The organism is Streptomyces sp. CA-294286 (genome assembly GCF_050947155.1).
Taxonomy (GTDB): Bacteria; Actinomycetota; Actinomycetes; order Streptomycetales; family Streptomycetaceae; genus Streptomyces.
In genome coordinates, this window is record NZ_CP192005.1 from 1147672 (window position 1) to 1205182 (window position 57511).

The following is a 57511-nucleotide window of genomic DNA, read 5'->3' on the forward strand; positions in this document are numbered from 1 at the left end:
CGGACCGAAGCCGAGGTAGCCGGCCTCGACGTACTCGTCCTTCACCGGGTCGCCGTTGGCGTCCTTCTTGAGCACCTTGTTGGTGGTCAGGGTGGCGTTCAGGACCTTCTGCTCGCCGTCGCGCTCGACGGTGAGGGTGGCCGCGCCCTTGGTGGCGCGGATCCGGTCGGAGAGGGTGGCCCAGTCGGCGATCGGCTGTCCGTCGAAGGCGACGATCCGGTCGCCCTGCTGGAGCCCGGCGGCCTTGGCGGGGGACGGCTTGTCCGCAGCCGTGCAGTCGCGGTTGTCGCTCTGCGAGACCACGCAGGGGACGACGGACTCGACGGTGGTCGTCGACTTGTTGATGCCGACGAACATGAACACGCTGAGGAACAGGGCGACGGCGAGGATCAGGTTCATGAACGGGCCGGCGAACATCACGATGACGCGCTTCCACGGCTTGCGCGTGTAGAAGAGCCGGGTCTCGTCGCCGGGCTGCAGTTCCTCGTACGCGGCCGAACGGGCGTCCTCGATCATGCCGCGCCACGGCGAGGTGGAGCGGGCCTCGATGCGGCCGTCCTTGCCGGGCGGGAACATGCCGATCATGCGGATGTAGCCGCCGAGCGGGATGGCCTTGACGCCGTACTCGGTGTCGCCCTTCTTCTTCGACCAGAGGGTGGGGCCGAAGCCGACCATGTACTGCGGCACCCGTACGCCGAAGAGCTTGGCGGTGGAGAGGTGGCCGAGTTCGTGCCAGGCGATCGAGACGAGCAGCCCGACGAAGAAGATGACTATCCCGAGGACCGTCAACAGGATGGACGTCATGCGCGGGCCTCCGCTGTTGCCTTCGTTGCCTTGCCGGCTGCCAGTTCGCGGGCGCGGGTGCGCGCCCAGGTCTCTGCTTCCAGGACGTCCGCGACCGTGAGGGAAGTTCCCGGAGCGGGTGTGCCGTGTTCGGCGACCACGTCAGCGACCGTATCCACGATTCCCGTGAAGGGCAGCCGTCCTGCGAGGAACGCGTCGACGCATTCCTCGTTCGCGGCATTGAACACCGCCGGGGCCGTGCCCGCGAGTTCTCCGACGTGGCGGGCGAGTCCCACGGAGGGGAAGGCCTCGGTGTCCAGCGGGAAGAACTCCCAGGTGGAGGCTTTGGACCAGTCGAAGGCGGGGGCCGCGTCGGGTACCCGTTCGGGCCATCCGATGCCGAGCGCGATGGGGCCGCGCATGTCCGGCGGGGTGGCCTGGGCCAGGGTGGAGCCGTCGATGAACTCCACCATGGAGTGGACGTAGGACTGGGGGTGGACGACGACCTCGATGCGGTCGAAGGGGATGTCGTAGAGGAGGTGCGCCTCGATGACCTCCAGGCCCTTGTTGACGAGGGTCGCGGAGTTGACCGTGATGACGGGGCCCATCGCCCAGGTGGGGTGGGCGAGCGCGTCCTCACGGGTGACGCCCGCCAGCTCCGCCCGGGTACGGCCGCGGAACGGGCCGCCGGAGGCGGTGACGACGAGCTTGCGCACGTCGCTGCGCTTGCCGCCGGCCAGCGCCTGGAAGAGGGCGGCGTGTTCGGAGTCGACGGGGATGATCTGGCCCGGCTTCGCGAGGGCCTTCACCAGGGGGCCGCCGACGATCAGCGACTCCTTGTTGGCGAGGGCGAGGGTGCGGCCCGCTTCGAGGGCGGCGAGCGTGGGGGCGAGACCGATGGAGCCCGTGATGCCGTTGAGGACGGTGTGGCAGTCGGACGCGGCGAGGTGGCTGGCGGCGTCCGGGCCGGCCAGGATCTCGGGAAGCGGGTCGCTGCCGTACCGCTCCTCCAGTGCCTCGCGCAGCGCGGGCACGGCCTCCTCGCGGGCGACCGCGACCGCGCGTACCCGAAGCTGCCGCGCCTGGTCGGCGAGCAGGCCGACCTGGGAGCCGGCCGCCGAGAGGGCGGTGATCCGGAAGCGGTCGGGATGGCGCAGGACCAGGTCGATGGCCTGGGTGCCGATGGAGCCGGTGGAGCCGAGGACGACGACGTCGCGCGGCCCTTCGGTCACGGCTCCGTAGCGGAGGTGCGGGTCGGCGAGGGGGGCTGGACTGTCGGTCATCCCCCCATTGTGTCCCGCGCGCGGGGGCCGGTGGACAGGGATCCCCCGCACGGGTCGCTTCCCGGCCGTCGCCCGCCGCGGCCGATGGCCGGTTCTCGTCGTGCGCGGTGGCGCGAGCGGCCCGGCCCGGCGCTCAGCTCTGCGCGTCCAGTGCCGCCAGCCCCTCTTCCCAGCGGGCCCGGCGCTCGGCTTCGCTCTGCTCCCACCAGGGGGTGCCGCGCTCACCGAGGGCGACCTTCGCGGTCTGTACGCGGGCCCGTGCGGCGCGTTCGGCCTCGGGGTCCTCGGCCCGGTGGGCGGCGGCGACGGCACGGCGGGCGGCCATGAGGTGCGAGCGCAGCCGGGCGCCGGCCTCTTCCGGAACGCGGGGGTCGGTCGCCCGCCAGCGTCTGCCGTTCACCACGATGTACCGGCCGTCGGGTGTGCGCGGGGGTTGCCGGGCGTCGCCTGTCACCGGCGTGAGTCTGCCACCCGGCCCCGTCGGCCCCGTGCCTATTCGCTCGTCGTGGACCACTTTTCCCACTGGGCGTCCACGACGTCCTTCGGCACCCCGCCGGGGTCGGCCGCCGCCAGCGCCTCGGCCCGGAAGGACAGGAGGCTCGCGCCGTCCCGCAGGACGGTCAGGTACTCGTACGTGGTGCGCCCGGCGTCCCGTACGTCGCGCAGGCTCAGCCGGTACGCCTGTGCCTCGTCGCCGAACCCGGCCGGGGCGGGCAGCTTCTGCACGGCCGTGTACCTCGCCGTGACCGCGTCCCCGGCAGTGCTGCCCCGCCTCTCGGCGAAGCCGCCCCGGCACTCGGCGCCGGCCGTGCGCAGCTCCCGCATCACCTCGGCCGCGCGTCCGGCCTCGTACGCGCGCAGTTGCACGGCGACGGCCACGCCCTGCGGTTTCGCGGGGTCGCCGAGCCGGCGGTGCACCTGGGCGACCGGGCCGCCCCGGACGGAGGTGAGGCCGACGAGGGGCTGACAGGCGGACGGAGTGGCCGAGTAGCCGTCGCTCAACGGGCCGCCGGACACGGTGAACTCGCCGGTGCGGTACGGGCCGACGGCCTCCCCCGGGCTCAGTGCGCGGACGTTGAGCGCGCTCTGGGTGAGGGGCCGCGGGCCGGATGCGGGCCTGCCGTCGGCGGGGCCGGAAAGATCGGCGGAACCGGCGCAGGCCGTCAGGGCCGCCGCGCAGCAGAGCGCCCCGGCCATCGTCCGTACCACCGCGTGCTTCCCGTACCCCTTGTTCATGTGCACATCGTGGGGCACGGGAAGGTGCGGTGTCACCCGCTCCGAACCCTCACCCGCCCCGGGAGGCGGGCGCTCAGCGGACGGGGCGGTGGACGTTGTCGTTCTTCGCCGGGCCGGGGGTGGCGTCGGCGATCCAGGGGCCGTCGCCGCTCGGGTCGACGATGCCGCGCTCCAGCCAGGTGTAGGTACCGGACAGGACGCCCTTGACGACCTTGTGGTCGAGGTCGTCGGTGTTGGTCCACAGCCGGTCCAGGAGTTCCTCGGTGCGGATGCGGGACTGCCGGCAGAAGGCGTCGGCGAGCTGGTACGCCTCGCGGCCGTACTCCTCGGTGGTGCGCAGGAGTTCGGCGCGCACGCAGGCCGCGCTCATCGCGAAGAGTTCGGCGCCGATGTCGACGATCCGGCCCAGGAAGCCCTGTTTGGTCTCCATCCGGCCCTGCCAGCGCGACATCGCGTAGAAGGTGGAGCGGGCCAGTTTGCGGGAGGTGCGTTCGACGTAGCGCAGGTGGCCGGACAGGTCGGTGTGCCCCTCGGGGTGGAACTCACTGTAGGTGCGCGGGAGTTGACCCGGGCCGGTGACCAGTTTGGGCAGCCAGCGGGCGTAGAAGCCGGTCGCCTGCACGCCCGCCCTCGCCTTGTCGGAGAGGGACTTGTCGGGGTCGATGATGTCGCCGGCCACCTTCAGGTGCGCGTCGACGGCCTCCCGGGCGATGAGCAGGTGCATGATCTCCGTCGACCCCTCGAAGATCCGGTTGATCCGCAGGTCGCGGAGGATCTGCTCGGCGGGTACGGCGCGTTCGCCGCGCGCGGCGAGGGAGTCGGCGGTCTCGAAGCCGCGCCCGCCGCGGATCTGGACCAGTTCGTCGGCCATCAGCCAGGCCATCTCGGAGCCGTACAGCTTGGCGAGCGCCGCTTCGATGCGGATGTCGTTGCGGTCCTCGTCGGCCATCTGCGAGGACAGGTCGAGGACGGCTTCCAGGGCGAAGGTGGTGGCGGCGATGAAGGAGATCTTCGAGCCGACGGCCTCGTGGTGGGCGACCGGTTTGCCCCACTGCTCGCGGACCGCGGACCACTCGCGGGCGATCTTCAGGCACCACTTGCCCGCGCCGACGCACATGGCGGGCAGCGAGAGGCGGCCGGTGTTCAGCGTCGTCAGCGCGATCCTGAGCCCCGCCCCCTCGGGTCCGATGCGGTTGGCGGCGGGGACGCGGACCTGGTGGAAGCGGGTGACGCCGTTCTCCAGGCCGCGCAGGCCCATGAAGGCGTTGCGGTGCTCGACGGTGATGCCCGGGGAGTCGGCCTCGACGACGAACGCGGTGATGCCGCCCTTGTTCCCGTCGGTTTTCGGTACCCGGGCCATCACGACGAGGAGGTCGGCGACGACGCCGTTGGTGGTCCACAGCTTCACGCCGTCGAGGACGTACGCGTCGTCGCCGTCCGGTACGGCGGAGGTGGCGAGCCGTGCCGGGTCGGAGCCGACGTCCGGCTCGGTGAGCAGGAACGCGGAGATGTCGGTGCGGGCCAGCCGGGGCAGGAACGCGTCCTTCTGTTCCTGGGTGCCGAACAGTTTCAGCGGCTGCGGCACGCCGATGGACTGGTGTGCGGAGAGCAGCGCGCCGATGGCGGGGCTGGCGGAGCCCACCAGGGCGAGCGCCTTGTTGTAGTACACCTGGGTGAGGCCCAGTCCTCCGTACTTCCGGTCGATCTTCATGCCGAGCGCGCCGAGCTCCTTGAGCCCGTTGACCGTCTCGTCGGGGATGCGGTCCTCGCGCTCGATGCGGGCGCCGTCGATCTCGTTCTCGCAGAAGACGCGGAGCTTCGCGAGGAAGGCCTCGCCGCGCTCGGCGTCCTCGGACGGCGGCATCGGATGCGGGTGGATGAGGTCGAGGCGGAAGCGCCCGAGGAAGAGTTCCTTGGCGAAGCTCGGTTTGCGCCAGTCCTGCTCGCGGGCGTCCTCCGCGACCCGGCGGGCTTCGCGTTCGGTGACTTTGGGCTGACCTTGGGGCTCGTGGTGCGCGTGTGGTGCGGACATGAGGCTCACCTCGCCGCGAGTCGGGATCAAGGGCCCGGACGACTGCGTACCGCAGCGATCTGCCGGTACGGCTACCGACCGGTGCTACCCGATCGTATGTACCCCATCGCGCCCGTCGCCACCAGTCCTCGCACAGCCCTCGCCCCGCGCGCTCGCCCTACGGCCGGTCGGCCGCGGGGGGCGCGGTCCAGCTCCGCGCGGCCTGCCGGAGCACGCCGTCGATGCGGTCCCAGGCTGCCGAGTCCCTGGTGAGCGGGGGGAGTTCGGTGCCCTTGTCGGCTCCCCAGCCGACGGCGACGGCGACCGGGTCCGCGCCGGTGGCCGCTCCGGCGGCGAGGGCGGCGGCGCCCAGGGCGACCAGTTCGGTGGCGGCGGGCAGGACCACGGGGCGGCCGGAGAGGCGGCGGACGGTGTTCACCCAGGTCCGGCCCTGCGCTCCGCCGCCGATGAGGCGCAGGGGGCGGGAGGCGACGTCCGGGGCGTGCGGGTCGGCGCCGCAGGCGGCGAGGAGTTCGTCGAGGGCGCGCAGGACGGTGAAGGCGGCGCCCTCGTAGGCCGCGCCGAGGATCTGCTGGGGGGTGGTGGCGTGGCGCAGGCCGGTGAGCAGGCCGCTGGCGTGCGGCAGGTCGGGGGTGCGTTCGCCGTCGAGGTACGGCAGGAGGACGGCCCCTTCGCCGGGGGCGGCGTCCTCGCGGTCCAGGCGCAGCAGGTCGGCGACCCTGTCGACGGCGAGGGTGCAGTTGAGGGTGCAGCCGAGGGGGAGATGGGTGCCGTCGGCGGCGGCGAAGCCGTTGATGCCGGGGCTCATGGGGCGGGCGCGGGTGGCGGCGAAGACGGTGCCGGAGGTGCCGAGGGAGACGACGGGGTGGTCGAGGAGTCCTTCGCCGCCGAGGCCCAGTCCCACGGCGGCGGCCATGTTGTCGCCGGTCCCGGCGGCGACGGGGAGCCCTGCGGGCAGGCCCAGGGCCGCGGCGGCCTGCGGGGTGAGGGTGCCGACGCGGGTGGCGCCGGTGGGGGCGACCTCGGGCAGCAGCTTCCCGTCGAGGCCGAGGAGCTGGAGGATCTCCGGGTCGTACGCGCCGTCGGCGGTGGAGTACCAGCCGGTGCCGGAGGCGTCGCCGGGGTCGGTGGCGGCGACGCCCGTGAGGCGTTCGGTGAGGTAGTCGTGCGGGAGGCGCACCGCGGCGGTGGCGGCGGCGAGGTGCGGCTCGTTCTCGCGCAGCCACTGCCAGGTGGTGGCGGTGATCGAGGCGACGGGGACGGAGCCGGTGCGGGCCAGCCACCAGTCCGGGCCGCGGGCGTCGGCGAGGTGGGCGGCCTGGGGGGCGGAACGGGTGTCGTTCCACAGGACCGCGGGGCGCAGCGGGCGGCCGTGGGCGTCCAGGGCGACGAGGCCGTGCTGCTGACCGGCCACCGCGAGGGCGCTGATCCGGTCCTGCCGTACGCCCGCTGCCCGGAGCGCGGCGGCGACGGCGTCGCCGAGCGCCCGCCACCACTGCTCGGGGTCGCTCTCGCGGGCTCCGTCGGTGCCGGTGACGGTGTGCGGGGCGCGGCCGAGCCCCAGGATGCGGCCGCTCCCCGCGTCGACGACGGCGGCCTTGGTGGACTGGGTGGAGCTGTCCACGCCGATGACGACGGGGGCGTGCGGGGCGGTTGCCATCGGGGGGAACTCCTCGGGTGCGGTGGGGGGTGCGGGCGGAAGGAGCGCGGTGCCGGGCGGGTAGGGCGGCTTGGATCGTACACAGAACAAATGCGTGCGCCCAGGAGCGGAACGCACCGGCCCTGGTCTTCCACCGCCCACTCGTGCAGTATTCGTCATGTCAACAAACAAATTGGTGAGCATCACCCCGAGGACAAAGGTGTCGGCATGACGGAGCGCTACTCCCCCACCCCCGGCGACAGGTTCACCTTCGGTCTGTGGACCGTCGGCTGGCAGGGGCGCGATCCCTTCGGCGATGCGACCCGGCCCGCGCTCGACCCGGTCGAGTCGGTGCGCAGGCTCGCGGACCTCGGGGCGTACGGGGTGACCTTCCACGACGACGACCTGATCCCGTTCGGGGCGGGCGACGGCGAGCGCGAGGCCCTCGTCAAGCGGTTCCGGCAGGCGCTGGACGCGACCGGCATGAAGGTGCCGATGGCGACCACGAACCTCTTCACGCACCCCGTGTTCAAGGACGGCGGCTTCACCGCCAACGACCGCGACGTGCGGCGCTTCGCACTGCGCAAGACGCTGCGCAACATCGACCTGGCCGTGGAGCTCGGCGCCACCACGTACGTGGCGTGGGGCGGCCGGGAGGGCGCCGAGTCCGGCGGGGCCAAGGACGTGCGCGTCGCCCTGGACCGGATGAAGGAGGCCTTCGACCTGCTGGGCGACTACGTCACGGAGCAGGGCTACGACCTGCGCTTCGCCATCGAGCCCAAGCCCAACGAGCCGCGCGGCGACATCCTCCTGCCGACGATCGGTCACGCCCTGGCGTTCATCGAGCGCCTGGAGCGGCCGGAGCTGGTGGGTGTCAACCCCGAGACCGGGCACGAGCAGATGGCGGGCCTCAACTTCCCGCACGGCATCGCGCAGGCGCTGTGGGCCGGGAAGCTGTTCCACATCGACCTCAACGGCCAGAGCGGGATCAAGTACGACCAGGACCTCCGCTTCGGCGCGGGCGATCTGCGCCAGGCGTTCTGGCTGGTGGACCTGCTGGAGACGGCCGGGTACGAGGGGCCGCGCCACTTCGACTTCAAGCCGGTCCGCACGGACGGCTTCGACGGCGTGTGGGAGTCGGCGGCCGGCTGCATGCGCAACTACCTGATCCTCAGGGAGCGGGCGGCGGCCTTCCGTGCCGACCCGGCGGTGCGGCAGGCGCTGCGGGACTCGCGGCTGCACGAGCTGGCGCAGCCGACGGCGGAGGACGGCCTTTCCGGGCTGCTCGCGGACCGCGGCGCCTACGAGGACTTCGACGTGACCGCGGCGGCCGAGCGGTCGATGGCCTTCGAGCGTCTCGACCAGTTGGCGATGGAGCACCTGCTCGCGGTGCGGTGACGCCGGGGCCGCCCGCGATCCCGACACCCTCCGGAAAACGCTGCCGCCCGCCCGGCCGGGACGCAGCGGCTCGTTCCGGGCGAGGCCGCCGTGGTGGCGTGCGTGGACGCCGCCCGGTCGGCGAGTCGGCGCCTGCGTACGCCGACCGCCCGCTAGGCGTACGCCAGCGGGTCGTTCAGTACCGCCTGGACGGCCTGGGCGGCGGCGCCCCGGGCCGCGTCCGTGCACAGGGAGGCGGCGCGCACCCGGCCGGAGCCGACGCGCCACAGGCCGGACACCACCCGCTCGGCGAGCACCGCCTCCGCCGCGGGGACGAGCCACTCCGCGAGCCCCCGGTAGGCGCCGCCCAGCACCACCGCCTCCGGGTCGATCAGGTTCACCGCCCCGGACAGGACCAGGCCCAGCTTCTCGCCCGCCGTGTACAGGGCGGTGAGGGCGGGGCCGTCCTCGTCCAGCGCCCGGCGTTCGAGTTCTTCGACGCCGGGGACGCCCGCGTCCTCGTCGAGGCCGGCGTTGCGCAGCAGGGCGCGCTGGCCCGCGTACTGTTCGAGGCAGCCGCGCGCTCCGCAGCGGCACGGCGGGCCGTCGGCCTGTGCCACGACGTGCCCGATCTCCCCGGCGAACCCGTGTGCCCCGCGCAGGAGTCCGCCGCCGAGGACGAGTGCGCCGCCCACCCCGACCTCGCCGCTGAGGTAGAGGAAGGAACGGGGGGTCTCCTGCGGGTCCCCGAACCACAGTTCGGCGAGTGCCGCGAGGTTGGCCTCGTTGTCCGCGCTGACCGGCAGGGGCGGGAGGGGGCGGCGCTCCACGGCGAGGATCCGGTGGAAGCGGCTGACGACGGTGATGTCGTTCCACCCCAGGTTGGGGGCGTGCCGGACGGTGCCCTCGGAGATCAGACCGGGGAGCGCCAACTGCACGCCGACCGGGCGCAGTTCCTGCGCAGCCGCGGAGTCGATGGCACGCAGGGCGAGCTCCGCCACCCGGCACAGGACGTCGGAGGGCCGCCTCGTGCGGTTGTCGAGGTGCTCGGTGAGCCGGACCCGGTCGGTGCCCGCGAGGTCGACGACGCACACGGCGAGGTAGTCGACGTTGATCTCGACACCGATCCCGGCGACCCCGGTGCGGGCCACCTTCAGCACCGTGCCGGGACGACCCGCCTGCCCGCTGAACGTCTTGCCGTACTCGGCGAGGAACCCGCCCTCCAGCAGTTGCTCGACGAGCGAGGACACGGCCGCCCTGGTCAGCCCCACCCGGGCCGCGACCTGGGCGCGGGTGCTCTCCCCCGTGTCGTGCACGGCACGCAGCACGAGGCTGAGGTTGCTGCGCCGCACGGTGTCCTTGTCGGCCTTGGCGCCGAGGGAGCGCGGCGCGGGCGGCTTCCCGGAGTGCGCGGCGGAACCAGAAGGGGAGGCCGGTGGGCTGATCGTCATGGTGCTGACGAGCCTACTGGCCTCCCCGGGCGGGTTCACCCGCTGTGGAATTTTCCGCGGGCGGTCCCGGTACGGTCCCCGGGCTGCTTCCCGCGGGACGTTCCCGCCGCGCCGCCTACAGGTCGATGCCCGTGAGGACCATGACGCGCTCGTACGTGTAGTCGTCCATCGCGTAGCGGACGCCCTCGCGGCCGACGCCGGACTGCTTGACGCCGCCGTACGGCATCTGGTCGGCCCGGTAGGACGGAACGTCGCCGACGATCACGCCGCCGACCTCCAGGGCGCGGTGCCCGCGGAAGGCCGCCTGGATGTCGTGGGTGAACAAGCCCGCCTGGAGTCCGTACTTCGAGGAGTTGACGGCCTCGAATGCCTCCTTCTCTCCGTCGACCTTCTGCACGGACAGGACCGGGCCGAAGACCTCCTCGCAGGAGAGGGTGACGTCGGCGGGCAGGTCCGCGAGGACGGTGGGGGCGTAGGACGCGCCGTCGCGCTTGCCGCCGGTGAGGAGCCGGGCGCCGGCCTCCACGGCCTCGTCCACCCAGGACTCGACGCGCTTGGCGGCGTTCTCGTCGACCAGCGGGCCCACCTCGGTGGCGGCGTCCGAGGGGTCGCCGGTGACCTGGGCCTCGACGGCCGCGACGATCTTCGGGACCAGGCGGTCGTAGACCGAGGCGTCCGCGATCACGCGCTGCACGGAGATGCAGGACTGGCCGCCCTGGTAGTTGGAGAAGGTCGCGATACGGGTCGCGGCCCACTCCAGGTCCTCCTCCGAGGAGAAGTCGTCGAGGACGACGGCCGCGCCGTTGCCGCCGAGCTCCAGGGTGCAGTGCTTGCGCGGGACGGAGTCCATGATCGCGTAGCCGACCTTGTCGGAGCCCGTGAAGGAGATGACCGGCAGACGCTCGTCCTGGACCAGGGCGGGCATCTTGTCGTTCGCGACCGTCAGCACCGACCAGGAACCGGCCGGAAGGTCGGTCTCGGCGAGCAGCTCGCCCAGGATCAGACCGGACAGCGGCGTCGCAGGGGCGGGCTTCAGGATGATCGGCGCACCGACGGCGAGCGCGGGGGCCACCTTGTGGGCGCACAGGTTGAGCGGGAAGTTGAACGGCGCGATGCCGAGGACGACGCCGCGGCTGAAGCGGCGGGTCAGCGCGAGCCGGCCGACGCCGCCCGCGTCCGTGTCGAGGCGCTGGGCCTCGCCGCCGTTGAAGCGGCGGGCCTCCTCGGCGGCGAACCGGAAGACCGACACCGCGCGGCCGACCTCGCCGCGGGCCCACTTGATCGGCTTGCCGTTCTCGGCGGAGATCAGCTGGGCGATCTCCTCGGTGCGCTCGCCGAGCCGGTCGGCGACGTGGTGGAGGGCGGCGGCGCGCACGTGCGCGGGGGTCGCGGCGAACTCGTCCTTGACGGCGTACGCGGCGGCCACGGCCTCCTCGACCTGCGCGTCGGTCGGCACGGCCACCGTGCCGACGGTCCGGCCGTCCCACGGGGACGTGACGTCGAAGGTCTCGTCGCCGGTGGCCTGGCGGCCGGCGAGCCAGAAGGCGTGGGTGGAAGTGGAAGTCATAGGGGGTTCCGGCCCTTCCGAGAGGTGGGGGGACTGAGGGTTTACGGGTCCCACCGTAGGACGGGGGCGGAGCGCCGTCGCTTGTCCGGCGTGGAGTGTTGCCCCGTACCGAGGCTCCGTATTGGCACCCCGTGAGCTCCCTCGGGCAGCGGGGCCGCCCGACGTGCAGCCCGCTCGGGGTGCGGGGCCGCCCCCCACGTCAGCCCCCGGAGGCGCGGGGGCAGCTCGCTGCACGAGCGAAGCCGAGTGTCGGTGGAGGGCGGGCAAGGGGGCGGCTCTCCCCCGGAGGTGCACCCCCACACCCCACGCACCGCCGCCCCGACGTACGCCCACGCCCCCGCACGTCCACGCCCCGCACACCACGGCGCCCTACTGCCCCCCTGTCGCCTTCAGCGCCAGCCACAGCTCCATCCGCACGTCCGGATCGTCCAAGGAGCGCCCGAGGATCTCCTCGACCCTGCGCATCCGGTACCGCAGCGTGTGCCGGTGCACCCCCAGCTGGGCCGCTGCCGCATCCCACTGGCCGTGCCTCGACAGCCACGCCCGCAGCGAGGCGACGAGGTCGCCGCGCCCGGTCGCGTCGTGCTCGTGCAACGCCCGCAGCATTCCGTCCGCGAAGGCGCGGACCGCGTCGTCCGCCAGGAGGGGCAGCACCGAGCCGGTCGCCAGCTCTTCGTGCTCGACGAGCGCGCGTCCTCGCCGCCGCGCCACCGACAGCGCCTGTTCCGCCTGCTTGAAGGCGGTCGCGGCGGCGATCGGCCCGGCGGGGGCGGACAGTCCGACGACGAGGTCGTCCGCCTCGGCCGGTTCCAGGGGCCGGGCCGCGTCCCCGCGCCGTACCGCCGTGTGCAGGGTGCACGCGGCGACCGCCTCGCCGCCGTCGGCCGCGAGGATCACCACCCGGGTCCCGTCCGGCACGACGAGGACGGCCTCGCCCGCCCGCGCCGCCGCCGATTCGAGGGCGTCGACGAGGGCCTGGAGGGGCTCCGCGCCGTCCGTGCCCTCACCGGCCGCTTCGGCGATGAGGATGCGGAAGGGGGCGTCCAGCAGGCTGCCGTAGAGGTCGCCCGCCACCGCGCGGGCGTGGTCGGGTTCCCCGGCGAGCAGCATGCGCAGGACGGCTGCGCCCAGCCGCGCCTCGGCCGCCTGGAGGGCCCGGGTCCGCTCGGTGGTCAGGGTGAGGAGGGCGATCGCGGAGTGCACCGCGTACCGCTCCGCCGTCCCCAGCGGGGCCGCCGTGCCGACGGCGAGGGCGCCGCGCGCCCGCCGGCCCGCCCCCAGCGACTGGAGCTCGACCCGGTCGTCCGCGCCGTCGTCGTCGCCACTGGCCCCGCCGACCACCGCGCTGGCCGGTGCGGGCCGTTCCCGGAGCCGTTCGACGTCGGCGGTGAGGCGGGCGGCGCGGCGGCCCGCCCAGTCGGGGGCCGCCGCGACGACCGCGCCGGACGCGTCGTAGACGGCCGCCCAGCCGTCGACGTGCGCGGCCAGTCTGGCGACGAGGTCGGCGGGGCCCGCCAGGGCCGCCCTGGTCAGTTCGCGCTGGGCCTCGAAGCCGGCCGTGACGGCGCGGTACTGGTCGGCCGCGATGGCGGCCGAGACCGCCTTGGAGATGGCCAGGAAGGGGGTGCGGCGCGGTACCTCCAGGAGGGGGAAGTCCTCGGCCTCGGCCGCGGCGAGCAGGGCCTGCGGGATCTCGTCGTAGCTGACTCCCACCGCGAAGCCCAGGCCGACGACTCCGGCGCCGGCCAGCCTGCGCACGTACCGGCGCATCGCCTCCGGGTCCTCGGCGTCGAGCTTCATGGCGGTGATCAGGAGGAGTTCGCCGCCCTCCATGTAGGGGACGGGGTCGGCCAGCTCGCTGACGTGCGCCCAGCGCACCGGGGTCTCCAGCCGGTCCTCCCCGGCGCGCACGACGAGCTTGAGCGCGGTGTGGTGGACGAGGGAGGCAAGGGTGGGCGGCATCAGTGCGGGGGACCTTCTCCGGGAGGGAAGTGTGCCGTCCCGTACGAACGGCTCCTCCGATTCTGCCAGGACGTACGTAAGGCGCGCGTCTCCGCGAGGTTGCTCAGTCGCGCAGGTCCACCAGCAGCGGCGGCGCGTGCTCGCCCCGTACCGTCGTCAGCGACAGCACCGCGTGTCCGGCGGGCACCCCGCGCGCGAGTTCCGAGGCCGACCAGCGTTCCCGTTCCACCTTCTTGATGGTGACCGCGTTGGTGACGACCGCCTTGCCGGTGACGAGTTTGCGCAGGGCGTGCAGGGCCCGGGTCAGCGGCTGGTGGGCGAAGACGGTGTGCTGCGCGACCTCCTTGGTCTCCACCCACTCGGTCCCCCACGCCTCGGTGAAGCGCCGCCCGTCCCAGGTGCTGACTCCGGCGAACGCCATGTGGCAGCCGACCGCGCCGAGCAGCGGGATGTGCAGCGGCTCGGGTACGTCGTCGACGGTACGGAGGTTCAGCACGACGCCCGCGTGGGCGGAGCGCAGACGGCTCACTCCGCGTACGGTCTCGGCGGTCAGCGTGGCCGTCGCGTCGTCCAGGACCAGGCAGCTGAACAGCGAGCGGTCGGCGCGGGTGGTGACGGACAGCAGGAACTGGGCCAGCAGCAGCCGGGCGAGCAGCCGGGACGCCTCCGCGTGGCCGGGCTCGGGCAGTTCGACGCGGACCCGCATCGGGTGGTGCTGGAGCGCGCGCAGGGAGAACGGGCGGGCCGCTTCGGACGTGTCGAAGAAGTCGGCGAAGGCGGGCCGGTCCAGGAGGGCGAGCCGGTCGGCGAGGGCGGGGCAGGGGTCGGCGGCGGTACCCATCTGGCGGACCCGGGAGGACAGGTCCCGCAGCATCGCCGAAGCTCCCGCCGCGTCCAGCTCGGCGGCCAGGCGCTGGAGAGCGGCCGGGTCGCCGCGCAGGAGTTCGTACAGCTCGGGCACGCCCGGAAAGCGGCCGTGCACCTCCCGGTAGGGGCCGATGAGCTGGGCGAGGGCGGTCGCGGCCCGCCCGGTGTCGGCGGCGTCGAGGTCGCCGACCAGGCCCTCGGCCAGGACGGTGGAGGCGGCTTCGGCGTCGGTGGTGCCGCCGTACAGGTCGAGGTCGTGGACCGAGCGCGGGTCGCCGACCTTGACCACGACGTCGTAGGTCCCGTCGCCGAGGGGGTCGGCCCCGGCGGCGCACACGACGATCACGCTGCACTTCCCGGCGAGCGCCTGGAGGGCGAGGGACTCGACGACGGGGACGGTCAGCCGGTCGGTCTTGCCCGCGCCCGGCGGCCCGACGGCGAGCAGCGAGGTGCCGAGGACGGCGGGTTCGAGGGCGGTGCCCGCGCCGCCGCGCCGGTAGGGGTTGGGGTCGCCGTCGACGTAGTGGCCGACGCGGACCTGGCCGGTGAGCAGGTCGTGGCGGGCGGTGCGGTGCGGCAGGTCGCGGGCGCCCGAGGGGTGGGTGAAGGCGGCGGCGCCGTCGCGCCGGACGGTGGCGGCGAAGAGGGCGCGGCGCTCGGGGTCGTCGCCGACGGCCGCCCAGGCCCGCTTGATCCGTACGAGGTCGACGTCGTTCATCCGCCCTCCGCGCACCTCGGCGGTGAGCAGGTCGGCGGCCTCCCGTTCACCGGCCGCGCGCAGCTCGGGCCAGCGGGCGGGGTCGGCGGCGGGGTGCGCGGGCAGCGGGGGCGGCTGCGCGGCGGCGGTACGGCGCAGCGCGCCCGCCCAGCCGCCCATCCTGGCGAAGGGCCAGAGCAGGGCGACGGTGATCCCCGCGTAGACGGCGTAGTTGACGAGGGTGGCCACGAGCCGGTTGCCGCCGCCGCCGAGCCAGGCGTCGGGCAGCAGGATGAGCACCGGGTCGAGCACCGGGAGGTTCCGCGTCCACACCAGCACCTGCACCAGGAAGGCGAGCGAGGCGGCGGTCAGCGCCCGGAAGGGCTGCTCGCGGCTTCGGACGAAGCGCCGGAAGACCTCCGTCCAGTTGCCGAGACGGCCGAACCAGTAGATGAGGAGCGCCCCGAAGATCCCCGTGTAGACGACGACGCCGTCCGAGGCCTCCGGGGTCCTGGGGCCGCCGTACATCCCCGCGTTCCACCAGTCGCTGGGGGTGACGAGCTTCATCGGGACGAGCCAGTACGGGATGTAGTTGTTCCACCACAGCGACCAGATCAGCAGCCCGGACAGGAGCGAGATGACCGCGCCGACCATCAGGGAGCGGTCACTGGCCCCGTCCTGTGCGGGCTGCTCGGGGCGCGGCCGGTGGCCGAGCCTCCAGTAGCCGGGCTCCGCGTCCGGGCGGGGCGTGGTCAGCCAGTCCTCGACCGGGGACAGCGGCGGGGCGGCCTGCGGCACGGGCGGCAGGTCCGGCGGCGGTGGCCCGGCCGGGCGCGGCACCGGGCCCGCGGCCCGGGTGGTGTGCGCTCCGTCGTGCCTGTCACCGGTGTTCATGTGTGCCCCTCGTCCCCACGAACCAGCTGTACGTCCTGCCCACAGGCGGCCAATCTAGTGGCCGGACCCGCCGTCGCGCCGTTCCCGCACGCCGTGGGCCCGCTATGTCCGTACCGGACAAGGCGGCGCCCGTACTTCTCCGAGACGGAACATGCCCGCATCCCTGGCCCACCCCTAGCCTGCGAAGTAGCCCGAGCGCCGGATGCGTCCCCGTCGGATCGCCGCAGGCGGTTTCACCCCGTCGGACCCACCTCCGCCGGATTCACCCCACACCCCTTTCTCCGAGGAGCCCCTCATGAGCGCAGTCCCGCAGGAGCGCCGCGTCGTCACCGCCATCCCCGGCCCGAAGTCGCAGGAGCTTCAGGCCCGCCGCACGGCCACGGTCGCCGGTGGGGTGGGTTCCGTGCTTCCCGTGTTCACGGCCCGCGCGGGCGGCGGCGTCATCGAGGACGTCGACGGCAACCGACTGATCGACTTCGGTTCGGGCATCGCCGTGACCTCGGTCGGCGCATCCGCCGAGGCCGTCGTGCGCCGCGCTTCCGCGCAGCTCCAGGACTTCACGCACACCTGTTTCATGGTGACGCCGTACGAGGGTTACGTCGAGGTCTGCGAGCAGCTCGCCGAGCTGACCCCGGGCGACCACGCCAAGAAATCGGCGCTGTTCAACTCGGGTGCCGAGGCCGTCGAGAACGCGGTGAAGATCGCCCGCGCGTACACCAGGCGCCAGGCCGTCGTCGTCTTCGACCACGGCTACCACGGCCGGACCAACCTGACGATGGCGCTGACCGCCAAGAACATGCCGTACAAGCACGGCTTCGGTCCGTTCGCCCCGGAGGTCTACCGCGTCCCGGTCGCCTACGGCTACCGCTGGCCGACCGGTGCGGAGAACGCCGGTGCCGAGGCATCCGCCCAGGCCATCGACATGATCAACAAGCAGGTCGGCGCGGAGAACGTCGCCGCGATCATCATCGAGCCGGTGCTCGGCGAGGGCGGCTTCATCGAGCCCGCGAAGGGCTTCCTGCCCGCGATCTCGAAGTTCGCCACCGACAACGGCATCGTCTTCGTCGCCGACGAGATCCAGTCCGGCTTCTGCCGCACCGGCCAGTGGTTCGCGTGCGAGGACGAGGGCGTCGTCCCCGACCTGATCACCACCGCCAAGGGCATCGCGGGCGGTCTGCCGCTCGCCGCGGTGACCGGCCGCGCCGAGATCATGGACGCCCCGCACGCGGGCGGCCTCGGCGGCACGTACGGCGGCAACCCGGTGGCCTGCGCCGGCGCGCTCGGGGCGATCGAGACGATGAAGGAGCTGGACCTCAACGGGAAGGCGAAGCGCATCGAGGAGGTCATGAAGGGCCGCCTCGCCGCGATGGCCGAGAAGTTCGACGTCATCGGCGACATCCGGGGCCGCGGCGCGATGATCGCCATCGAGCTGGTCGAGTCCGGCACGAAGGACGGCGCGAAGACCCCGAACGCGGCTGCCGCCGGCGCGCTCGCCAAGGCCTGCCACCAGGAGGGCCTGCTGGTCCTGACCTGTGGCACCTACGGCAACGTGCTGCGCTTCCTGCCGCCGCTGGTCATCGGCGAGGACCTGCTCAACGAGGGCCTGGACATCCTGGAAGGCGCGTTCGCCGCGATCTGATCCGCCTCCGGGGGACACTGTCCCTGTGAAGAAGCTGTGGGAAGCCGATGGCGGGATCGCAGTCCCGTTGTCGGCCCGCTCCCTCCTGTCGTACGGTTCCTGGCAGATGAGAGGAACACCCCGCTCGCAGGGGACTGCGAACGGATCCGGGGCGGCGCTTCCCCAGCACTTCCCTGGCCGTGCCTTCGCGCACACCCCCGGAGCCTCGGGCTCCGGATCTCCTCGATCGGACGACGGCCCGCCCCACACCCCCCGGGGCGGCCGGTCCTCCGGTCCGACCGATCGCCCCGGAGCCACCCCCCCTGCTCCGGGGCGATCGGCATTCCCGTGGACGCTGCTGTCGGCCGTGCTGCTGTGCGCGCTGTGCACCTGGCAGGTCCTCGTACGAGGCCCCCTGGTCGACGCCGACATCCGTCTGGACCGCCTGCTGGTCGGCCGCGGGCCCCGCATCCTCACCGAGTTCTGTGCCGACCTGGGCAACGTGCAGGTCGCGCTCCCGGCCCTGGCCGTCGCCCTCGGGTACGCGCTGTGGCGCGGCGTGCGGCTGCCCGCGCTCGCCGTCGCGCTGGCAACGGCGGCGGTGCCCGCCGTCGTCGTCCCGCTGAAGGCGCTGACCGACCGGCCGTCGCCGCTGGACCCGGCCGCCACCGGCTACTTCCCGTCCGGGCACGGCGCGACGGCGGCCGTCGCGTACGGCGGGGCCGCGCTGCTGCTGGCCCACGCACACGGCGGGCGTCCGCGGTGGCCGCTGCCCGTCGCGCTCGTGCTCGCCCTGGCGACCGGCGCCGGCCTCGTCCTGCGCGGGTACCACTGGCCGCTGGACGTGCTGGCCGCCGGCTGCCTGGGGGTGATCCTGCTCGCCCCGGCGCGGTGGCTCAGTCGTCCCGGGGCCGTCGGCTCGCCGCCTCGTGCATCGCGAGCTCCAGCAGCGCCGGATCGGTGAGCGTGCCCCGGCCGTCCGGGGCGACCACCCAGCGGACGCCGCCGGTGGTCCTGCCCGGGTAGGGCACCACGATCCAGGTGCCGCGGCCCGCGCCCCGCACCCCCGTGCCGAGCCAGCGGGCGGCCGTGCCCGCGGGGACGAAGAAGCCCATCCGCGCGTCGCCGAAGTCGGCGAGGACCGGGCCGGGCCGCTCGACCAGCCGGGTCAGCACGTCGAGGGTGGGGCAGCCCAGTCCGCCGGGCAGGATCAGCACGTCCCAACGGCGGCCGGCGGGCAGCAGGGCGACACCCAGCGGGTTGCGTTCCCACTCCCAGCGGCAGGCCCCGGGGTCCGGGGCGGCCGAGGCCAGCCACTCCACCGCGGTCTTCGCTTCCGAGCCAACCATCGCTCTCGGCCTCCTTCTCGTTTCCCCGTGCACTGTCGGACGGTGCGTACACAGGGAGAGAGGGCGGCCGGACGCCGTCATGACGCGGGTTGCGCTCACCCGTAGGGGTGAATCCGACGTCGGCGCACGCGCGGTGGTGCGCCCCCGGAGCGGCCGGGGGCGCACAGCGCGGGCGCCGGGGTCCGGCCGGGGGCTCAGCTGTCGAAGCCGAGGCCCGCCTTGTCCATGGCCTTGAGCCAGAGATTGCGCCTGCCGCCGTTGTCGTCCGCGCGGGCCATCGAGCGCTTGGTGATCTCGATGCCCGCCCAGGCGACCGGCTCCGGCGGGAACGGCAGCGGCTTGCTGCGCACCATCTCCAGCTCGGTGCGCTCCGTCTTCTTCCCGTCGAGGAGGTCGAGCATCACCTCGGCGCCGAAGCGGGTCGCGCCCACGCCCAGGCCGGTGTAGCCGGCCGCGTACGCGACCTTGCCCGCGTGCGCGGTGCCGAAGAAGGCGGAGAAGCGGGTGCAGGTGTCGATGGCGCCGCCCCACGCGTGCGTGAAGCGCAGGCCCGCCAGCTGCGGGAAGCACGTGAAGAAGTGCTCGGCCAGCTTGAGGTAGGTCTCCGGGCGGTGGTCCAGCTCGGCGCTCAGCCTGCCGCCGAAGTGGTAGACCGCGTCGTAGCCGCCCCACAGGATCCGGTTGTCCTCGGAGATCCGGAAGTAGTGGAACTGGTTGGCGCTGTCCCCGAGCCCCGCCCGGTTGCGCCAGCCGACGGCGGCCAGCTGCTCGTCCGTCAACGGCTCGCTCATCAGGGCGTAGTCGTAGACCGGCACCGTGTAGTGCCGCAGCCGCTTCACCAGCGACGGGAAGACGTTGGTGCCGAGCGCCACGCGCCGGGCGAAGACCCGCCCGTACGAGGTACGGACGGCCGTCCCGTCGGCGTCCGAGGCGAGCTGGGTGGCCTTGGTGTTCTCGTAGACGCGCACCCCGAGTTCCAGGCACGCCCGCTTGAGTCCCCAGGCCAGCCGGGCCGGGTTGAGCATGGCCACGCCGCGCTTGTCCCACAGGCCGCCCAGGAACGTCGGCGAGTCGACCTCGGCGCGCACGGCGTCCGCGTCGAGGAGTTCCCTGTGCGCGGCGAGACCGAGTCCTTCGGCCTCCTCGTACATCTCGCGCAGTTCGTCGAGCTGGTGCGGCTCGGTGGCCACGTCGATCTCGCCCGTACGCTCGAAGGCACAGTCGATCCCGTACCTGGCGACGGCCTCCTCGATGGCGTCGAGGTTGCGCGCCCCCAGCTCTTCGAGCTTGCCGATCTCCTCGGGCCAGCGGGCGATGCCGTTGCCCAGGCCGTGGGTGAGGGAGGCGGCGCAGAAACCGCCGTTGCGCCCGGAGGCGGCCCAGCCCACCTCGTGCGCCTCGATGAGGACGACGTCGCGTTGCGGGTCGCGCTCCTTGGCGATCAGCGCGGTCCACAGTCCGCTGTAGCCGCCGCCGACGACCAGCAGGTCGCAGCGTTCGTCCCCGGTGAGGGACTTCTCGGGGGCAGGGCGTGCGGGGTCGTCGAGCCAGAACGACAGCGGCTTCGCGCCGGAAAGGGATTGTGCGGCACTACGCATGGCTACCGGGGCCATGGTTTCCAACTCCTTCGGGGAACTGCTCGGGCGGTGCGGCGGCCCTACTTGGGCGCCGCACTGTTCTTGCGGCGGCTCGCGAGGAGCTGACCGCCGAGGACCACCAGCACAGCGATGACGAACATGGCTGTACCGATGACGTTGATCTGTACGGGTGTGCCGCGCTGGGCGGAGCCCCAGACGAACATGGGGAAGGTGACCGTCGAGCCCGCGTTGAAGTTCGTGATGATGAAGTCGTCGAACGACAGCGAGAACGCGAGCAGCGCACCGGCCGCGATGCCGGGGGCGGCGATCGGCAGGGTCACCCGCAGGAAGGTCTGGAGGGGCCCGGCGTACAGGTCGCGGGCCGCTTCCTCCAGCCGGGGGTCCATGGACATCACGCGCGCCTTGACCGCCGTCACCACGAAGCTGAGGCAGAACATGATGTGTGCGATGAGCACGGTCCAGAAGCCGAGCGGGGCGCCCATGTTGAGGAAGAGCGTCAGCAGCGAGGCCGCCATGACGACCTCGGGCATCGCCATCGGCAGGAAGATCAGGGAGTTGATCGCGCCGCGTGCCCGGAAGCGGTAGCGGACCAGCGCGAAGGCGACCATCGTGCCGAGCACGGTCGCGCCGAGCATCGCCCAGAAGCCGAGCTGGAGGGAGAGGGCGAGCGAGCCGCACAGGTCGGCGACGCCGCACGGGTCCTTCCAGGCGTCCAGCGAGAACTGCTGCCAGGCGTAGTTGAAGCGCCCGTTGGGCTTGTTGAACGAGAACACCATCACGACGACGTTCGGCAGAATCATGTAGGCGAGCGTCAGCAGTCCCGCGATCACGACGAGATTGCGCCGGAGCCATGTGACGGGTCGTTTCGAGAGCTGCGTCATCAGACGAGTTCCTCCGTCCCGGACTTGCGCATGTAGACGGTGACCATGACCAGCACGATCGCCATGAGGATGAAGGACAGCGCGGCGGCCGTCGGATAGTCGAGCACCCGCAGGAACTGCGACTGGATGACCGAGCCGACCATCTTGGTGTCGGTGGAGCCCAGCAGTTCGGCGTTGACGTAGTCGCCGGCCGCCGGGATGAAGGTGAGCAGCGTGCCGGAGACGACACCCGGCATGGACAGCGGGAAGGTCACCTTCCGGAACGTCGTCGCGGGGCTCGCGTACAGGTCCCCGGCAGCTTCGTGGAGCTTGCCGTCGATGCGTTCCAGCGAGGTGTAGAGCGGCAGGATCATGAACGGCAGGAAGTTGTACGTCAGACCGCAGACCACCGCGAGCGGTGTGGCGAGCAGCCGGCTCCCCTCGGTCCAGCCGAGGAAGTCGGTGAGGTCCAGGATGTGCAGGGTGTTGAGGACGTCGACCACCGGTCCGCCGTCGGCCAGGATCGTCTTCCAGGCCAGCGTGCGGATCAGGAAGCTGGTGAAGAACGGCGCGATGACCAGCACCAGGACGAGGTTGCGCCAGCGGCCCGCCTTGAACGCGATGAGGTACGCGAGCGGGTAGCCGAGCAGCAGGCACAGGAACGTGGCGGTGCCCGCGTACAGCAGCGAGCGGACGAACTGCGGCCAGTACTCGCCGAACGCGTCCAGGTACGTCCGGAAGTGCCAGGTGACCTTGAAGCCCGCCTCCAGGGAGCCGGTCTGGAGGGAGGTCGACGCCTGGTAGACGAGCGGCAGCGCGAAGAAGACCAGCAGCCACAGGATGCCGGGCACCAGCAGCCAGTACGGCACCAGGCGCTTGCGCGTCGACGGCTTGTGCACGGGGGGATCCGTCTCGACGGGCCGTGCCGGGGTGAGTGTCACGAGGCGTCCTCCACCGACTGCACGCCCGCGTCGATGGCCTGGTCGGCGTCGAGGCCGAAGCAGTGCTCCGGGTTCCAGTGCAGGACGACCTCGGTGCCGGGGGTCAGCCGGGCGTCCCGCTCGACGTTCTGCACGTACACCTCGAAGTCCGCGCAGGAGGGGCTGTCGACGATGAACTGGGTGGAGACGCCGATGAAGCTGGAGGCCACGATGCGCCCGGTGAGGCGGTTGCGGCCGTCGGGAATCGTGGCGGCGGCGTCGGCGTGCGCGATTGACACCTTCTCCGGGCGTACCCCGATGAGGATGCGGTCGCCGGTGGAGGTCCGCGCCCGACATCGGTCGGCGGGAAGCTTCAGCTTGACGTCGCCGCAGGTCACGGTGGTGACGTCGGCGGTGGATGCGGCGATCTCGGCCTGGATGAGGTTCGAGGTGCCCAGGAAGTTCGCGACGAAGGTCGTCCTCGGGTTCTCGTACAGGTCGGCGGGGGCGCCGAGCTGCTCGACCCGGCCCCCGTTCATCACCGCGACCTGGTCGGCCATCGTCATGGCCTCCTCCTGGTCGTGGGTGACGTGCACGAAGGTGATGCCGACCTCGGTCTGGATGCGCTTGAGCTCCAGCTGCATCTGGCGGCGCAGCTTGAGGTCCAGGGCACCCAGCGGCTCGTCCAGGAGAAGCACCTGCGGGTGGTTGATGAGCGCGCGGGCGACGGCGACCCGCTGCTGCTGGCCACCGGAGAGCTGGTGCGGCTTGCGGTGCGCGAACTGGCCGAGCTGGACCAGCTCCAGCATCTCGTCGACCTGCTTCTTCACGGACTTGATGCCGCGTCGGCGCAGCCCGAAGGCGACGTTCTCGCTGATGTCCAGGTGCGGGAAGAGGGCGTAGCTCTGGAAGACGGTGTTCACCGGGCGCTTGTACGGCGGCAGGTGCGTGACGTCGGTGCCGCCGAGCGAGACGGTGCCGGTGGAGGGGTCCTCCAGGCCGGCGATCATGCGCAGCGTGGTCGTCTTGCCGCAGCCGGATGCGCCGAGCAGGGCGAAGAAGGAGCCCTGCGGGACGGTCAGGTCGAGCGGGTGCACGGCCGTGAAGGAGCCGTAGGTCTTGCTGATCCCGGCGAGGCGGACGTCGCCGCCTTCGGTCTGCTGAGTCATGGGTTGCGGTCCCAGGGGAGTCGGGGTGCGTCGGGGAGTGCGGGGGCGGAGCCTCTGTGCGGGGGTGCGGGGGTGCGGGGGTGCGGGGGTGCGGGGGTGCGGGGTGCGGGGATGCGGGATGCGGGATGCGGGGGTGCGGAGATGCGGGGATGCGTGCGGGGAGGGAGGCGCCTCTGTGCGTACGCGGCGGGGCGCAGCCGAAGCGTCGTGCGGCGGGGCCGGCGTTTCCTGTACGCGCGCGGGGGGGCGGTGCGACGGGCGGCTACGCGCCGATGAGCTTGGCGAACTTCTCCTCGTACGACTTCTCCTCGGCCTCGCTGAGCGGCCGGAAGGAGTGCGACAGCGCGGCCATCGCCCTGTCGGGGAGGATCAGCGGCGACTTCGCCAGCTCCTCGTCGATCTTGGCGAGTTCCTCGCGGACGCCGTCGACGGGGCAGACGTAGTTGATGTACGCGGCGAGCTGCGCGGCGGGGCCGGGCTCGTAGTAGTAGTCGATCAGCTTCTCGGCGTTGGCCTTGTGCCGGGCCCTCGCGGGGACCAGCAGGTTGTCCGAGGAGGAGAGGTAGCCGGCCTTGGGGACGGCGAACTTGACCGCCGGGTTGTCCGCGGCGAGCTGTACGACGTCACCGGCCCATGCGACGCACGCCGCCAGGTTCCCGCTCTCCAGGTCGGCGGTGTAGTCGTTGCCGGTGAAGCGGCGGATCTGCTGGCGGTCGACGGCCTTCTGGAGCCGGGCGATCGCCGCGTCGTAGTCGTCGTCGGTGAACTTCGCGGGGTCCTTGCCGAGGTCCAGGAGCGTCATGCCGACGCTGTCGCGCATCTCGGAGAGGAAGCCGACCTTCCCCTTGAGGGCCGGGTCGTCGAGCAGCTGCGTCACGGAGTCGACCGTGCGGCCGCCGGTGGCCTTCTCGTTGTACGCGATGACCGTGGCGATACCGGTCCAGGGGTACGAGTGGGCCCGGCCCGGGTCCCAGACGGGGTCGCGGAACTGGGCGCTGAGGTTCGCGAACGCGTGCGGCAGGTGTGCGGGGTCCAGCTTCTGCACCCAGCCGAGCCTGATCAGCCGGGCGGCCAGCCAGTCGGTGACGCAGATCAGGTCGCGGCCGATGTCCTGGCCGTTGTGCAACTGCTGCTGGATCTTGCCGAAGAACTCGTTGTTGTCGTTGATGTCCGCGGTGTATTTGACGGACACCCCGGTGCGCCGGGTGAAGGCGTCCAGGGACGGATACCTCTTGGTCTTCTCGTCGACGTCCATGTACTCGGTCCAGTTGGAGAAGACGACCTGCTTCTCCCTGGCCGAGAAGTCGTCCGCGACCGCCGCTTCCCGGTCCTTGCTGCCCGCGGCCGGAATGCCGCAGGCGCTCAGCGCGCCGACGCCGCCGACGGCGAGGGCGCCACCGCCGGCGGCGCGCAGCAGCGAACGGCGGGTGAGAGCACCCCGGCCGCTGGTGATGCTGCGCCGCACGGCATTCGCCACGGGGTCGCCGGGGCCCGGTACGGAGAATCTCCCGTGCTGGAACTGCTCCATGCGCAATCGCCCTTCCGGGTGGGTCGCCGCTGGTCAGGCGGACTCTTTATCGGTCCCCGAAAATCGTGCGGTGCCAGTCCTTGCGGGCCACCGCGGTGTTGTCGAACATGACGTGCTTCACCTGGGTGTACTCCTCGAACGAGTACGCCGACATGTCCTTGCCGAAGCCGCTGGCCTTGTACCCGCCGTGCGGCATCTCGCTGAGGATCGGAATGTGGTCGTTGACCCAGACGCAGCCCGCCTTGATCTCGCGGGTGGCGCGGTGGGCGCGGAACACGTCGCGGGTCCAGGCCGAGGAGGCCAGACCGTACGGGGTGTCGTTGGCGAGAGCGATGCCCTCGTCGTCGCTGTCGAAGGGCAGCACGACGAGCACCGGGCCGAAGATCTCGTCCTGGACGACCTCGCTGTCCTGGGCGGCGTCGGCGATCAGGGTCGGGCGGTAGTAGGCGCCGTCCTTGAGGGCGCCCTGCGGGGCCTCGCCGCCGGTCACGATGCGGGCGTAGGCACGTGCCCGGTCGACCACGGCGGCGACGCGGTCGCGCTGGGCGAAGCTGATGAGCGGGCCGAGGTCGGTCGACTCGTCGAACGGGTCGCCCAGCCGGACGGACTCCATCAGCTCCGCGACCCCGCTGACGAAGGCGTCGTACAGCGGACGCTGCACGTACGCGCGCGTGGCGGCGGTGCAGTCCTGGCCGGTGTTGATGAGCGCGCCCGCGACCGCGCCGTGGATCGCGGCTTCGAGGTCCGCGTCGTCGAAGACCAGGAACGGAGCCTTGCCGCCCAGCTCCAGGTGCAGCCGCTTGACGCTCGCCGTGGCGATCTCTGCCACCCTCTTGCCGACCGGGGTGGAGCCGGTGAACGAGGTCATGGCGACGTCGGGGTGGCCGACGAGGTGCTCGCCGGCCTCCTTGCCCGCGCCCGTGACGACGTTGACGACGCCGTCCGGCAGCCCTGCCTCCGTGGCGGCCCGGGCGAACATGAGCGAGGTGAACGGGGTCAGCTCGGCGGGCTTGAGCACGATGGTGTTGCCCGCCGCGATGGCCGGCAGCACCTTCCAGGCGGCCATCTGGAGCGGATAGTTCCAGGGAGCGATGGAACCCACGACACCGATCGCCTCGCGGCGGACGTACGAGGTGTGGTCACCGTCGTACTCGCCGGCCGACTTGCCCTCCAGGTGCCGGGCCGCACCGGCGAAGAAGGCCGCGTTGTCGATCGTGCCGGGGACGTCGAACTCCCGGGACAGCTTGATCGGCTTGCCGCACTGCAACGACTCCGCGTACGCGAAGTCCTCGGCCTGCTCGGCGAGGACGGCCGCGAACCTGTGCAGCGCGTCGGAACGCTCGGCGGGGGTCGCGCCGGACCACCCGGGGAAAGCCGCCTTGGCGGCTGCCACGGCCGCGTCGACGTCCTCGGTTCCGGCCAGCTCGTAGGTGTGGATCCCCTCGCCGGTGGCGGGGTTCACGACCGTGTGAGTACGACCCGAGGTACCGGGACGCAACTGCCCGCCGATGTACTGTGCGCCGTCTGCGAAACGGTCCTGCACCTGGAAGCGGTTGCCCATGCGCTCTCCTCCGCCGTTCACCCCGTCATACGGGGGTCGGCGTAGCTCCAGCTTGATTTGATTGCCGATCCTGACAGAGCCGGACGCCGCCAACAAGTGATTCCGTTGTTGCCTTTTGGTTACGCGACGGATTCGGTCGACCGTGTGTCGAGTCGGCGCGGAAATACCGTACGGAGTGTCAGTGGCGGATGCCAGACTCGCATGCATGGGACGGATCGAAGAGCTGACGGCGCAGGTCAACAGGGGCGAGAGGGTGAAGTTCCTCTACTTCTGGGGTCACCGTCCGCAACCGGACGGCTCGCTCGGGCCGAGCGTTTTCAGCCAGTGGTGGCAGTCCCCGTTCACCGTGGACGGCGTGCGGTACGCGACCGCCGAGCACTGGATGATGGCCCGCAAGGCGGAGCTCTTCGGCGACGAGGAGGCGCGGCGGGCGGCGCTGGAGGCCACCTCGCCCGCCGCCGCGAAGAAGGCCGGCCGCCTCGTCCGCGGCTTCGAGGACGCCCGCTGGCAGGACCGCCGGTTCGACATCGTCGTCGAGGGAAACGTCCACAAGTTCGCCCGGCATCCGGACCTGGGTGCGTACCTGCTGGGCACGGGCGGCCGCGTGCTGGTCGAGGCGAGCCCGATGGACCGGGTCTGGGGCATCGGCCTGACGGCGGACGACCCGCGGGCCGCGGACCCCGCGCAGTGGCAGGGTCAGAATCTCCTGGGCTTCGCACTCATGGAGGTCAGGGACCTGCTGGCGGCCCAGGGGTCGCCGGCCCCCTGACGCCCCGACCGACAGGGGGCGAGGTCTCGGACGGACAGCGGGCCGGAGCCGGGCCGGAGCGGGCTCCGGCGTCGGCCGGTCTAGCGGGCGGCTGCCGCCACCACACCGGCGGAAGCGCGCTGCGAGTCCGCGTCCCACGGGTCGGCGCTCGCCCGCGATTCGCTCTGCACGATCGCCCAGATCATGAAGGCGAGGAACACGGCCCCGATCAGGATGCCGACCGATCCGGTGATGATCCCGGCCAGCGCCATGCCGCCGTTCGTCGCTTCCCCCTGTGCGGCCCGCTTGCGCCCGAGGACCCCGAAGACCACGGCCATGATGCCGAGGACCATGCTCACGATGCCCCACATGCAGAACAGGGGGATCGACACGATCCCGAGCACCATCGCCGTGATGCCGAAGCCGTTCCGCGGCTGCCCCGTCCAGCCACCCGGTGTGGCGTAGCCCGGGTACCCCGGGTACGCGCCGCCGGTGGGGTAGGGCGAGGCGGGCGGGTAGCCGTAGGCCCCGGGCGTGCCGCCGGGCACGCTCTGGCCCGCGGGGTATCCGTAGGCCGCGGTGGGGCCCGGCGTGCCGGGCGCCGTGGGCACGCCCGGCACCGCGTCCGAGGGGGCGGCCGGCATCGACGTCACCGTCGGCTGGTCGTGCACCGGGTTCGGCGGCGGCCCGCCCGGCGCGGACGCGCCCGGCTTGTCCAGCGGCACCCGGTGCCCGGAGTTCTCCGGCGGCGCCCAGGGATCCGGTGCCTCCGGATACTGCGGCGTGTTGTCTGACATGGGCCCTCCCGATCGCGGTTCCCCCGTCATGCTACGGCGTACCCCACATGGCCCAGTGTCCCGCCTACGATGATCCCCAGCCACTCCGTGGCCCGCTCTCCGGCCGACCGCCCCGCACCCCGTGCGTACCGTCGCCGGCGGCCGGCACCGCGTCCCACGGGCGTCACCGCACCCCCGTACCGCCCCGCTGCTCCAGGAGGATCCGATGTCAGACCTGCGCCCCTTCATCGCGGGCCTGCCCAAGGCCGAACTGCACGTGCACCACGTCGGGTCCGCCTCCCCGCGCATCGTCGCCGAACTGGCCGCCCGGCACCCCGACTCCAAGGTGCCCAGCGACGAGGCCGCGCTCGCCGAGTTCTTCACGTTCACCGACTTCGCGCACTTCATCGACGTGTACCTGTCGGTCGTGGACGTGATCCGCACCCCCGAGGACGTACGGCTGCTCACCTTCGAGGTGGCCCGCGACATGGCCCGGCAGAACATCCGGTACGCCGAGCTGACCGTCACCCCGTACAGCTCCACCCGCCGGGGCATCGACGCGCAGGCGTTCATGGACGCCATCGAGGACGCCCGCAAGGCCGCCGAGTCCGAACTCGGCGTCGTCCTGCGCTGGTGCTTCGACATCCCGGGCGAGGCGGGCCTGGAGTCGGCGGAGGAGACGGTGCGGCTCGCGCTGGAGCACCGTCCCGAGGGCCTGGTCTCGTTCGGTCTGGGCGGCCCCGAGATCGGCGTGCCCCGCCCGCAGTTCAAGCCGTACTTCGACCGGGCCATCGCGGCGGGCCTGCACTCCGTCCCGCACGCGGGCGAGACCACGGGCCCCGGGACGGTCTGGGACGCGCTGAGGGAACTGCGCGCCGAGCGCATCGGCCACGGCACCAGTGCCGCCCAGGACCCGGAGCTCCTCGCCCATCTCGCCGAGCACCGGATCCCGCTCGAAGTCTGTCCGACCTCGAACATCGCCACCCGGGCCGTCGCCTCCCTGGACGAGCACCCGATCAAGGCGATGGTCGCGGCGGGCTGCCTGGTCACGATCAACAGCGACGACCCGCCGATGTTCGGCACCGACCTGAACACCGAGTACGCAGTCGCCGCCCGCCTCCTGGACCTGGACGAGCGCGGCCTGGCGGAGCTGGCCAAGAACGCCGTCGAGGCGTCCTTCCTGGACCCGGCGGGCAAGGCGGCGCTCGCTGCGGAGATCGACTCCTACACGGCGCAGTGGCTCGCCGGCTGAGCACCGCCGGGCGAGGCGTCCGCACCGTGCGCGTCCGTTGAGCGGCGTACCCCCTTTTCCCCAACAATGACCTCATGAGCACCGACAGCCGCGGTTTCCTCGTCGTGGGGCACCGCGGGGATCCGTACCGCTTCCGTGAGAACTCCCTGCCCTCGATCCGCTCGGCGCTGTCCCTGGGCGCAGACGCGGTGGAGGTCGACGTACGGCTGACCCGTGACGGCGTCCCGGTCCTGCTGCACGACGAGACGCTGGAGCGGCTGTGGGGTCACGACCGGTGGCTCGCCGACCTCACGAGGGCCGAACTCGACGCGCTGACCGGCGGCGAGGTGCCGACCCTGCGCGAGGCGGTCCTCGCCGTCGGGGCGCGTCGCCTGCTGATCGACCTGCCGGGCGCGCACGAACCGCTGGTGCGGGAGGTGATCGACGTCCTGCACCTGGCGGGGGCGGGCGAGCGCATGCACTACTGCGGCGGCCCCGCCGCGATGCTGCGTGTCCGCGCCGCCGACCCGCACGCCGAGATCGCCCTGACCTGGAAGTCCACCGCGCCGCCCCGCCCGGAAGTGCTGGCGGCGATCGGCCCGCGCCGGCTCAACTGCCGCTTCGCGCTGATCGACCGGGCGTTCGTCGACCGCGCGCACGCCGGCGGCCTGCTGGTCGGCGCGTGGACCGCGGACACCCGCCGCACCATGCGCCGGCTGCTCGCCGCGGGCGTCGACGCCATCACCACCAACCGGCTCCGTGCGCTCACCGAGGAAGTGGCCAAGTACCGCGGAACGCGACGGAGTTGACACGTCCGGCATGATGACCGCTCACCACCTTGCAGCGGAGGAGAGCGCACCCCATGTCCGAAGCGATACGCACCGACGTCGCCCACAACGCCCGTGTCTGGAACTACTGGCTCGGCGGCAAGGACCACTATCCCGTGGACAGCGCGGTGGGCGACCGGGTCAGCGCCTTCTACCCGAGCATCGGCGAAGTGGCCCGCGCCGACCGCCGGTTCCTCGGCCGCGCCGTGTCGTACCTGGCGCGGGAGGCCGGGCTGCGGCAGTTCCTGGACATCGGCACCGGTCTGCCCACCGCCGAGAACACCCACGAGGTCGCCCAGCGGGCCGCCCCCGACGCCCGCGTCGTCTACGTCGACCACGACCCGGTCGTCCTGGCCCATGCCCGCGCCCTGCTGACCGGCTCCCCCGGCGGCCGGATCGCCTACCTGGACGCCGACGCCCGCGACCCGCACGGGATCCTCGAAGCCGCCGCGGACACCCTCGACATGGACCGCCCGGTGGCGGTGATGCTGCTGGGCATCCTCAACTTCGTCCAGGACACGGACGAGGCCCGCTCGATCGTGCGGACCCTGCTGGGCGCGCTCCCGGCGGGCAGTCACCTCGTCCTCACCCACCCGACGCTGGAACTGGGCGGCGAGGGCAACGAGGCGGCCATGGCCTTCTGGAACGAGAACGCGACGCCCCCGATCACCGCCCGCACCCGCGCCGAGTTCGCCTCGTTCCTGGAGGGCCTCGACGTCCTGGAGCCCGGGATCGTGTCGTGCGCGCGGTGGCGGGCCGAGGAGCCGCCGGTGGCTCAGTTCGGCGCGGTGGCCGTCAAGCACCGGTGACGGCCACCGTCCCCCGGGCGACCCGGCGGTCGGATCCGGCCCCGCGCGAGACCCCGCGCTCGGGCCCGGCCCCGCGCGACCCCGGCGGCCGGGTCAGGCCTCGTGCGAGACCCTGACGTCAGAGCCCCACGATCCCGTTCCACGTCTTCGCGAACTCCAGCCGCTCCTCGGCAGTGATGTCCCGGGCGATGGCGAGCCGCTTGCGCATCTCGTCGTCCGGGAAGATCAGCGGGTCCTCGGCGAGGGCGGCGGTCTCCTCGTCCTTGGAGGACGCGATGATGTCGCGGGCGGCCGGTACCGGGCATACGTAGTTGACCCAGGTGGCCAGTTCGGCGGCGATCTCGGGGTCGTAGTAGTGGTCGATCAGCTTCTCGGCGTTGCGCTTGTGCTTGGCGCGGTTGGGGATCATCAGGGACTCGGCCCACAGCTCCGCGCCCTCCTGCGGGACGACGAACTCGATGTCCGGGTTGTCGGCCTGGAGCTGGACGACGTCGCCCGAGTACGCCTGGCAGGCCAGGACGTCGCCCGAGGACAGGTCCTTGACGTAGTCGTTGCCGGTGAAGCGGCGGATGTGCTTGCCGGCCACCAGCTTGCCGACCCGGTCGCACATGCGGTGGAAGTCGTCGGCGGTCCACCGGGTGACGTCCACGCCCTGCCCCTGCATGAGCAGCGCGAAGCTCTCGTCCAGTCCCGAGAAGAGCGTGACCCGGCCCTTGAGTTCGGGCCGCCACAGGTCTGCGACGTGCTTGATCTCGCGGCCGAGCTTCTTGCGGTTGTACGCGATGCCGGTGATCCCGGACTGCCAGGGGACGGTGTGCAGACGGCCCTCGTCGAACGCGGGCGAGAGCAGTTGCGGGTCCAGGTGCTTGGCGACGTTCGGCTGCTTGGCGCGGTCCATCTCCTGCACCCAGCCCAGGCGCACGAAGCGGGACGCCATCCAGTCGCTCATGACGACGAGGTCGCGGCCGGTCTCCTGGTGGTTCATCAGGGCCGGGCTGATCTTGCCGAAGAACTCGTCGTTGTCGTTGATCTCCTCCGTGTACCGGACGGAGATCCCGGTGCGCTTCTGGAACTCCTCCAGGGTGGGGCGCCTGGACTCGTCCTCGTCGTCCGTGTCGATGTAGAGCGGCCAGTTGGCGAACTGGAGGCTCTTGTCCCGGTCGGAGGTGTCCGTGCCGGCACGGTCCTCCGGCTCCACGTAGGCGGCGGGGACGCCGCATCCGGTGAGCGCGGCGAGCGCGCCCGTCGTGCCGATTCCGTACCCGATGCCGCGGAGCACCGTACGGCGCGAGAGACGACGCGAGACGCGACCAAGATCACCCATGGGGCCCACCCTTCCCCGATGCGCGGGGGCGGGCAATAGACACTTCGTCTACCGCCCGCCCCGCTACGCGTCTCAGCCGTCCAGCGACGTCATGACGTGCTTGATCCGGGTGTAGTCCTCGAAGCCGTACGCCGACAGGTCCTTGCCGTAACCGGACTTCTTGAATCCGCCGTGCGGCATCTCCGCGACCAGCGGGATGTGCGTGTTGATCCACACACAGCCGAAGTCGAGGTTCTTGGACATGCGCATGGCGCGCGCGTGGTCCTTGGTCCACACCGAGGACGCGAGGGCGTACTCCACGCCGTTCGCCCACTCCAGCGCCTGCGCCTCGTCGGTGAAGGACTGCACGGTGATGACCGGGCCGAAGACCTCGTTCTGGATGATCTCGTCGTCCTGCTTGAGGCCGGAGACGACGGTCGGGGCGTAGAAGTAGCCCTTGTCGCCGACCCGGTGGCCGCCCGCCTCGACCTTGGCGTGCGCGGGCAGCCGGTCGACGAAGCCGGCGACCTGCTTCAGCTGGTTGGCGTTGTTGAGCGGGCCGTAGAGCACGTCCTCGTCGTCCGGCAGGCCGGTCTTCGTGTCGGCCGCCGCCTTGGCGAGCGCGGTCACGAACTCGTCGTGGACGGACTCCTGGACGAGCACGCGGGTCGCCGCCGTGCAGTCCTGGCCGGCGTTGAAGAAGCCCGCCATCGAGATGTCCTCGACGGCCTTGGCGATGTCGGTGTCCTCGAAGACGACGACCGGCGCCTTGCCGCCCAGTTCCAGGTGGACCCGCTTCAGGTCCTTGGAGGCGGACTCGGCGACCTGCATGCCGGCCCGTACGGAGCCGGTGATGGAGGCCATCGCGGGGACCTTGTGCTCGACCATCGCGCGGCCGGTGTCGCGGTCGCCGCAGACGACGTTGAAAACGCCCCGCGGAACGATGGATCCGATGATCTCGGCCATCAGGACGGTCGACGCGGGGGTGGTGTCCGAAGGCTTCAGGACGACCGTGTTGCCCGCGGCGAGCGCCGGGGCGAACTTCCACACGGCCATCATCATCGGGTAGTTCCACGGCGCGACCTGCGCGCAGACGCCGACCGGCTCGCGGCGCACGATGGAGGTCAGGCCCTCCATGTACTCGCCCGCGCTGCGGCCCTCAAGGAGCCGCGCCGCGCCCGCGAAGAAGCGGATCTGGTCGACCATCGGCGGGATCTCTTCGGTGCGGGTCAGGCCCAGCGGCTTGCCGCAGTTCTCCGACTCGGCGGCGATCAGCTCCTCCGCACGCTCCTCGAAGGCGTCAGCGATCTTCAGCAGTGCCTTCTGACGCTCGGCGGGCGTCTGGTCGCGCCAGGCCGGGAACGCCTCGGCGGCGGCGGCCATCGCGGCGTCGACGTCCTCCTGGCCGGAGAGCGGCGCGGTCGCGTACGCCTCGCCGGTCGCCGGGTTGATCACGTCGGTGGTCCGGCCGTCGGCGGCGTCCCGGAACTCCCCGGCGATGTAGTTGCGCAGACGGCGCAGCTCGGTGGTCACGGCCACTCTCCCTTGTCGATGTGTCGATGTCCGGTGGGTGAGACACCCACATTAGTCAGAGACTTGACGCTTTCGACATACCCACTGGGCAGCAACTTCGGATTCAGTTAAATCGCAGGCCACGAACAACGAATTTCATCGGTCTGCTCTTGCGGGACGGGCGATACGTGATGCACAGTGGCTCCGTGGTCAGTCGTAGCGCAGAACCCAGGCCCGGCAGCGGCAGCTCCCCGGGGATCGACTCCGTCTCCTTGGCGATCATCGAACAGCTCCAGGAGGACGGCCGCCGTCCGTACGCCGCCATCGGCAAGGCGGTCGGCCTCTCCGAGGCGGCCGTGCGCCAGCGCGTGCAGAAACTGCTCGACCAGGGCGTGATGCAGATCGTCGCCGTCACGGACCCGCTCACCGTGGGCTTCCGGCGTCAGGCGATGGTCGGCATCAACGTGGAGGGCGACCTCGATCCGGTCGCCGACGCGCTCACCGACATGGCGGAGGTGGAGTACGTCGTCGTCACGGCGGGCTCCTTCGACCTGCTCGCGGAGATCGTGTGCGAGGACGACGACCACCTCCTGGAGATGATCAACAGACGCATCCGGACCCTTCCCGGCGTGCGCTCCACCGAGAGCTTCGTCTACCTCAAGCTCAAGAAGCAGACCTACATGTGGGGAACCCGATAGCCGTGAGTGCCACCAGCAACCCTGCCACCGGCAAGGACCTCTCGAAGACCGCGTACGACCACCTGTGGATGCACTTCACCCGCATGTCGTCGTACGAGAACGCCCCCGTGCCGACCATCGTGCGCGGCGAGGGAACGTACATATTCGACGACAAGGGCAAGCGCTACCTCGACGGCCTGTCCGGCCTGTTCGTGGTGAACGCCGGCCACGGCCGGCACGAGCTCGCCGAGACCGCGTACAAGCAGGCCCAGGAACTGGCCTTCTTCCCGATCTGGTCGTACGCCCACCCGAAGGCCGTCGAACTGGCGGAGCGGCTCGCGGACTACGCGCCCGGCGACCTGAACAAGGTCTTCTTCACGACGGGCGGCGGCGAGGCCGTCGAGACCGCGTGGAAGCTGGCCAAGCAGTACTGGAAGCTGCGCGGCCACCACACCAAGTACAAGGTCATCTCGCGTGCCGTCGCCTACCACGGCACCCCGCAGGGCGCCCTGTCCATCACCGGGCTGCCCGCGCTCAAGGCCCCGTTCGAGCCCCTCGTACCGGGCGCGCACAAGGTCCCGAACACCAACATCTACCGTGCGCCGATCCACGGCGACGACCCGGAGGCCTTCGGCCGCTGGGCCGCCGACCAGATCGAGCAGGAGATCCTCTTCGAGGGCGCGGACACCGTCGCCGCGGTCTTCCTGGAGCCGGTGCAGAACGCCGGCGGCTGCTTCCCGCCGCCGCCCGGCTACTTCCAGCGGGTCCGCGAGATCTGCGACAAGTACGACGTGCTGCTGGTCTCCGACGAGGTCATCTGCGCCTTCGGCCGCCTCGGCACGATGTTCGCGTGCGACAAGTTCGGCTACGTGCCGGACATGATCACCTGCGCCAAGGGCATGACCTCGGGCTACTCCCCGATCGGCGCCTGCATCATCTCCGACAGGATCGCCGAGCCGTTCTACGAGGGCGACAACACCTTCCTGCACGGCTACACCTTCGGCGGCCACCCGGTCTCGGCCGCCGTCGGCCTCGCCAACCTCGACATCTTCGAGCGCGAGGGCCTCAACCAGCACGTCCTCGACAACGAGAGCGCCTTCTTCAACACCCTGAAGAAGCTGCACGACCTGCCGATCGTCGGCGACGTCCGCGGCAACGGCTTCTTCTACGGCATCGAGCTGGTGAAGGACAAGGCCACCAAGGAGACCTTCACCGACGAGGAGACCGAGCGCGTCCTGTACGGCTTCCTCTCCAAGGCGCTGTACGAGAACGGCCTGTACTGCCGGGCCGACGACCGCGGCGACCCGGTCGTGCAGCTGGCCCCGCCGCTGATCTCCACCCAGGAGACCTTCGACGAGATCGAGGGCATCCTGCGCGCGGTGCTCACGGAGGCCTGGACCAAGCTCTGAGCGGCCGGGCCCCTCGGGCCACCCGACCGGCGGAACGAGCCCCTGCGGCCCGGATGCGCCCGTTCCAGTGAGAACGGCCGCCTCCGGGCCGTCCCCGTGCCGCGCCGACGCGCCCCGCGGACCACGAAATCCTTACGGTGCCCAGTGACCGACCGGCTCCGACTTTCGTTCCCCCGCCGGGGGGAACGAAAATGAGGTCTGTCACCGAACCAGGAACCCGTGAACCGAGGTGTACGCCATGGCGGTCCCGCCGGACATCGCCCCACCGGACAACGACGTCCTGTGGGCACGCTCACTGCACCACACCCACAGCGGGTCCCCCGCGCTCACGGATGTCTCGCTCGGCGTCCGCCAGAGCGAGATCCTCGCGGTGACTGGCCCGCGCGGCAGCGGCAAGACGACCCTCCTCGGCTGCCTGTCCGGCCGGATCGTCCCCGAGCAGGGCGAGGTGTGGTTCAACAGCGTCCCCGTGCACACCATGGGGGCGCTCTCCCGGGAACGGCTGCGCCGGGACCGGTTCGCCTGGATCTCCCCGGAACCCGACCTCGTGCCGGAACTCACCGTCTGGGAGAACACCGCCCTCCCCCTCCTGCTGCGCGGCGAAGGCCACCGTGCCGCGAAGACGACGGCCTTGGAGTGGCTGGAGCGCCTCGACATCGGGGCCCTGGCCCGCAAGCGCCCGGCCGCCCTCCTCCAGGCCGAACGCCAGCGCGTCGCGATCACCCGCGCCCTGGCTTCCGCCCCCACCGTCCTGTTCGCCGACGAGCCGACCGCACCGCTGCACCGCGCCGACGGCGTCCACGTCCTGCGCACCCTCACCGCGGCGGCCCGCTCGCACCGCACCACCGTGGTCCTGGCCACGAACGACGCCAGGGCCGCCGCGCTCGCGGACCGCACGGTGTCCCTGCTGGACGGCCGCCGGGTGAGTGCCGCGCAGGCCACGGACGCGGAAGGCCGGGCGGCGTGCTCGCTCTTCGTCTAGTCCGCGGCTCCCGCCCGCTGGTCCTGCTGCGTCGGCTCCTGGTCGCCGCGGCCTCCGCCGGCGTGGGCTTCCTGCTCCTGTGCACCCTCGGCCACGCCCTCTCCCACCCGGGCCCCGACCACACCGGCTCCTCGGCCCTGCGGCTCCTGTGGTGCCTGGCGCCGCTCGCCGCCACCGTCCAGCTCGCGGCGGTGGTGGCCCGTACGGATCCCACCGCCCGCCCCCGCCCCGGTCTCTCCGCGGTGGGCCTGGGACCCGCCCGGGTCGCGGCCGTCGCCGCCGCGTCCTCCGCCCTGTCCTGCGGCGTCGGCAGCATGCTCGCCCTCCTCGTCTTCCTCCACCTGCGAGGCGATCTGACGGGACTCCCCTTCGACGGCAAGGCCGCCGAATCCCTCGCCGCCGGCCGCCCGTTGCCGCTGGCCGCGGTGCTCACGCTGCTCGCCCTGGCGCCCCTCGCCGCCGCAGCGGCCACCGCCCTGACCCTGCGCCCGCGCTCCGCTGCCGGGTCCTTCCCCGGCCCGGCCTTCACGCCCGGCGCGGGCTCCGGGCCCGCTGCGGGCTCGGGCTTCGGCTCGGCCTCGGGCTCCGGACCGGCTGCGGGCCCGGGCTACGGCTCGACCTCGGGCTCCGGATCCGCTGCGAGCTCAAGCTTCCACTTGACCTCGGGCTCAGGACCGGCTGCGGGCTCGGGCTACGGCTCGATCTCGGGCTCAGGACCTGTTGCGGGCTCGGGCTCCGGCGATCCGGCCAGGGCCTCCGCCGCCGGGTCGCCCGCCTCCACCGCTGCCGCCCCCTCCTCTCCCCCCGCCGGGCTTCCCTGGGGCGTCGCGCTGACCGCCGCCGGTCTCGCGGTCGAGACGTACGCGAGCCGGGGTTCCGGTTCCTCCCGCCCTCTTCCGCTCCCCGGCCACCCGGAGATCGTTCCGGCCGGGGTTCTCGCGGGCTGGGCGCTGACCGCGCTGGGACTGGCGCTGGCCGGGCCCGGACTGGTGCACCTGTGCGGCTTCCTCCTCCAGGCCGTCCGTCCCGGGGCGGTGCGCCTCCTCGCCGGCCGCACGCTCCAGGGCGAGGCCCGCCGCATCGGCCGCCCACTCGGCGTGGTCTGCGCCACGGCCTCCGGCGTACTGGCGGCCAGGGCCCTCTACACCGGCACCGACGCGGCTCCCTCCTTCGGCCCCCTCACCGGCCTCGGCGCCGGCCTGGTCCTGGCCTGCACGACGGCGACCCTCCTCACCGTGGCCCTGGAGACGAAACAGTCCCGCGCCCCCCTGACCCAGGCCCTCGTCCGCCAGGGTGCACCCACCCGCACCCTCCGCGTCGCAGCCCTCGTCCGGACCCTGGCACTCCTGGCGCTCTTCGCCCCGCTGACGTGGGCGGTGGCCTCCCTGGCGGCAGCCCCGCTGGCCTCCTGACGTCCGGACATCCGGCCGACCCCGCCCCGCGCCCCGCTGATCTGGGCCCTGGCCATCCTGGCGGCAGCTCCGCCGGCCTCCTGCCGTCCGGCCCGCCCCGCAGCCCCGCTGACCTGGGCCGTGACCCCTTGACGAAAGCTCCGCCGGCCTCGCACCTCCGGCCGCCCCGCAGCCCCGCTGACGTGGGCGGTGGCCACCCAGGCGGCAGCCCCGCCGGCCTCCTGACGTCCGGACACCCGGCCGCCCCCGCCCCGTAGCCCCGCGCCCCGCTGACGTGGGCGGTGGCCACCCAGGCGGCAGCCCCGCCGGCCTCCTGACGTCCGGCCCGCCCCGCAGCCCCGCGCCCCGCTCACCTCCGCGGTGGCGACCTGACGAAAGCCCCGTCGGCCTCCCGGCCTCCGGCCCGCCCCGCGTCCGGCGGCTCCCGCGCCCCACCCCGTGCGGTCGCCCGTTCGGCGGGTCCCCCTACGATGTCCCCGTGCCTCACCACCCGGATCACGACCACGAGATCGAGAACCTGGCCGAGTTCGACCAGGCGGTCGCCCGCGGTCCGCTCAACGGATACCGCGTCCAGTCCGTGGACCTCACGGACCGGACCGCGGCACTTCTCGCCACCGACGCCGCCGACGCGGTCTTCCTCGGCTGCCCGATGGCCGACGAGGCCACCGCCAAGGTCCGCGCGGACGGCGCGCTCGTCTTCCCGCCGGTGCCGGACCTCCCCTTCGACCCGTACCGGGGGCTCCTCTACACGCCCGAGGCCCTCTTCGAAGGGCTCGCGCAGCACGGCTACGAGGCCACCCCCGACGCCCTGGGCTACGCCTGGTTCGGGCGCACCAGGACCGACGGCGACATCTTCGCCTCCATGCTGCGCTCGATCCACGACGACGCGATCTCCGACGCCCTCGACGAACACCTCAGGAACGTCCCGGTGGTGGGCGTCATGGGCGGGCACGCGATGGCCCGCGGCACCGACGCCTACAGAGGTGCGGCCGTCCTCGCGCGCACCCTCGCCCGCGCGGGCCTGACCGTCGCCACCGGCGGCGGCCCCGGCGCGATGGAGGCCGCGAACCTCGGCGCGTACGCGTCCCCGCACCCCGACGACATGCTCGACGAGGCCCTGGTCCTCCTCGGCAGGATCCCCTCCTTCGTCCCGTCCGTCACGGAGTGGGCGTCGGCGGCCTTCGCCGTCCGGTCCCGCTGGCCGGCCGGCGGCGACTCGGTCGGCATCCCCACCTGGTTCTACGGCCACGAACCGCCGAACGTCTTCGCCACCCACATCGCCAAGTACTTCGCCAACGCCACCCGCGAGGACGGACTGCTGGCCCGCTGCACCGCGGGCGTCGTCTTCCTCCCGGGCGCGGCCGGCACCGTCCAGGAGATCTTCGACAACGCGACCCCGAACTACTACGAGTCGCGCGGCGAACCCACGCCGATGGTGCTGGTCGACCGCGCCCACTGGACCGAACGCCTGCCCGCCTGGCCTCTCCTCCAGTCCCTCGCCCGGGGCCGCTCGATGGAGCCCCGGATCGCTCTGGTCGACACGGTCGCCGAAGCACCGGAGGCCCTGGCGCGGCTGCGGGCGGCCACAGCCTCCGGGTAAACCCGGTGGTTCCGGGCCGCCCGGCCCGCCATAGTGGCGCCCATGTCCTCTCTCGTACGCCACGTGACCATCGACTGCGCCGACGCCTACCAGCTCGCGAGCTTCTGGGCGAAGGTGCTCGACGCCCCCCTTGCCGACGACGACTTCCCCGGTGACCCCGAGGCCCTGGTGAACGCCCCGGGCGTCGGGGTCCTCTTCATCCGGGTCGCGGAAGCCAAGACCGTCAAGAACCGGGTACACCTCGACGTCCAGCCGCAGGACCGCACGCGCGACGAGGAGGTCGACCGCATCCTCGCCCTCGGGGCCACCCTGGTCGGCGACCACCGCAAGCCCGGCGGCGGGGGGTGGGTGACGCTCGCCGACCCCGAGGGCAACGAGTTCTGCGTCGAGCGCAGCGCCGCCGAGCGCACCGGCTGACCGCCCGCGGCACATCGGCGCGTGCCGGAGGCAACGTACTCGTCGAATCCCACGTCTCGCAGTCGGAGAACGACACGCGTCTCCCGCACGCGACTCGTGCGACCTGTACATCCGTGAACGGAGCTTCTGGTGCTCATCGGCCTCATCACCGCCGTCTTGGCGTCGATCTGCTACGGCACAGGCTCGGTCCTGCAAGCCGTCGGATCGCGCAAGTCCGCCCGCCGGGAGGCGGCCAAGGCGTCCACCGCCGGTGTCACCCAGCACGGCGGCCCCAGCCTGTCGTCCACCGCCAAGGCGGCGATGACGTGGGAGTTCATCGTCGGAACCATCCTGGACTTCGTCGGTTTCGGGCTCGGTGCGCTGGCCGCGCGCATGCTCCCCCTGTTCCTCTCCCAGACGGTCATCAGCGCCAACCTGGTGGTCACGGCGGTGCTGAGCGTGAAGATGCTCGGCATCAAGCTCTCCCGCAGGGAATGGACGTCGATCGCGGTCGTCTGCGGCTCACTCGTCATGCTGGCGACGGCGGCGGGGCACGAGGGCAGTGGACAGACCGACATGGCCACCCACTGGTGGCTGCTGGCGATCTCGGTGCTGCTGATGGTCGGCGGCACCGTCGTCGTCCGTCTGATGGGCGCCGGTGCGGCGATCCTGGCGGGTCTGCTGTCGGGCCTCGGCTTCGGCGCGCTGGGTGTGGGCGTCCGCATCCTCGACGGCGTCGACCCCTTCGACCTGGTGACCTTCCTGTCGGATCCGGCCCTGTACGCCATCCTGGTGGCGGGCATCGGCGGCATGTACCTGCACACGGTCGCGCTGCAGATCGGCTCGGTCAACGGGGCCACCGCCGCCCTGGTCGTCGGCGAGACCGTGCTGCCGGGAACGATCGGCGTCGTGTGGCTGGGCGACGCCTCCCGCCCCGGCTTCGGGTGGGTCGCGATCGTCGGTTTCCTGCTCGCCGTGGCGGGCGCGGTCGCCGTCGCCTGGTTCGGCAAGCACGGCGAGGAGTCGGACACGGCGGCCGAGGAGCGGCCTCTGCAGCTGGTGGACGCGCCCGGGTAGCGGGGCACGCCCCAGCGCCGCGAGCAGTACCAGCGGATAGACGACGTAGCCGAAGCGGCTGGCCGGCATGAGCGCCATGGCGAGGGCCAGCCCGTACGCCAGCCGTACGGCCGCCGCCCGCACGGACCGGGGCGGCCGTACCAGCAGCGAGCCGGCGACCACTACGGCACCGACCGCCAGCAGGGCGGTGGCGAGGGCCGCGCCGCCGGGCACGTACTCCGCCAGCAGCCGCCCCGGCAGCGGGCTCGCCGCCGGGGACTCGACACCGCTCAGCCCCAGCGGGAACGCGACCACGTTGCGGAAGAACGCCGCCGGATCCGCGCACGCCGCCGGCACCACGAGCGCCCCCGCGACCCCCGCCACGACCAGGGCGCAACGCCCCGCCGCCCTGCGTCCCGCACACCCGGCCAGCAGCACCAGCGCCACCGGCACCGCGGGCCAGGCGGTCCACTTCAACGCAGCAGCCGCCCCCAGCGCCGCCCCGGCCCAGCCGACCCGGCCGCGTCCGGCGCACACGAGCCCCAGGCACATCAGCCCGACCACCGGCAGATCCACCCCGCCGACGGCGAGCGGCAGCGCCACGAGCGGGCAGGCCGCGATCCACGCCCTCGCGCCGCGCCGGGCCGCCACCGGCAGCACCGCCAGGAACCCGGCCGCCATCCACCAGCGCGCGTCCCCCAGCGGGCTGTCGCCGAACAGGACGTGCGGCAGCCCGAAGACGGCCATTCCCGGCAGGTACGGGTTGAAGTCCGCGATGACGGCCGGATCGGGCACGTAAGGACTGCCCGTGGCGAGCAGCAGCCCCGCGGACCTCTCCACCACGCGCACCTCCAACTGCCCCTGACCGAGCAGGACGAGGACGAGGAGAGGCAGCACCACCGCTCCCGCCGCCGCGACGAGCGCCGGACGCACCCGCCGACCCGCCAGAGCCACCGGACGCGCGGCCGTCCACGCCGCGGCCCCGTACCCGAACGCGGCCGTCAACCCCCACATCCGGTGCGGTCCGAGCCCCGACACCAGACCGAACACGAGAGAGGCGACGGCGCACCCCGCCCACCCGGCCGGCCCGGCCCAGGAAGCCGGCCGGCGTCCCGCCGGCCTCCCCTTCGGCTCCCTTGCCCGGCCGGGTCCTTCACCGTCGAGACATGCCGTCGTGTCGACCATGGCCGCACGATCGGCGACGCCCCGGCGCCCGCGCGTCACACCGTGGTGCCAAGCTCCGTGTCACCCCGTGGCACGACACGGACCAGACGCGCCGCGCGGCGGACCGGCCCGCGGGGCGCTCACTCCCGCAGCAGCACGACCTCGTCCGCCGCGAACGCGACGCCCACTTCGGCGCCTTCGGCCGGGGCGTCCCGCAGCGGGCACTCCGCCTCCAGGCGCGGGCCGCCGTCCGCCGGCTGCAGTTGCACGGCGACGTGGTGGCCGCGGAACGTGCGGGCGAGCACCGTGCAGGGAAGTCCGTCCGCCACGGGCACCAGCCGCACCCCGGCGGGGCGCACCAGCAGTCGGCCCGCGCCCTGCGGGGAGCCGGCCGGGACGGGCACCTTGCCCCACACCGTGTCCGCGGCCTCCCCGCTGACCGTCGCCGCCACCACGTTGTCGAAGCCGAGGAAGCGGGCCACGAACTCCGAGGCGGGCTGCTGCCAGACGTCGAGGGGGGTGCCCGCCTGGGCGATGCGGCCGTCGCGCATGACGACGACCCGGTCGGCCAGTGCGAAGGCTTCGCCCTGGTCGTGGGTGACCGCGAGGACGGTCGTGCCCAACTGTCCGAACAGCTGCCGAAGTTCCACGACGAGCCGTTCGCGCAGGCTGCGGTCGAGCTGGCCGAGCGGTTCGTCGAGCATGAGGAGCTTGGGCCGCGGAGCCAGTGCCCGAGCGAGGGCGACCCGCTGCTGTTCGCCGCCGGAGAGGGTGGCCACGGCCCGCCGGCCGGCTCCCGGCAGCCCGACGAGTTCCAGCAGCTCCGCGACGCGATGGGTCTGTTCTGTCCGCCCGGCGCCGCGCATCCGCAGCCCGAAGGCGACGTTGCCGGCCACGTCCCGCTGCGGGAAGAGCTGGTGGTCCTGGAACATCAGCCCCACCCCCCTGCGGTGCACCGGCACTCCCGTCTGGTCCGCGCCGTCCAGCAGCACGCGTCCGGCATCCGCCCGCTGGAGCCCGGCCACCACCCGCAGCAGCGTCGACTTGCCGCTGCCGCTCGGCCCGAGGACACACACGATCTCGTGCGCGGCGACCCGCAGGTCCACCGCGTCGAGGGCCGGCCGCGCCCCGAACCGTACGGTGACGCCCTCCAGGTCCAGCAGCGCGTCGGCGGCGGGCGGCGCGTCGGCGCCCGCGCGGTCGGCGAAGTCGGTCATGTCAGAACTCCCCGGATACGGATTGGGCGGGCCGCAGGCGCTCCAGCACCAGCAGGGACACCGCGCACACCACCATCAAGATCGTGCTCAGGGCCATCGCCTGCCCGTAGTTGAGGTCGCCCGCCCGCCCCAGGAGCCGTGCGACGGCGACCGGGAGCGTCGGGTTGTCGGGCCGTGCGATGAAGACGGTCGCCCCGAACTCGCCCAGCGACACGGCGAACGCGAACCCCGCCGCCACGAGCAGCGCCCGCCGTACCAGGGGCAGGTCCACCTCCCGCCACGCCCGCAGCGGCGACGCTCCGAGCACGGCCGCCGCCTCCCGCAGCCGCCCGTCGACGGCCCGCAGGACCGGCAGCATGGTCCGTACGACGAAGGGCACCCCGACCAGGGCCTGCGCGAGCGGCACCAGGATCCACGAGGTCCGCAGGTCCAGCGGAGGCTTGTCGAGCGTGATGAGGAAGCCGAAGCCCACCGTCACCGCGGACACCCCGAGCGGCAGCATCAGCAGTGCGTCGAAGCCGCGCACCAGCCGTCCCGCCCGCCGGGTGAGGGCGGCGGCGGCCAGTCCGCCCACGACCAGCGCGATGGCGGTCGCGACGACGGCGTACTCCAGGGAGTTCCACACCGCTTCCAGCGGGGGCACGAGGAAGGCGCCGCCGCCGTCCACGGCCCCTCGCAACGCCCGGTAGTAGAGGAATCCGTACCCGTCGGGCCCGTCCAGCGACCGCTCGACGAGCACGCCGAGGGGCAGCAGGATCAGCAGCAGCACGGTCGCCAGCACACCGCCGAGCAACGCCCACTGCGCGGACCCGCGCGGCCTGCGCGAGGTCTGCTCGGGGTCGACGAGTCTCAGCGCGGTCTCCCGGCGCCGTACCGTCCAGGCGTGCACGGCGAGGATCGCGCCGACCGCCGCGAACTGCACCAGGGTCAGCACGGCGGCGGTGGGCAGGTCCAGGAAGGTGGCGGTCTGCCGGTAGATCTCCACTTCCAGGGTGGAGAAGGCGGGACCGCCCAGGATCTGCACGACGCCGAAGGAGGTGAAGGTGAACAGGAAGACCATCAGGGCGGCGGCGGCGACCGCGGGCGCCAAGGCGGGCAGCGTCACCCGCCGCCAGGCGGCGAAGCGCCCCGCGCCGAGGACCCGCGCGGCCTCCTCCTGCCGGGGGTCGAGCTGGGACCACAGCCCGCCCACGGTCCGGACGACCACGGCGTAGTTGAAGAACACGTGGGCGAGCAGGATCGCCCACACGGTGGTGTCCAGCCGTACGCCCCACAGCTCGTCCAGCAGGCCGCCGCGCCCCACCATGGCCAGGAAGGCGGTGCCCACCACGACCGTCGGCAGGACGAACGGCACGGTCACCACCGCCCGCAGCACCTGCTTGCCCGGGAAGTCGAGCCGCGCGAAGACGTAGGCGGCCGGGAGGGCGATCAGCAGGGTGAGCAGGGTGGAGGCGACCGCCTGCCACGTGGTGAACCACAGCACCCCGCGGATGTCCGGGTCACCGAGCACCTCGGCGATCCGCCCGAGCTGCCACGTGCCGCCGGGTCTCAGTCCCCGGCCCACGATCGCGGCGACCGGGTAGGCGAAGAACAGCGCGAAGAACGCGACGGACGCCGCCATCAGCCCGAGCCGCACGGCGCTCCCCCGCCACCGCCGACCCGCTCCCCCACGCCCGGGGCCCCCACGCCGAGGGGGCCGCGCGGGGGCGCCCGCCGGGGCGCCCCGGCGGGCGGTCCGGCCCTCGCCCTCTACTTGATCACCAGCGAGGACCACGTCTTGACCCACTGCTCACGCCTGTCGGCGATCTTCTTCGGTTCCACGGTCAGCGGCTTGTCGACCGTCGCGCCGAACTTCTTGTACACCTCGGGCAGTTCGGTGCCCTGGACCGCGGGGTTCACGAACATCTTCAGCGGCAGGTCCTCCTGGAACTCCTTGCCGATGAGGAAGTCGAGGAGTGCCTTGCCGCCCGCCTCGTTCTTCGCTCCCTGCAACAGTCCGGCGAACTCGATCTGCCGGAAGCAGGTCCCGGTCGCCACCCCGGTGGGCGCCTCGGTGGGCCGCGGTTCGGCGTACAGCACCTCGACGGGCGGGCTGGAGGCGTACGACACGACGAGCGGCCGGTCGGCCTTGGCCTTCTTGCCGCCCGCGGACCCCGAGAACTCCTCGTTGTATGCCTGCTCCCAGCTGTCCACGACCTTGACGCCGTTGTCCTTGAGCTTCTGCCAGTAGCCCTGCCAGCCGTCGTCGCCGTACTGCGCGGCGGTGGCGAGCAGGAAGCCGAGGCCGGGCGAGGAGTTCGCGGCGTTCTCGGTGACGAGGAGGTTCTTGTACTCGGGCCGGGTCAGGTCGTCGAGCGTCTTCGGCGGCGCCAGCTTCTTGTCGGCGAAGTACTTCTTGTCGTAGTTGACGCAGACGTCGCCGGTGTCGACCGGCGTCACCCGGTGCTCCGCCTTGTCGAGCTGGAGGGCGTCGGGGATCCGGGCCAGCCCCTTGGCCTCGTACGGCTGGAAGAGCCCGTTGTCGAGCGCACGCGAGAGGAGGGTGTTGTCGACGCCGAAGAACACGTCGCCGCGCGGCGAGCCCTTGGTCAGGATCTCCTGGTTGAGGGCGCTGCCGGCGTCTCCGCTCTCCAGCACCTTGACCGTGTAGCCGGACTGCCGGGTGAACTCCTTCAGCACGGCGGGCGAGGCGTCGAAGGAGTCGTGGCTGACCAGGGTGACGGTCTTGGACCCGCCCCCGGCCTGCTTCTTCTCGCCCGTACCGGAATCGGAACCGCCGCACGCGGTGAGCGTGCAGACGCCCAGCGCCGCGGCCAGCGCGCCCGAAGCGAGCTTCATCGTCTTGTTCACAGAAATCCTCCTGGACATGACCAGGAAGAGACGCGGCCCCGCCCGCACGGGAAACGCGGGCAGGGCGCAACAGCTCGAGTAGTGTCCGAACTTCCTACCCAGAATGACCTGGGCGAGGTTCAGAGGGTCTGCGGCCCGCTGCTACGAGCGGTGCCGCACTCTCAGCGCTGTGGCGCTCCCCTGTCGGAATATGCAAATGTGCGGCCCACACTACAGCGCACTGTTCGAGTGGGCTCTACCGCTCGGTGGCCGCCAGCTGCCCGCAGGCGCCGTCGATCTCCTGACCGCGCGTGTCCCGTACGGTCACCGGCACGCCGTGCGCGGCGATCGCCTCGACGAACGCCTTCTCGTCCTCGGGCCGGGATGCGGTCCACTTGGAGCCGGGCGTCGGGTTCAGCGGGATCAGGTTGACGTGCACCCGCTTGTTCTTCAGCAGCCGTCCAAGCAGGTCGCCGCGCCACGCCTGGTCGTTGATGTCCCTGATCAGCGCGTACTCGATGGAGATGCGGCGGCCGGACTTCTCCGCGTACTCCCACGCGGCGTCCAGCACCTCCCGTACCTTCCAGCGCGTGTTGACCGGGACGAGGGTGTCGCGCAGCTCGTCGTCCGGCGCGTGCAGCGACACGGCGAGACGGCACTTGAAGCCCTCGTCGGCGAAGCGCAGCATCGCGGGCACCAGACCCACGGTGGAGACGGTGATGCCGCGCTGCGACAGCCCCAGCCCGTCGGGCTCCGGGTCGGTCAGCCTGCGGATCGCGCCGACGACGCGCTTGTAGTTGGCGAGCGGTTCGCCCATGCCCATGAAGACGATGTTGGACAGCCGTGCCGGGCCGCCGGGCACCTCGCCGTCACGCAGCGCGCGCATGCCGTCCACGATCTGGTGCACGATCTCCGCGGTCGACAGGTTCCGGTCGAGCCCGGCCTGCCCGGTCGCGCAGAACGGGCAGTTCATGCCGCATCCCGCCTGCGAGGAGATGCACATCGTCACCCGGTCCGGGTAACGCATCAGCACCGACTCGACGAGCGTGCCGTCGTGCATCTTCCACAGGGTCTTGCGCGTGGTGTCCTGGTCGGTCGACAGGTGGCGCACGACCGTCATCAGTTCGGGCAGCAGCGCTTCGCGCAGCTTCTCCCTGGATCCGGCGGGAATGTCGGTCCACTCCGCCGGGTCGTGCGCGTACCGCGCGAAGTAGTGCTGGGACAGCTGCTTGGCGCGGAACGGCTTCTCACCGATCTCGGCCACGGCGTCCTTGCGCTCGGCGGGCGTGAGGTCGGCGAGGTGCCGCGGGGGCTTCTTGGCTCCGCGGGGCGCGACGAAAGTGAGTTCTCCGGGTACAGGCATGGTCATACCAGTGTGGCAGATGTACGACAAGAGGCCCGCCGTCCTGTGGACGGCGGGCCTCTTGGGGACGAAACAGCAGCTCAGGCCGATCCGACGAAGATCACCAGCAGCAGCCAGACCACCGGTGCGGTCGGCAGCAGCGAGTCCAGCCGGTCCATGATGCCGCCGTGGCCGGGCAGCAGCGTTCCCATGTCCTTGATCCCGAGGTCCCGCTTGATCATGGACTCTCCGAGGTCGCCCAGGGTCGCGCTGGCGGCGACCGCGAGGCCGAGCAGGACGCCCTGCCACCACGTGCCGCCGTCGATCAGGAACGTCATGCACAGCACGCCCGCCGCCATCGCGAACGCGATCGCCCCGAGCAGACCTTCCCGGGTCTTGCCGGGGCTGATGCGCGGGGCCAGCTTGTGCTTGCCGAAGCGCCAGCCCACGGCGTACGCGCCGGTGTCGCTGACGACCGTCAGCAGCAGGAAGGTGAGCACGCGCTCCGGCCCGTCCTCGGCCTTGAGCATCAGCGCGACGAACGTCGCCAGGAACGGCACGTAGAAGGCGGCGAACACCCCCGCTGTGACGTCCTTGAGGTACCCCTCCGGCGGTTCCGTCATCCGCCACACCAGCACCGCCAGCGCCGTCAGCGCCATCGCGACCCAGGCGCCCTCCGGGCCCCGTACGTAACCGGCGACGACCATCGCCGCCCCGCCGACCGCCAGTGGGACCAGCGGAGCCTTGATGCCCTTGCGCTCCTCCAGCCGGCTGGTGAGTTCCCAGAGCCCGACGACCACGGCGACCGCTATGACGCCGACGAAGACGGGCGGCCAGATGAACAGCGACGCGCCGACCAGCGCGCCGAGCCCGACGCCGACCCCTATCGCGGCACGCAGATCACGGCCCGCACGCTTCTTCTCGGGGGGCGGCGGGGCCGGAGTCGACGGGGTGGACATGGGCTCCTGCTGCTTCTCGTCGCGGAACAGGGGGCCGCTGCCCGCAGCGGCAAAGCTCTGGCCCGCGTACTGGCCTTCGCTCTGCCCTGCGGAAGCGGCCCCCCGCATCCGGTCCTCGCGGTCGTCGGCGCCTCTGCCTGTCCGGGGTCCAGGTTCAGAACCCGGCACGGGGCCTGTCTCGGGCACGATGGGCATGGGCCGAGTCTGCTGGGCGTCATGCCCTTCGTACGCGGGACCCGCCGAGAGGGACCCCTGATCGGGAGTTCCCCATTCACCGGCATAGCCCGCCCCAGGCCGGGCCCCCCAGGGAGAGTCGTTCATCAGACCTCTAGCAGCTCGGCTTCCTTGTGCTTGAGCAGCTCGTCCACCTGCGCGACGTACTTCGCGGTGGTGTCGTCGAGCTCCTTCTCCGCACGGCGGACCTCGTCCTCGCCGGACTCCTTGTCCTTGACGAGCTTGTCGAGGGTCTCCTTGGCCTTGCGGCGGACGGCGCGGATCGAGATCCGCGAGTCCTCGGCCTTGTTGCGCGCGACCTTGATGTAGTCGCGGCGGCGCTCCTCGGTCAGCTGCGGGAACGTCACTCGGATGATGCGGCCGTCGTTGCTCGGGTTGACGCCGAGGTCGGAGTCGCGGATCGCCTGCTCGATGTTGCGCAGGGCGCTCGCGTCGAAGGGGGTCACCACGGCCATCCGCGGCTCGGGCACCGAGAAGGAGGCCAGCTGGTTGATGGGCGTCAGCGCGCCGTAGTAGTCGGCCACGATCTTGTTGAACATCGCCGGGTGCGCACGACCGGTGCGGATCGCGGCGAAGTCCTCCTTGGCGACCACGACGGCCTTCTCCATTTTCTCCTCGGCTTCGAGGAGGATTTCTTCAATCACCACGTACTCCTGCATGTCTGGAACTGCTGCGTGCACTGCGTGCGTCTTGTCCTGCACGGTGTCCGACCGGCAGGCCATTGTCCATCCCCCGGCCGGGCCGGGGGTGCGAACGCGGATCCGGTCAGGCGCGGGTGCCCTGGGCGTTGACGAGCGTGCCGATCTTCTCACCCTTGACCGCGCGGGCGATATTGCCCTCCGCCAGCAGCTCGAAGACCAGGATCGGCAGGTCGTTGTCGCGGCACAGCGTGATGGCGGTGGCGTCGGCGACCTTCAGGTTGCGGGACAGCACCTCGCTGTACTCCAGCGCGTCGAACTTCACCGCTTCCGGGTTCTTCTTGGGGTCGGAGTCGTAGACGCCGTCGACCCCGTTCTTGCCCATGAGCAGGGCCTCCGCGTCGATCTCCAGGGCGCGCTGGGCGGCCGTGGTGTCGGTGGAGAAGTACGGCATGCCCATGCCCGCGCCGAAGATCACGACGCGGCCCTTCTCCAGGTGGCGCACGGCGCGCAGCGGGATGTACGGCTCCGCGACCTGGCCCATGGTGATGGCCGTCTGGACCCGCGAGTCGATGCCCTCCTTCTCCAGGAAGTCCTGGAGGGCGAGGCAGTTCATGACGGTGCCGAGCATGCCCATGTAGTCCGAGCGCGCCCGGTCCATGCCGCGCTGCTGGAGTTCGGCGCCGCGGAAGAAGTTGCCGCCGCCGATGACGACCGCGATCTCCGCGCCGTCCCGTACGACCGCGGCGATCTCGCGTGCGATGGCGTGCACGACGTCGGGGTCGACACCGAGTGCCCCGCCGCCGGCGAACGCCTCGCCCGAGAGCTTCAGCATGAAGCGCCCGGTCCTCTTGCCGCTGTCCTGATTCGCCTGATTCATGGGGGGCTTTCTCCTCGTGCACATACGAAGGAGGCCATTGCCGGTGGATCCTTGCGGTTCCTCAGCGGCAATGGCCTCCTCGTCAGATCTGCCGCCGCCCGGCGCGTGCGCCGGGCGACTGCATCAGACCCTAGCCGGGTCTGGCGATGTTCGCGTTGCGTCGACAGGGTCCGACGGACGGACTCAGATGCCGACCTTGATGCGCGCGAAGCGCTTCAGGGTGACACCGGCCTCGTCCAGGACCTTCTGCACGGACTTCTTGTTGTCCAGCGCGTACGGCTGGCCGAGGAGGGTGGCCTCCTTGAAGAAGCCGTTGACGCGTCCCTCGACGATCTTCGGGAGGGCGGCCTCGGGCTTGCCCTCGGCGCGGGTGGTCTCCTCGGCGACGCGGCGCTCGGCCTCGACGACCTCGGCCGGGACGTCGTCCTTGTCCAGGTACTTCGGCGCGAAGGCGGCGATGTGCTGGGCGATGCCACGGGCCAGGTCCGCGTCGGCCTTGTCCAGCTCGACCAGAACACCGATCTGCGGGGGCAGGTCGGGCATGGTGCGGTGCATGTATGCGGTGACGTAGGCGCCGGTGAACTGGGCGAAGCGCTCCAGGACGATCTTCTCGCCCAGGTTGGCGTTGGCCTCGTCGACGTACGCCTGGACGGTCTTGCCGGCCTCGATCTCGGAGGCGAGCAGCGCGGCGATGTCGGCCGGGGAGGTGGCGGCGACGTGCGCGGCGAGCGCGTTGGCGACGGCCTGGAACTTCTCGCCCTTGGCGACGAAGTCGGTCTCGCACTTGAGCTCGACGATGACACCGGAGGTGTTGTCGTCGGCGATCAGGGAGACGACGGCGCCGTTCTCGGCGGAGCGGCCCTCGCGCTTGGCGACGCCCTTCTGGCCCTTGATACGGAGGGCTTCGACGGCCTTGTCGACGCTGCCGTCGGCCTCGTCGAGGGCCTTCTTGCAGTCCATCATGCCGGCGCCGGTGAGCTCGCGGAGCTTCTTGACGTCAGCGGCGGTGTAGTTCGCCATGAGTCTGTGAATCTCTTCTCGAAAGTCGGAGGTCGTTGATCGAGGTGATCCGCACGAGCTCGTGGCCTGCGCGATCGCCGTGATCCACGTGATCTACGGGTGAACGGCGGGGGCGGGACGCCTGGTGGCGCACCCTCCCCCGCCGTCAGTCAGCCGTTGGGGCTGGGTCAGGCCTGCTCGGCGTCCGCGGCCGGAGCCTCGGCAGCGGCCTCGGCCGGCTTCTCGGCCTCGGCGGCCGGGGCCTCGTCGGCGGCCGGAGCAGCCTCGGCGGCCGGAGCAGCGGCGTCGGCGTCGGCGGCCGGAGCCTCGTCAGCCTTCTTGTCGCCCTCAAGCAGGTCGCGCTCCCACTCGGCGAGCGGCTCGCCGGCGGCCTTCTCGCCCGGCTTGGAGTCGCCCGTGGCGGCACCGGAACGGGCGATGAGGCCCTCGGCGACGGCGTCGGCGATCACGCGGGTGAGCAGGGTGACGGAGCGGATCGCGTCGTCGTTGCCCGGGATCTTGTAGTCGACCTCGTCGGGGTCGCAGTTGGTGTCGAGGATCGCGACGACCGGGATGCGGAGCTTGCGCGCCTCACCGACGGCGATGTGCTCCTTCTTGGTGTCGACGATCCAGACGGCGCTGGGAACCTTCGACATCTCGCGGATACCGCCGAGGGTCTTCTCCAGCTTGGCCTTCTCGCGCGAGAGGACCAGGAGCTCCTTCTTGGTGAGGCCCGACGCGGCCACGTCCTCGAAGTCGATGAGCTCCAGCTCCTTCAGGCGCTGGAGGCGCTTGTAGACGGTGGAGAAGTTGGTCAGCATGCCGCCGAGCCAGCGCTGGTTGACGTAGGGCATGCCCACGCGCGTCGCCTGCTCGGCGATCGCTTCCTGCGCCTGCTTCTTGGTGCCGACGAACATGATGGAACCGCCGTGGGCGACGGTCTCCTTGACGAACTCGTAGGCGCGGTCGATGTACGACAGCGACTGGAGCAGGTCGATGATGTAGATGCCGTTGCGCTCCGTGAAGATGAAACGCTTCATCTTCGGGTTCCAACGACGGGTCTGGTGACCGAAGTGGACGCCGCTTTCCAGCAGCTCCCGCATCGTGACGACGGCCATGGCCGTACTCCTTGAGGTACTCGGTTATCGCTCCCGCCGGACGGCGGTCGCGCCTGACGCCCCTCGTGCTGTGCCCATGGGGACGGAATCCTTGAGGACCGAGCAGCACTGCCACTGACCGCTGAGAAGGGTGGTGGCGGGACGTGCGAAGTCGACCCGGTGACCCGGATCGCCACAAGAAGTGTACGGGACCCGCACAGTGCCGGGTGACGGCGTTGTCCACAACCGTCCGGCCGTCCACAGGAACGGTCCATGATCCCCGCGAACGCGTCCGTTGCGGGACCGTTTTCGTCATGTACCGACTCGTGAGCGCCGCCCTGTGCGCACTGTTCCCGCTGGTCGCCGCACTGCTGTGGCAGGCGCCCGCGTCCCTCGCCGCGGAGGGCGCGCAGGGGCCGGACCGCGCCTGGCCGGTGGGGGTGCGCCCGTCCGTCGTACGGGGCTGGGAGCCGCCGCCGTCGCCGTACGCGGCCGGGCACCGCGGCGTGGACCTGGCGGCCGCGGCCGGTGCGGAGGTACGGGCGGCCGCGCCGGGCCGGGTCTCGTTCGCGGGCCGGGTGGCGGGCCGCGGGGTGCTGTCGGTCACGCTGACCGCGACCGGCGAGCCACCGCTGCGGACGACGTACGAGCCGGTGCGCGCGCTGGTGGCCGAAGGGACGGCGGTGACGGCGGGCCAGGTGGTGGCGGTGCTGGAGCCGGGTGCGTACCACTGCCCGGCGACGGGCTGCCTGCACTGGGGGCTGCTGCGCGGCGCCGAGTACCTCGACCCGCTGTCGCTGCTGCCGCCCGGTCTGCTGCACCGGGGGCCGCCGCGGCTGCTGCCGGTCTTCGGCGTCCCGCCGCCGACGCCGGGCGCCGTGTTCGTGCCGCCGCGAAAGGTCGCGGCACTCGCACCCGACGCCCTGCACGCACTGCTGCTGAGCGCCTCGGTCGGACTGGCGTACACAGCGCAGCGGCGGCTTCGCGGCCCGGCGCGGCCGAGGGGAAGGGGGCTCGCTCCGGAAGGGGGGCGGCCACGGCGGCTTCGGGCGGGCAGGGCGGTATCGGGGTGCCGGGTGGGCCGACTGCTCCGCCGCTGCCGGGCGGTGGGACGGTTCGGGGCCGGTCAGGGGGCGGGGCGGGGCCGGTGGTCGGCCGGCAGCCGCGGAGCCGCCCGGCGGTGGCGCGGCACCGGGCCGACGCGACGAGGCCGGGCCGGCAGCTTCGGAGCCCCCGAGCGGCCAGGCGGCTTCGCGTCAGCCGAGGGAAGAGGTGCGATGCCGAGGTCCCGGGGCGGGCAGGAGGCTTCGGGCCGGCTGGGGGGAGGGGCGCGGTACTGAGGCCCCGGGGCAGCCAGGCGGCTTCGGGGCGGCCGAGGGGGGCACCGTGCCGAGACCCCAGGGCGGGCAGGCGGCTTCGGAGCGGCCGAGGGAAGGGACGTGGTGCCGGGATCGCCGGGTGGTCAGCCCCGGACGCCGCGCAGGGCCATGGCCACGGCGGCCTCCGTGATGACACCCGGGTCCTCCGCGGCGCCGCCCAGCTCCATGCGCCGCACCGCCGCGTCGACCACGCCCTGGAGCATCATCGCCACCAGCCGGGGCTGCTCGTGGCCCAGCTCCCGCAGGGCGTCGCCGATCATCGTGACGAGCCCGCCGTGAGCGGCCCGGATCTTCTCACGGGCACCGGCGTCCAGCTCGCTCGCGGAGATGGCGACCACCGCGCGGTGACGGCGGTCGCCCACCAGCGTCAGCTGCTGGCGGACGTACGCCTCGACCTTGCCCTCGGCGGTGTCCGCGGAGGCCATCGCGGTCTCGACCTCGGCGGCCCATACGGGGAAGTCGACGGCGCACAGCTCTTCGACGACCGCGCCTCTGGAGCGGAAGTACTCGTAGACCGAGGAGCGGGCAAGGCCCGTGCGCTCGGCGAGGGCGGGGAAGGTCAATGCCTCCGTACCGCCTTCGGACAGGAGGGATCGGGCAGCGTCCAGAAGGGCACTGCGCTGCATCGTCCGGTGCTCGGCCACGGAGGCCGCTCGAATCCTTGGCACGCCTCCACTCTACGGACGTGCGCCGCGGATGACGACGGGTGCACCCGGCAGGGACGATTCAGCGACCGCCGACGGGGTCCGCCGGGTCAGCGGCCGACGTCCGCGAGTTTGGCCCTGAGCTGGAGGACCGACTTGGTGTGGATCTGGCTGACCCGGCTCTCGGTGACGCCGAGCACGTTGCCGATCTCGGCGAGGGTGAGGCCCTCGTAGTAGTAGAGGGTGATCACGGTCTTCTCCCGGTCGGGGAGGGTGTTGATGGAGCGGGCGAGCAGTCTGCGCAGCTCACGGTCCTCGGCGACCTCGACCGGGTTGTCCGCGCTGGTGTCCTCCAGCGTCTCCATCAGGCTCAGCCGGTCGCCGCCCTCGCCGCCGGCGTGCAGCAGCTCTTCGAGGGCGACCACGTTGGCGAGCGACAACTGGCTGAACACGGCGTGCAGTTCCTCGACCGCGATGCCCATCTCGGAGGCGACCTCGCACTCGGAGGGGGTGCGGCGCAGCTTGGCCTCCAGTGTGGCGTAGGCCCGCTCGACGGCCTTGGCCTTCTGCCGGACCGAGCGCGGAATCCAGTCCAGGGCGCGCAGTTCGTCGATCATCGCGCCGCGGATGCGGGTGATGGCGTACGTCTCGAACTTGATGGAGCGCCCGATGTCGAACTTCTCGATGGCGTCGATCAGCCCGAAGACGCCGGAGGACACGAAGTCGGCCTGCTCGACGTTGGCCGGCAGCCCCACGCTGACCCGGCCCGCGACGTACTTCACCAGCGGTGAGTAGTGCAGGATCAGCTGCTCCCGCAGCCGCTCGTCGCCCGTGGTCTTGTACGACCGCCACAGCTCGTCGACGGACGAGGGCGCCGGGGGTCGTGCGGGGCCGCGGGCGGCGGGGGGTGCTGCCGCGCGGTCAGACCCGGAGGTGTGCTGGGGCATGCGTTGCCTTGAGCCGTTCTGCTGTGACGTGAGGGGGACTTGACGTGGTGCCGGTGCCCGGAAGACGTGCGACGAGGTCCGGAGCGGACGAAAACCTTGCGAGCGTAGCGTGACTGCAAGGTAGCGGTGCGCGAAGGATATGGGACCGCATCGTCCGGTTGACAGCCCCGGACCGTGCCCCCGCGGCCCGGCCGCCGCCTCACACGGTTGCTCCGGCCGTGTTCCGGTACACGATTTAAGGGTCATCTTCTTCACCCTTTCACCCGGACGCCCCTGGTCAAGCACCGCCTCGCCGGGGCGGGACGCCCCGTGCCGCACGCGGCGCCAACTGCCATCGGTCGCCGTGGCGTTCGACGAACCCCAGGGAGTGCAGTTCGTACAGCCTGGCGAGCGCCTCGTCACCGGTCGTCCCGGCCTCGCGGGCCACGCTCCGCGTGTCGGCGGAGGTGCGGCCGGGCAGCGCTTCCAGTACCCGTGCGGAAGCGGGGTCCAGGAGGTCGCGGGGCAGTACGGGGCCGCGTCTGGCGGGTGCGAGGTCGCCGATCTCGCCGACCAGTTCGACAATTTCGGCGGCGTCCGTGACCAGGACGGCCTCGCCGCGCAGCAGTTCGTGCACCCCGGCGGAGAGTCCGCTGGTCACCGGGCCCGGCACGCCCATGCTGAAGCGGCCGAGGCGCTGGGCGCCGCGTGCGGTCACCAGCGACCCGCTGCGGTACTCGGCCTCGACGACGACGGTGCCGCGGGTGAGCGCCGCGATGACCCGGTTGCGCAGGACGAACCTGCTGGGCGTCGGATGACTTCCCGGAGGCAACTCGCTGAGCAGCAGGCCCTGTTCGGCGATGCGGGAGATCAGTTCGGCGTGGCCGCGAGGGTAGTCGACGTCGACTCCGCAGGCGAGGACGGCGACCGTCGCACCGCCCGCGCCCAGCACGCCGCGGTGTGCCGCCCCGTCGATGCCGTACGCCGCGCCCGACACCACGACCCAGCCGCGTTCCGCGAGCCCCGCGCCGAGGGTCGCCGCCATGTGCGCCCCGTACGGTGTGCACGCGCGGGCGCCGACTACGGCGACGGAGCGCAGCGCCCACATCCGCAGGTTCGGCGCGCCCCGCACCCAGAGCCCGACCGGCCTGGCGTCGCCGAGATCGTCCAGTTGGCTCGGCCATTCCTCGTCCCCGGGACACACCAGCCGGCCTCCGACTGCCTCGGCCGCTGCCAGGAGGCGTGCCGGGTCGACCGCGGACGCCCGGTTCCGGTAGCCCGCGAGGCGTTTCTCGCTCGCCCCTGTCAACACCTCGTCCGGCCCCGGTGCGCCCGCTGCCAGCCGTCGCATCAGTTCCACCGGGCCGTGTGCACGCAGCCAGCGCCCGCCGGTCTCGTCCCCCGGCTCGACGATCCCGGTGAGTGCCGCCCTGGCCAGCCGCTCGGCCCCGGCCGTGCCCGCGCTCACCGTACGCCTCCGGCCACGAGGCCGCCGCGGTCCTTGATCGCTCCCCGCTCGATGCCGGTCCTCAGCTGGAGCGCCACCGCCAGGTCCGCCTCGTCGGGCCGGTCGTGCCCCCGGAGGTCGGCGACGGTCCAGGCGACGCGCAGCACCCGGTCGAAGCCGCGTGCGGTCAGCAGCCCCCGGTCCATGTCGTGTTCCGCCGCCCTGAGGGCTCCGGGCACCGGCTGCCAGCGGGTGCGCAGTTCGTACCCGGGTACCTCGCTGTTGTTGCTCCACGGTGTCCCCTCCAGCCGGGCGGCGGACCGCCCCCTGGCCTCGCGCACCCGGGCGGCGACGGCCTCGGTCCGCTCGCCGCGTCCTCCCCGGGTCGTGAGGTCCGCGCGGGTCACGGCCTCCACCCGGACCTTGAGGTCGACCCGGTCGATGAGCGGCCCCGACACCCGTGCCTGGTAGCGCCGGACCGCCTGGGAGCCGCAGTCGCAGGAGGAGTCCTTCGAGCCGTGCCTGCCGCAGGGGCAGGGATTCGCCGCCAAAACCATCAGGAAGCGGGCCGGCAGCCGCACGACGCCCGCGCTGCGCGCCACCACCACGTGCCCGGATTCCAGCGGC

Annotated in this window: 46 protein-coding genes and 3 pseudogenes (2 of these 49 running past the window's edge); 15 read left to right on the forward strand and 34 right to left on the reverse strand. The window is 72.2% G+C overall.

Translation table 11 applies throughout. The features are described 5' to 3' along the window. From ACQPZG_RS09685 to xylB, 6 genes are all read right to left on the reverse strand, one after another. Nucleotides 1-804, reverse strand: partial view of a M50 family metallopeptidase gene (locus tag ACQPZG_RS09685; protein WP_433545419.1) — the 5' portion only. 498 nt of this gene lie to the left of the window's left edge; 804 of the gene's 1302 nt are visible here — the first part of the coding sequence; its start codon is at nt 802-804; its stop codon lies off the left edge, out of view. Further along, on the reverse strand, nt 801-2066 hold the full coding sequence (dxr, locus tag ACQPZG_RS09690) for a 1-deoxy-D-xylulose-5-phosphate reductoisomerase (protein WP_433545420.1): 1266 nt from the start codon (nt 2064-2066) through the stop codon (nt 801-803). The genes ACQPZG_RS09685 and dxr overlap by 4 nt, the downstream gene beginning before the upstream one ends. A 133-nt stretch (nt 2067-2199) precedes the next feature. Then, complete coding sequence (locus ACQPZG_RS09695) at nt 2200-2520, reverse strand: hypothetical protein (protein WP_433545421.1); 321 nt, start codon at nt 2518-2520, stop codon at nt 2200-2202. 38 nt (nt 2521-2558) lie between these two features. Next, nucleotides 2559-3302 (reverse strand): hypothetical protein, encoded by a 744-nt coding sequence (locus ACQPZG_RS09700; RefSeq protein WP_433545422.1) that lies wholly within the window; start codon nt 3300-3302, stop codon nt 2559-2561. Nucleotides 3303-3375: 73 nt separating this feature from the next. After that, on the reverse strand, nt 3376-5334 hold the full coding sequence (locus ACQPZG_RS09705; RefSeq protein WP_433545423.1) for an acyl-CoA dehydrogenase family protein: 1959 nt from the start codon (nt 5332-5334) through the stop codon (nt 3376-3378). Between the two features lie 157 nt (nt 5335-5491). Then, nucleotides 5492-6994: a xylulokinase gene (xylB, locus tag ACQPZG_RS09710; RefSeq protein WP_433545424.1), complete on the reverse strand. Its 1503-nt coding sequence runs from the start codon at nt 6992-6994 to the stop codon at nt 5492-5494. A gap of 207 nt (nt 6995-7201) precedes the next feature. Between xylB and xylA the strand changes: the two genes are divergently transcribed. After that, a complete protein-coding gene (gene xylA, locus ACQPZG_RS09715; protein WP_433545425.1) occupies nt 7202-8371 on the forward strand; it encodes a xylose isomerase in 1170 nt (389 codons plus the stop codon). 152 nt (nt 8372-8523) lie between these two features. Here the strand turns inward: xylA and ACQPZG_RS09720 are convergent, their stop codons facing one another. From ACQPZG_RS09720 to ACQPZG_RS09735, 4 genes are all read right to left on the reverse strand, one after another. Further along, entirely contained in the window at nt 8524-9801 is a 1278-nt protein-coding gene (locus ACQPZG_RS09720; protein ID WP_433545426.1) for an ROK family transcriptional regulator, read from the reverse strand. A gap of 115 nt (nt 9802-9916) precedes the next feature. After that, entirely contained in the window at nt 9917-11368 is a 1452-nt protein-coding gene (locus ACQPZG_RS09725) for an aldehyde dehydrogenase family protein (RefSeq protein ID WP_433545427.1), read from the reverse strand. Nucleotides 11369-11737: 369 nt separating this feature from the next. Then, nucleotides 11738-13330: a PucR family transcriptional regulator gene (locus ACQPZG_RS09730; protein WP_433545428.1), complete on the reverse strand. Its 1593-nt coding sequence runs from the start codon at nt 13328-13330 to the stop codon at nt 11738-11740. Nucleotides 13331-13433: 103 nt separating this feature from the next. Beyond that, nucleotides 13434-15788, reverse strand: coding sequence for an ATP/GTP-binding protein (locus ACQPZG_RS09735; RefSeq protein ID WP_433545429.1), 2355 nt, complete (start codon nt 15786-15788; stop codon nt 13434-13436). 295 nt (nt 15789-16083) lie between these two features. Between ACQPZG_RS09735 and gabT the strand changes: the two genes are divergently transcribed. Beyond that, nucleotides 16084-17427: a 4-aminobutyrate--2-oxoglutarate transaminase gene (gene gabT, locus ACQPZG_RS09740; protein ID WP_433545430.1), complete on the forward strand. Its 1344-nt coding sequence runs from the start codon at nt 16084-16086 to the stop codon at nt 17425-17427. Between the two features lie 346 nt (nt 17428-17773). Further along, on the forward strand, nt 17774-18370 hold the full coding sequence (locus ACQPZG_RS09745) for a phosphatase PAP2 family protein (protein WP_433545431.1): 597 nt from the start codon (nt 17774-17776) through the stop codon (nt 18368-18370). Here the strand turns inward: ACQPZG_RS09745 and ACQPZG_RS09750 are convergent. The 7 genes from ACQPZG_RS09750 to ACQPZG_RS09780 all read right to left on the reverse strand — a co-directional run bounded on the left by ACQPZG_RS09750 (nt 18303) and on the right by ACQPZG_RS09780 (nt 26391). Then, nucleotides 18303-18755 (reverse strand): hypothetical protein, encoded by a 453-nt coding sequence (locus ACQPZG_RS09750; protein WP_433545432.1) that lies wholly within the window; start codon nt 18753-18755, stop codon nt 18303-18305. The genes ACQPZG_RS09745 and ACQPZG_RS09750 overlap by 68 nt on opposite strands. 194 nt (nt 18756-18949) lie before the next feature. After that, nucleotides 18950-20368 carry an NAD(P)/FAD-dependent oxidoreductase gene (locus ACQPZG_RS09755; RefSeq protein ID WP_433545433.1) on the reverse strand — a complete coding sequence of 473 codons (1419 nt, stop codon included), beginning with the start codon at nt 20366-20368 and terminating at the stop codon, nt 18950-18952. Nucleotides 20369-20412: 44 nt separating this feature from the next. Beyond that, a complete protein-coding gene (locus ACQPZG_RS09760) occupies nt 20413-21234 on the reverse strand; it encodes an ABC transporter permease (RefSeq protein WP_433545434.1) in 822 nt (273 codons plus the stop codon). Then, entirely contained in the window at nt 21234-22154 is a 921-nt protein-coding gene (locus tag ACQPZG_RS09765; protein ID WP_433545435.1) for an ABC transporter permease, read from the reverse strand. The genes ACQPZG_RS09760 and ACQPZG_RS09765 overlap by 1 nt, the downstream gene beginning before the upstream one ends. Continuing rightward, nucleotides 22151-23302 carry an ABC transporter ATP-binding protein gene (locus ACQPZG_RS09770; protein WP_433545436.1) on the reverse strand — a complete coding sequence of 384 codons (1152 nt, stop codon included), beginning with the start codon at nt 23300-23302 and terminating at the stop codon, nt 22151-22153. Before ACQPZG_RS09770 ends, ACQPZG_RS09765 begins: the two co-directional genes overlap by 4 nt. A gap of 262 nt (nt 23303-23564) precedes the next feature. Further along, a complete protein-coding gene (locus ACQPZG_RS09775; protein WP_433545437.1) occupies nt 23565-24830 on the reverse strand; it encodes an ABC transporter substrate-binding protein in 1266 nt (421 codons plus the stop codon). 46 nt (nt 24831-24876) lie between these two features. Then, nucleotides 24877-26391 carry a gamma-aminobutyraldehyde dehydrogenase gene (locus ACQPZG_RS09780; RefSeq protein WP_433545438.1) on the reverse strand — a complete coding sequence of 505 codons (1515 nt, stop codon included), beginning with the start codon at nt 26389-26391 and terminating at the stop codon, nt 24877-24879. 205 nt (nt 26392-26596) lie between these two features. Between ACQPZG_RS09780 and ACQPZG_RS09785 the strand changes: the two genes are divergently transcribed. Next, the gene (locus ACQPZG_RS09785) at nt 26597-27160 is read left to right on the forward strand and encodes an NADAR family protein (protein WP_433545439.1); all 564 of its coding nucleotides are present in this window, start codon (nt 26597-26599) and stop codon (nt 27158-27160) included. An 80-nt stretch (nt 27161-27240) separates the two neighbouring features. Here the strand turns inward: ACQPZG_RS09785 and ACQPZG_RS09790 are convergent, their stop codons facing one another. Further along, on the reverse strand, nt 27241-27936 hold the full coding sequence (locus ACQPZG_RS09790; RefSeq protein ID WP_433545440.1) for a DUF4190 domain-containing protein: 696 nt from the start codon (nt 27934-27936) through the stop codon (nt 27241-27243). Between the two features lie 205 nt (nt 27937-28141). Between ACQPZG_RS09790 and ACQPZG_RS09795 the strand changes: the two genes are divergently transcribed. The 3 genes from ACQPZG_RS09795 to ACQPZG_RS09805 all read left to right on the forward strand — a co-directional run bounded on the left by ACQPZG_RS09795 (nt 28142) and on the right by ACQPZG_RS09805 (nt 30782). Beyond that, a complete protein-coding gene (locus ACQPZG_RS09795) occupies nt 28142-29167 on the forward strand; it encodes an adenosine deaminase (protein ID WP_433545441.1) in 1026 nt (341 codons plus the stop codon). 74 nt (nt 29168-29241) lie between these two features. After that, entirely contained in the window at nt 29242-29955 is a 714-nt protein-coding gene (locus ACQPZG_RS09800) for a glycerophosphodiester phosphodiesterase (RefSeq protein ID WP_433545442.1), read from the forward strand. A 53-nt stretch (nt 29956-30008) separates the two neighbouring features. After that, the gene (locus ACQPZG_RS09805) at nt 30009-30782 is read left to right on the forward strand and encodes an SAM-dependent methyltransferase (protein WP_433545443.1); all 774 of its coding nucleotides are present in this window, start codon (nt 30009-30011) and stop codon (nt 30780-30782) included. A gap of 118 nt (nt 30783-30900) precedes the next feature. On the opposite strand, the gene ACQPZG_RS09810 is transcribed toward ACQPZG_RS09805, so the two are convergent. Both ACQPZG_RS09810 and ACQPZG_RS09815 read right to left on the reverse strand, forming a co-directional pair. Further along, nucleotides 30901-32106: a polyamine ABC transporter substrate-binding protein gene (locus ACQPZG_RS09810; RefSeq protein WP_433545444.1), complete on the reverse strand. Its 1206-nt coding sequence runs from the start codon at nt 32104-32106 to the stop codon at nt 30901-30903. Nucleotides 32107-32178: 72 nt separating this feature from the next. Further along, nucleotides 32179-33618, reverse strand: a complete 1440-nt coding sequence (locus ACQPZG_RS09815; protein WP_433545445.1) for a gamma-aminobutyraldehyde dehydrogenase — start codon at nt 33616-33618, stop codon at nt 32179-32181. Nucleotides 33619-33803: 185 nt separating this feature from the next. On the opposite strand from ACQPZG_RS09815, the gene ACQPZG_RS09820 reads away from it, so the two are divergent. The 7 genes and pseudogenes from ACQPZG_RS09820 (at nt 33804) to ACQPZG_RS09850 (ending at nt 41150) form a co-directional block, all read left to right on the forward strand. Beyond that, entirely contained in the window at nt 33804-34295 is a 492-nt protein-coding gene (locus tag ACQPZG_RS09820) for an Lrp/AsnC family transcriptional regulator (RefSeq protein ID WP_433545446.1), read from the forward strand. Further along, the gene (locus ACQPZG_RS09825) at nt 34280-35683 is read left to right on the forward strand and encodes an aspartate aminotransferase family protein (protein WP_433545447.1); all 1404 of its coding nucleotides are present in this window, start codon (nt 34280-34282) and stop codon (nt 35681-35683) included. The genes ACQPZG_RS09820 and ACQPZG_RS09825 overlap by 16 nt, the downstream gene beginning before the upstream one ends. A 238-nt stretch (nt 35684-35921) precedes the next feature. Next, entirely contained in the window at nt 35922-36665 is a 744-nt protein-coding gene (locus ACQPZG_RS09830) for an ABC transporter ATP-binding protein (protein WP_433545448.1), read from the forward strand. Then, nucleotides 36647-38077, forward strand: coding sequence for a hypothetical protein (locus ACQPZG_RS09835; protein WP_433545449.1), 1431 nt, complete (start codon nt 36647-36649; stop codon nt 38075-38077). Before ACQPZG_RS09830 ends, ACQPZG_RS09835 begins: the two co-directional genes overlap by 19 nt. Nucleotides 38078-38555: 478 nt before the next feature. Continuing rightward, entirely contained in the window at nt 38556-39677 is a 1122-nt protein-coding gene (locus ACQPZG_RS09840) for an LOG family protein (protein ID WP_433545450.1), read from the forward strand. A gap of 42 nt (nt 39678-39719) precedes the next feature. Next, a pseudogene (locus tag ACQPZG_RS09845) lies at nt 39720-40085 on the forward strand (VOC family protein); the annotation flags it as partial. 138 nt (nt 40086-40223) lie between these two features. Continuing rightward, nucleotides 40224-41150, forward strand: a complete 927-nt coding sequence (locus ACQPZG_RS09850; protein WP_433545451.1) for a hypothetical protein — start codon at nt 40224-40226, stop codon at nt 41148-41150. A gap of 135 nt (nt 41151-41285) precedes the next feature. On the opposite strand, the pseudogene ACQPZG_RS09855 reads toward ACQPZG_RS09850, so the two are convergent. From ACQPZG_RS09855 to rpsB, 10 genes and pseudogenes are all read right to left on the reverse strand, one after another. Next, nucleotides 41286-42314, reverse strand: a pseudogene (locus ACQPZG_RS09855) (glycosyltransferase 87 family protein); the annotation flags it as partial. Nucleotides 42315-42433: 119 nt separating this feature from the next. Next, nucleotides 42434-43510: an ABC transporter ATP-binding protein gene (locus ACQPZG_RS09860; protein WP_433545452.1), complete on the reverse strand. Its 1077-nt coding sequence runs from the start codon at nt 43508-43510 to the stop codon at nt 42434-42436. Nucleotide 43511: 1 nt separating this feature from the next. Further along, a complete protein-coding gene (locus ACQPZG_RS09865) occupies nt 43512-45131 on the reverse strand; it encodes an ABC transporter permease (protein WP_433549334.1) in 1620 nt (539 codons plus the stop codon). Nucleotides 45132-45259: 128 nt separating this feature from the next. Next, complete coding sequence (locus ACQPZG_RS09870; RefSeq protein WP_433545453.1) at nt 45260-46378, reverse strand: thiamine ABC transporter substrate-binding protein; 1119 nt, start codon at nt 46376-46378, stop codon at nt 45260-45262. Nucleotides 46379-46595: 217 nt separating this feature from the next. After that, a complete protein-coding gene (gene rlmN, locus ACQPZG_RS09875; RefSeq protein WP_185034600.1) occupies nt 46596-47702 on the reverse strand; it encodes a 23S rRNA (adenine(2503)-C(2))-methyltransferase RlmN in 1107 nt (368 codons plus the stop codon). 80 nt (nt 47703-47782) lie between these two features. After that, complete coding sequence (locus ACQPZG_RS09880) at nt 47783-48961, reverse strand: phosphatidate cytidylyltransferase (RefSeq protein ID WP_433545454.1); 1179 nt, start codon at nt 48959-48961, stop codon at nt 47783-47785. After that, complete coding sequence (gene frr, locus ACQPZG_RS09885) at nt 48961-49518, reverse strand: ribosome recycling factor (RefSeq protein WP_185034434.1); 558 nt, start codon at nt 49516-49518, stop codon at nt 48961-48963. The genes ACQPZG_RS09880 and frr overlap by 1 nt, the downstream gene beginning before the upstream one ends. Before the next feature lie 121 nt (nt 49519-49639). Then, entirely contained in the window at nt 49640-50392 is a 753-nt protein-coding gene (gene pyrH / locus ACQPZG_RS09890; RefSeq protein WP_433545455.1) for a UMP kinase, read from the reverse strand. A 183-nt stretch (nt 50393-50575) separates the two neighbouring features. Beyond that, complete coding sequence (gene tsf, locus ACQPZG_RS09895) at nt 50576-51412, reverse strand: translation elongation factor Ts (RefSeq protein ID WP_433545456.1); 837 nt, start codon at nt 51410-51412, stop codon at nt 50576-50578. Nucleotides 51413-51579: 167 nt separating this feature from the next. Further along, the gene (gene rpsB, locus ACQPZG_RS09900; RefSeq protein ID WP_433545457.1) at nt 51580-52509 is read right to left on the reverse strand and encodes a 30S ribosomal protein S2; all 930 of its coding nucleotides are present in this window, start codon (nt 52507-52509) and stop codon (nt 51580-51582) included. Between the two features lie 293 nt (nt 52510-52802). On the opposite strand from rpsB, the pseudogene ACQPZG_RS09905 reads away from it, so the two are divergent. Next, a pseudogene (locus ACQPZG_RS09905) lies at nt 52803-53354 on the forward strand (peptidoglycan DD-metalloendopeptidase family protein); the annotation flags it as partial. Between the two features lie 596 nt (nt 53355-53950). Here the strand turns inward: ACQPZG_RS09905 and ACQPZG_RS09910 are convergent. The 4 genes from ACQPZG_RS09910 to ACQPZG_RS09925 all read right to left on the reverse strand — a co-directional run. Next, nucleotides 53951-54511, reverse strand: coding sequence for a TetR/AcrR family transcriptional regulator (locus ACQPZG_RS09910; RefSeq protein WP_433549335.1), 561 nt, complete (start codon nt 54509-54511; stop codon nt 53951-53953). Between the two features lie 110 nt (nt 54512-54621). Continuing rightward, the gene (gene whiG / locus ACQPZG_RS09915; protein WP_433545458.1) at nt 54622-55458 is read right to left on the reverse strand and encodes an RNA polymerase sigma factor WhiG; all 837 of its coding nucleotides are present in this window, start codon (nt 55456-55458) and stop codon (nt 54622-54624) included. Nucleotides 55459-55735: 277 nt separating this feature from the next. Next, nucleotides 55736-56905 (reverse strand): DNA-processing protein DprA, encoded by a 1170-nt coding sequence (dprA, locus tag ACQPZG_RS09920; protein ID WP_433545459.1) that lies wholly within the window; start codon nt 56903-56905, stop codon nt 55736-55738. Continuing rightward, on the reverse strand, nt 56902-57511 hold the 3' portion of the coding sequence (locus ACQPZG_RS09925; RefSeq protein WP_433545460.1) for a YifB family Mg chelatase-like AAA ATPase. 1022 nt of this gene lie beyond the right edge of the window; only the last 610 of its 1632 coding nucleotides appear in the window; the start codon falls outside the window, past its right edge; its stop codon occupies nt 56902-56904. Before ACQPZG_RS09925 ends, dprA begins: the two co-directional genes overlap by 4 nt.

Coding starts and splice junctions, on each gene's coding strand:
- dxr (WP_433545420.1), bottom strand. CDS start 2,066: ATGACCGACAGTCCAGCCCCCCTCGCCGACCCGCACCTCCGCTACGGA.
- ACQPZG_RS09700 (WP_433545422.1), bottom strand. CDS start 3,302: ATGAACAAGGGGTACGGGAAGCACGCGGTGGTACGGACGATGGCCGGG.
- ACQPZG_RS09705 (WP_433545423.1), bottom strand. CDS start 5,334: ATGTCCGCACCACACGCGCACCACGAGCCCCAAGGTCAGCCCAAAGTC.
- xylB (WP_433545424.1), bottom strand. CDS start 6,994: ATGGCAACCGCCCCGCACGCCCCCGTCGTCATCGGCGTGGACAGCTCC.
- xylA (WP_433545425.1), top strand. CDS start 7,202: ATGACGGAGCGCTACTCCCCCACCCCCGGCGACAGGTTCACCTTCGGT.
- ACQPZG_RS09720 (WP_433545426.1), bottom strand. CDS start 9,801: ATGACGATCAGCCCACCGGCCTCCCCTTCTGGTTCCGCCGCGCACTCC.
- ACQPZG_RS09725 (WP_433545427.1), bottom strand. CDS start 11,368: ATGACTTCCACTTCCACCCACGCCTTCTGGCTCGCCGGCCGCCAGGCC.
- ACQPZG_RS09730 (WP_433545428.1), bottom strand. CDS start 13,330: ATGCCGCCCACCCTTGCCTCCCTCGTCCACCACACCGCGCTCAAGCTC.
- ACQPZG_RS09735 (WP_433545429.1), bottom strand. CDS start 15,788: ATGAACACCGGTGACAGGCACGACGGAGCGCACACCACCCGGGCCGCG.
- gabT (WP_433545430.1), top strand. CDS start 16,084: ATGAGCGCAGTCCCGCAGGAGCGCCGCGTCGTCACCGCCATCCCCGGC.
- ACQPZG_RS09750 (WP_433545432.1), bottom strand. CDS start 18,755: ATGGTTGGCTCGGAAGCGAAGACCGCGGTGGAGTGGCTGGCCTCGGCC.
- ACQPZG_RS09755 (WP_433545433.1), bottom strand. CDS start 20,368: ATGGCCCCGGTAGCCATGCGTAGTGCCGCACAATCCCTTTCCGGCGCG.
- ACQPZG_RS09760 (WP_433545434.1), bottom strand. CDS start 21,234: ATGACGCAGCTCTCGAAACGACCCGTCACATGGCTCCGGCGCAATCTC.
- ACQPZG_RS09770 (WP_433545436.1), bottom strand. CDS start 23,302: ATGACTCAGCAGACCGAAGGCGGCGACGTCCGCCTCGCCGGGATCAGC.
- ACQPZG_RS09775 (WP_433545437.1), bottom strand. CDS start 24,830: ATGGAGCAGTTCCAGCACGGGAGATTCTCCGTACCGGGCCCCGGCGAC.
- ACQPZG_RS09780 (WP_433545438.1), bottom strand. CDS start 26,391: ATGGGCAACCGCTTCCAGGTGCAGGACCGTTTCGCAGACGGCGCACAG.
- ACQPZG_RS09785 (WP_433545439.1), top strand. CDS start 26,597: ATGGGACGGATCGAAGAGCTGACGGCGCAGGTCAACAGGGGCGAGAGG.
- ACQPZG_RS09790 (WP_433545440.1), bottom strand. CDS start 27,936: ATGTCAGACAACACGCCGCAGTATCCGGAGGCACCGGATCCCTGGGCG.
- ACQPZG_RS09795 (WP_433545441.1), top strand. CDS start 28,142: ATGTCAGACCTGCGCCCCTTCATCGCGGGCCTGCCCAAGGCCGAACTG.
- ACQPZG_RS09800 (WP_433545442.1), top strand. CDS start 29,242: ATGAGCACCGACAGCCGCGGTTTCCTCGTCGTGGGGCACCGCGGGGAT.
- ACQPZG_RS09805 (WP_433545443.1), top strand. CDS start 30,009: ATGTCCGAAGCGATACGCACCGACGTCGCCCACAACGCCCGTGTCTGG.
- ACQPZG_RS09810 (WP_433545444.1), bottom strand. CDS start 32,106: ATGGGTGATCTTGGTCGCGTCTCGCGTCGTCTCTCGCGCCGTACGGTG.
- ACQPZG_RS09830 (WP_433545448.1), top strand. CDS start 35,922: ATGGCGGTCCCGCCGGACATCGCCCCACCGGACAACGACGTCCTGTGG.
- ACQPZG_RS09860 (WP_433545452.1), bottom strand. CDS start 43,510: ATGACCGACTTCGCCGACCGCGCGGGCGCCGACGCGCCGCCCGCCGCC.
- ACQPZG_RS09865 (WP_433549334.1), bottom strand. CDS start 45,131: ATGGCGGCGTCCGTCGCGTTCTTCGCGCTGTTCTTCGCCTACCCGGTC.
- ACQPZG_RS09870 (WP_433545453.1), bottom strand. CDS start 46,378: ATGTCCAGGAGGATTTCTGTGAACAAGACGATGAAGCTCGCTTCGGGC.
- rlmN (WP_185034600.1), bottom strand. CDS start 47,702: ATGCCTGTACCCGGAGAACTCACTTTCGTCGCGCCCCGCGGAGCCAAG.
- ACQPZG_RS09880 (WP_433545454.1), bottom strand. CDS start 48,961: ATGAACGACTCTCCCTGGGGGGCCCGGCCTGGGGCGGGCTATGCCGGT.
- pyrH (WP_433545455.1), bottom strand. CDS start 50,392: ATGAATCAGGCGAATCAGGACAGCGGCAAGAGGACCGGGCGCTTCATG.
- tsf (WP_433545456.1), bottom strand. CDS start 51,412: ATGGCGAACTACACCGCCGCTGACGTCAAGAAGCTCCGCGAGCTCACC.
- rpsB (WP_433545457.1), bottom strand. CDS start 52,509: ATGGCCGTCGTCACGATGCGGGAGCTGCTGGAAAGCGGCGTCCACTTC.
- whiG (WP_433545458.1), bottom strand. CDS start 55,458: ATGCCCCAGCACACCTCCGGGTCTGACCGCGCGGCAGCACCCCCCGCC.